Origin of the sequence: Streptomyces sp. NBC_00878 (genome assembly GCF_026341515.1) — a bacterium.
Classification (GTDB): domain Bacteria; phylum Actinomycetota; class Actinomycetes; order Streptomycetales; family Streptomycetaceae; genus Streptomyces.
Window position 1 is genome coordinate 8,365,097 of the sequence record NZ_JAPEOK010000001.1, and the last position, 55,969, is coordinate 8,421,065.

A 55,969-nucleotide genomic window follows, 5' to 3' on the forward strand; every position below is an offset into this window, starting at 1 on the left:
GGGCACGCCTCACCGTTCGGCTTCACCTCCGGCGCCGACAGCGCCAAGCCATGGCTGCCGCAGCCCGCCTACTTCGCCGAGTACGCCACCGACCGCGCCCTCGCCGACACCCACTCGTTCTGGCACCTCTACCGCGACGGACTCCAACTGCGGGCCGGACTGCCCCAGTTGGGCGAGGGCGCGCTGCGCTGGCTGGACACCCAGCCCGGCGTCCTGGCCTTCGTCCGCGGCGACGGCCTGGTCTGCGCCGTCAACTTCGGTACGGCGCCGACGCCCGCGCCGGTCTCCGGCACTCCCCTGCTGTCCAGCGGCCCCTGCGCGCCCGGCGTCCTGCCCGGCTCGACGGCCGCCTGGTGGATCAGCGACTGCACCAACCCCTGAGCCGCCGACTCCCGCACCACCCAGCTCAGCTGACTGCCCGTCAATTCCCCTGCCCTCGAAGGAACATCAATGATGATGCGACGACGTACGACCCTGCTCACGAGCTGCATAGCTCTCGCGCTGTCCCTCGGCGCCACCGCCTGTGGAGGCGGCGACGTCTCCGCAGGCGGCGGCGACAAGCCGCTCGGCGGCCAGACGATCAACGTGGCCGGTGTCTGGTCCGGCAGCGAGCAGAAGAACTTCCAGAAGGTCCTGGACGCGTTCACCGAGAAGACCGGCGCCAAGACCCAGTTCACCTCCACCGGAGACAATGTCTCCACGGTCGTCGGCAGCAAGATCGAGGGCGGCAACGCCCCCGACGTGGTGATGGTCCCGCAGGTCGGCGTGCTCCAGCAGTTCGCGAAGGAGGGCTGGCTCAAGCCGCTGTCCGCGACGGCCCAGAAGTCCGTCGGCGCCAACTACGCGAGCGTGTGGAAGAACTACGGCAGCGTCGACGGCACCCTGTACGGCCTGTACTTCAAGGCCGCCCACAAGTCGACCGTCTGGTACAGCCCCGACGCCCTCGACGAGGCGGGCGTCGAGGCGCCGACGACGTACGACGCGATGCTGGAGGCCGGGCGGACCGTCTCGGAGTCGGGCCTCGCGGCCTTCTCCGTCGCCGGACAGGACGGCTGGACGCTCACCGACTGGTTCGAGAACGTCTACCTCTCGCAGGCCGGCCCCGAGAAGTACGACGCCCTGGCCGCCCACAAGATCAAGTGGACCGACCCGACCGTCGTCGCGGCCCTCACCACTCTCGGCGAGCTCTTCAAGGACAAGGAGCTGATAGCCGGCGGCCAGAAGGGGGCCCTGAACACCGACTTCCCCGGCTCCGTCGAGAAGGTCTTCGGGCCGGAGCCCTCGGCAGGCCTGGTCTACGAGGGCGACTTCGTGGCCGGTGTCGCGAAGGACCAGTTCGGCAAGAAGATCGGCGAGGACGCGGACTTCTTCCCCTTCCCCGCGGTCGGCACCGGCAAGGCGCCCGTGGTCAGCGGCGGCGACGCGGCCGTCGTCCTCAAGGACGGCAAGAACCAGAAGGCCGCCATGGAGTTCCTGGAGTACCTCACGACCCCCGAGGCCTCCGCCGTGTGGGCCGAGGCCGGCGGCTTCCTCTCCCCGAACAAGAAGCTCGACCTCGCCTCCTACGGCGACGACGTCACCCGCGAGACCGCCAAGTCCCTGGTGGACGCCGGGGATTCGGTCCGCTTCGACATGTCGGACCAGGCCCCGGCCGCGTTCGGCGGCACCAAGGGCGCCGGCGAGTGGAAGATCCTCCAGGACTTCCTGCGCGACCCGTCCGACCCGAAGGGGACCGCGGCCGCGCTGGAGCAGGCCGCCGCCAAGGCGTACCAGGGCTGATCGCCATGACCACCATGCTGATGAAAGAGGCGAGCCCGCCACCCGTCGCCCCGGCCGACTACGACCGCAAGCGTCGGGCCCGGCGCCGGGGCCGGTTCATCGCCCTCGCGTTCGTCTTCCCCGCCCTGCTCCTGCTCGGCGCGCTCGTCGTCTACCCCGTGCTGTTCTCCGTGGGCCGCAGCCTCTTTGACGCCTCCGGCAACCGGTTCGTGGGCGGCGACAACTACACCGAGATGTTCCGCGACCCCGCCACGCTCAAGGCCGTCCGCAACACGGCCATCTGGGTCGTCGTCGCGCCGACGCTGCTCACCGGTCTCGGGCTCGTGCTCGCCGTCCTCGTCGAGAAGATCCGCTGGGCGACGGCGTTCAAGCTCCTGCTGTTCATGCCGATGGCCGTCTCCTTCCTCGCCGCGGGCATCATCTTCCGGCTCGCGTACGACGAGGACCCCGAGAAGGGCGTCCTGAACGCCGCCGCCGTCTCCGTGCACGACGCCTTCAAGGACGCGTCCTCGTACCCGAACGCCCGGGCCCGCGAGGGCCAGGGCCTGACCAAGGCCGCCGACGGCTCGTACGGTACGACGGCCGCCGCGTCCCCCGGCGACACCGTCGGGCTCGGTCTGGTGGGCGTACGCGCCGAGGACCTGCCGGGGAGCGCGCGACCCGCGTATCCGGCGGCGACCGGGAAGGCGTCGGCCGACGAACTGCGCGGCGTCGTCTACCTGGACTTCACGCGGGGCGGGGGAGGGGAGCAGGGCAAGGTCGACAGGACCGAGAGCGGGCTGCCGGAGATGAAGGTCGAGGCGGTGCGCGACGGGAAGACCGTGGCGAGCGGCACCACCGCGGCCGACGGCTCCTTCCGCTTCCAGGACCTCGATCCGGGCTCGTACACCGTGCGGCTGCCCGCGTCGAACTTCGCCCCGCCGTACGACGGTGTCTCCTGGCTGGGCCCCGCGCTCGTCACGCCCGCCATCATCGGCGCGTACCTGTGGATCTGGACCGGCTTCGCCATGGTGCTGATCGGCGCCGGGCTCGCCGCGCTCCCGCGCGACGCGCTGGAGGCGGCCCGGATGGACGGCGCGAACGAGTGGCAGATCTTCCGCCGGATCACCGTGCCACTGCTCGGGCCCGTCCTCACCGTGGTCTTCGTGACCCTGGTGATCAACGTGATGAAGGTCTTCGACCTCGTCTACATCATCGCGCCGGGTCCGGTGCAGGAGGACGCCACCGTGCTCGCCACCCAGATGTGGCTGGTGTCGTTCGGCGGCGGCAACAACCAGGGCCTGGGCAGCGCGCTGGGGGTATTGCTCCTCCTCCTTGTCATCCCCGCCATGGTCTTCAACGTCCGCCGTTTCCGAGGGAGTCAGCGATGAACGCGATCAGGCGGTGGCTCGCCAGCAGCGTGGTGCAGGCGTTCCTCGTGCTGGTGGGTCTGGTGTGGCTCACGCCGCTGGCAGGGCTGTTCCTGTCCTCGCTGAGGTCCGCCCAGGAGACCGCGACGGGTGGCTGGTGGACCGCGCTGGCCTCGCCCGGCCAGCTGTCATTCGACAACTACTCGGCGCTGCTGGGCAATTCGGGGATGACGCAGGCGTTCTGGAACACGGTGCTGATCTCGGTGCCGACCACGTTCCTTGTAGTCGTCATCGCCGCGCTCGCCGGATATGCCTTCGCCTGGCTGGACTTCCCCGGCCGTGACCCCCTTTTCCTGCTGGTGGTCGCGCTGTTGGTGGTGCCCGTGCAGATCGGTCTGCTGCCGGTGGCCAAACTCTTCGGGCAACTGGGGCTGTTCGGCACGATTCCGGGAGTCGTGTTGTTCCACGTCTCGTACGGGCTGCCGTTCGCGATCTTCCTGCTGCGGAACTACTTCGCGGAGATGCCGAAGGAGATGCTGGAGGCGGCGCGGATGGACGGGGGTGGGGAGTGGCGGATCTTCACGCGGCTGGTGTTGCCGGTCGGGCGTCCGGCCATCGCGAGCCTCGCGATCTTCCAGTTCCTGTGGGTCTGGAACGACATGCTGGTGGCGCTGCTCTTCGCCGACAGTTCGGCGCAGCCGCTGACGGTTGAACTCCAGTCACAGATACGGCAGTTCGGCAGCAACATCGATGTGCTCGCGCCCGGGGCGTTTCTGTCGCTGGTGGTGCCGGTGGTGGTGTTCTTCGCCTTCCAGAAGCACTTTGTGCAGGGGGTTATGGCGGGGTCGGTGAAGTGACGTCCCTTGGGGGGCGAGGGTGGATTCCTCGCCCCCCCGGCCCCTACCCGTCCCTCTGGGTCTCCGCCCTGTGCGCTTGCACTGGTGGGGTGGCATCTGATCTGCGGAAACGAGAGTTTCCTGCGCGGTTGTGGACGCTGGGAGAGTGCTTACCTGGGCGCCTGGGCGCTCTGCGGCCCCTTCTCGTGGTAGGGGTTGTTCTCGGCTGGAGTCACGTGCCAGAACGTCTGTGCCGTGGCCTTGAACCGCCGATGGTCGGGGTTCAGGCCAGTGTGCTTGAGCGCCCAGATCTCAATCGGCAAGCGTTCATTGTTCGTTGGCTGGGCCTGGGCCCCGCACGTCAGACACTCGGCGGAGTAGACGCCCGCCGGGACGCTTTCGCGGGTTTCCGGCCCGAGTGTCCATGCGGCAGCCTTGATGATCGAGCGCGTCACCGGGCCTCCCGGCTGCGCCGGTTCGCTTCGGCTACCTTCGCGCTCAGCGGGTGGGGGGCTTCGACAGCTTCCCGACAGTCCGGCGCGACCGTGGGTGGCTGGTGCCGTGCGAGGCGGTACGCGCCCCACAGCTCCCGTCCGCTCTCGCAGCCGTCCTGCGCCTTGGGGATGCCCTTGCAGTCGGCGCACTTCTTCGTGTGCTCGAACCACAGGCGGTAGGTCCTCAGCATGGGGATCTCGGCGCGCTTCGTGGCCGCCCCGACCTTGTCGCCGCTCACCGGCTCACCTCGGTGAACCGGCGTGCGGACAGGGCGTGTTGGCGTTCGGAGGTACGGAGGACGTAGGCGCGTACCAGGGCGCTTGTCTCGGCCTGGTCGTGCTGGTCGTGCTGAACGTCCGTCGGCACGGGGTTGCGTCCGGCCCGGCGCAGACGCGCGAGCACAAGCAAGGCGCCCCAGACTTCCGGCGACGGCTGCACCGCGTACGTGCGAGCCTGCGCGGGGTCGATCGGGCGTGCGCGCTTCACGTGGGCACGGTTGCGCGTGCCGGGCTTCCAGAGCCGTGACAGTAGAGCTCTCACCCGTTCGAAGGCTTGTGGTACGAAGGTCATCGTCGGCGCTCCTCAGCAGCGTTGGCCGTGCCCCCGGCCGTTCCAGCGGTGCGGGGGGTCTCTTGTGTCTGGCCATGCTGCCGACCCGTGGGGGACGTACTTGCCCAGTTGGAGCGGCAGTTGGGACGTATCGGCGGTAGCGTGTGAGAACGCCCAAACGTTCCAGGGGGAAGCCTTGAACACGGCGCTACGATCAGCTAGGGCGACAGCAGGTTTCTCATCACGGCAACTCGCGGCCCGTGTGGGCGTTTCCGGCAAGACTGTTGAACGATGGGTTGCGGACGCCGAACTCATCCCGCACGCCAGAAACCGGGAAGACGCCTGCAAGGCGTTGGGAGTTGACGAAGAAATGATCTGGCCGAAAGCGGTAAAGGATCGAATCAAGACCGGCGGCGACCGGGAAATTATCCGTTCTTACCCGTACCGGTCCGCCTGCCCTTCCACAGTGTGGGGTGAATTGGTTGCCGAAGCCACGGACGAACTGTTCTTCGCGGGGTACACGAACTATTTTCTGTGGCTTGATCAGCCTGCGTTCGTTGAGACTCTTCGCAAGAAGCTCCACAGCGGGTGTCGCGTGCGTTTCCTTCTCGGTGACCCCAGCGGGGAGGTGACCCGCAATCGGGAAGCGATCGAAGATGTGGCACTCTCCGTGTCCACGCGTATCCGCATCACCCTTGAACACCTCGGCAAGCTGGGCACACATGAGGGACTGGAGACGCGCTTCTCCGCACCGGACGATGCGGTGAACCACGTGTCCCTGTCCGTGTTCCGCTTCGACAACGAAGCGTTGGTCACGCCGCATCTTGCGCGCCTGGTCGGCCATGATTCGCCACTCCTGCACCTCCGAAAGCATGACAGCGGCGGAATGTTCGACCGATTCGCCGAACACGCCGAAGAGCTTTGGACCAGAGGCGTAGAGGTAGACCGCATGACTACAACGTCTTAGCTGCTGGCGTCCACCACATGCCCTCAAACGCAGCAGTCTTCGCGATCTCGTCGGGGGTGTAGCGCCTCAGGTGGCGGTACGTCTGGGGCTGCACGTATATCGCGTTGTGGGTTCAGAGGCGCCGCCATAAGGTCACCGGCATGTCTCTACGTCTTCGTATGCGCCAAGCACTGCCGGACGCCATGCGCGCCCGTGACAAGGCCGCGGTGAGCGCCCTGCGCGCAACGCTTGCCGCGCTGGACAACGCTGAGGCGGTGCCCGTGGGAGAAGCTGAGCTCCGCGGCTTGGCCCTTGAGCAGTCGCCGGTTGGGGTAGGCGTCACCGAAGCAGCGCGGTGTGAGCTGAGCGAGCGCAGCGTGGTGGATGTCGTGCGTGCCGAGGCCGCCGAGCGACTGGAGGTTGCGGCGCGATTGACCGCGCCCGCGCACGCTGACCGAGCCGCGCGGCTCCGTGCGGAGGCCGCCGTGCTGCTTCGCTTCCTCGACGGTCCCGACACCGCATAGGAACCGGCGTCGTGTCGCAGGCGAATCGACGCAGGAGCAGGGCTGGGAACAGGTGCGGACACCGAGGGATGTGCTGGACCCTGGCGTTCCTGTCAGACTGCTGACATGATTGGCGTGATCGTGGTCAGTGACTACGACCCCCGATGGTCCGAGCAGTTCGAGGGGCTGCAGCAGCGACTGGCTGCTCACGTCGCGGATCTGGCTGTGTCCATCGAGCATGTTGGCAGCACGGCTGTGCCCGGGTGCGCCGCCAAACCGATCATCGACCTCGACATTGTGGTGTCCGAGGAGGCCGTCATGCCCGAGCTGATTTCGCGGCTCACCGGGCAGGGCTACCGACACGAAGGCGATCTGGGGATTCGGGGGCGTGCGGCATTCCGGGCCCCTTCTACGGCTCCAGAACATCATCTGTACGGCGTCGTCGCAGGCTCAAAACCCCACCTTGATCACGTCCTGCTCCGTGACTACCTGCGTCAGCGGCCCGACGAAGTCCGGTGCTACAGCACGTTGAAAGTGGCCCTGGCGCAGCGGTTCCGCGCCGATTGCGAGGGCAGGGCGGCCTACTCGGTCGCGAAGAGCACCCTGGTGGAGGAACTGGTCGTGAAGTCCTACGCCGCTCGGGCTGCTGGCGAATCGTGACGTGCGGCGGGCCGCATGAGTTGGTGATGTTGTGACGCATTACCGGGCCGCGCGGCCTTGTCCTATCCTGCCTTCTGCGGCCTCGAACGTGCACATCTCGGGCTTTTGATGGAGGAGTTGGCCGATCCGTGGGCGACCGGGTGCGAGTCCGCACTGTGCGAGCGCAGAGGCGGTAGGGGCGGCGGGGGCGGAAAAAGGGCCCCCGCCGCCCCTATTCCTCAGGACCCCTCAGCGCCCCTCAGAACCCCTCAGGGTGAAGCCGGTGGATACAAGGAACGTGGCAGGCGGGACGCCGCTGTCGCGTCCAGTAGCCACAGGGTGCGCCTGCGGCCGTACGCCCCCGCCGCCGGCGCCTGGATTTCTCCCGCGCCGGACAGGGCGATCTCAGCCGCCCGTGCCTTGTCCTCGCCCGCCGCCAGCAGCCACACCTCCCGCGCCGCCCGGATCGCGGGCAGCGTCAGCGTGACACGGGTCGGCGGTGGCTTCGGGGCGCCGTGCACGCCCACCACCGTCCGGTCCGTCTCGCGGACCGCGGGCAGCTCCGGGAAGAGCGACGCCACATGCGTGTCCGGACCGACGCCCAGCATCAGCACGTCGAAGGACGGAACCGGGCCGTGGTTCTCCGGCCCGGCGGCCTCGGCGAGTTCGGCCGCGTAGGCCTCCGCCGCCGCGTCCGCGTCCTTGCCGAAGGGACCGTCCGACGCGGGCATGGCATGCACGCGCTTCGGGTCCAGCGGCACCGAGTCGAGCAGCGCCTCGCGGGCCTGGGTGACATTGCGCTCCGGGTCGCCCTCGGGCAGGAACCGCTCGTCACCCCACCACAGGTCGAGCCGGCCCCAGTCGATGGCGTCCCGGGCAGGCGCGGCCGCGAGCGCCGCGAGGAGCCCGTTGCCGTTGCGGCCACCGGTCAGCACGACCGAGGCGTAGCCGCGCGAGGCCTGAGCGTCCACGACCTTCGTGATGAGCCGGGCCGCGGCGGCCTGGGCCATCAGTTCCTTGTCCCGGTGAACCACCAGCTGGGGAGTAGTCATGGCGAGTCCGCCTTCTTGACCGGGGGCATCTGGGCCGGAGTCGGTCGGCCCGAGTCGCCGTCGCCCGCCGGCGCCGAAGAGGCGGACGGCAGCGCCGGTGCGGATGTCCGGGCCGGGGTCGCCGGCTCCGCCGGGGCCGCCGAGTCCGGCACCTTCTGCCGGACCGGGAGCGACTCCGCGCTCCGAAGGGACGCCTCCGCCCTCTGCGTCGCCGACGGGATCCCGCCCAGCCGGTCCACCCCGAACCGCAGCGCGGACGCGTACGTGTCGTCCGGGTCCAGCCTGCGCAGCTCCTCCGCGAGCAGCTCGGACGTCTCGCGGCGCTTGAGTGCCACCGCGCGGTCCGGCTGGCCGGGCAGCGCCAGCGTGGCCATCGCCCCGTCCGACCGGTGCAGCGTGATGGGGCCACCGGTCGTCTCCAGCCGTACCTGGGTCAGGCCGGGACCGGCGGAGACGGCCCGCCGGGCGTGCACATGGAGCCGGTCGGCGAGCCACATGGCGAGCAGCTCGACGCTCGGGTTGGCCTCCTCGCCCGCCACCTCGGCGGACACGACCTCGCAGTTGATCTGGTCGAGGGCGGCGGCCAGCATCGAGCGCCACGGAGTGATCCGGGCCCACGCCAGGTCGGTGTCGCCCGGCTCGTAGCTCTCGACCCGGGACCGCAGCTCACCGACCGGCTTCTCGGCCGCGTAGCTGTCGGTGACCCGGCGTTGGCCCAGGGCGCCCAGCGGGTCGTTGGCGGGGTCGCGCGGGGCGTCCACCGACCACCAGACAACCACCGGCGCGTCCGGCAGCAGCAGCGGCAGGACGACGGACTGGGCGTGGTCGGACACCTCGCCGTACAGCCGCAGGACGACCGTCTCGCCGGTGCCCGCGTCCGCGCCGATCCGCACCTCGGCGTCCAGCCGCGACTTCGTGCGGTCGCGGGGCGTACGCGAGACGCGCTTGATCACCACGAGCGTGCGCGAGGGGTGCTCGTGCGAGGCGTCGTTGGCGGACTTCAGCGCGTCGTACGCGTTCTCCTCGTCGGTGACGATGACGAGGGTGAGGACCATGCCGACGGCGGGGGTGCCGATGGCCCGGCGGCCCCGCACCATCGCCTTGTTGATCTTGCTGGCCGTGGTGTCCGTGAGATCTATCTTCATGGGCGACGCCAGCTCCGTCCGTCTCGCTTCAGCATTTCGTCCGCCTCGGCGGGCCCCCACGTTCCGGACGGGTACTGCGCGGGCTTGCCGTACTTGTCCCAGTGCTCCTCGATCGGGTCGAGGATCTTCCAGGACAGCTCGACCTCCTCGGTGCGCGGGAAGAGGTTCGAGTCGCCGAGCAGGACGTCCAGGATCAGGCGCTCGTACGCCTCCGGGCTGGACTCGGTGAACGACTCGCCGTACGCGAAGTCCATCGAGACGTCCCGGATCTCCATCGAGGTGCCGGGCACCTTGGAGCCGAAGCGGACCGTGATGCCCTCGTCGGGCTGGACGCGGATGACGATCGCGTTCTGGCCCAGCTCCTCCGTCGCCGTGTGGTCGAAGGGGGAGTGGGGCGCCCGCTGGAAGACCACCGCGATCTCCGTGACACGGCGGCCCAGGCGCTTGCCGGTCCTCAGGTAGAACGGGACGCCCGCCCAGCGGCGGTTGTCGACCTCGACCTTGATCGCCGCGTAGGTGTCGGTCTTCGACTTGGGGTCGATGCCGTCTTCCTGGAGGTAGCCGACGGCCTTCTCGCCGCCCTGCCAGCCCTCGGCGTACTGACCGCGGACCGTGTCGCGGCCCAGGTCCTTCGGCAGCTTCACCGCGCCGAGCACCTTGGTCTTCTCCGCGGCGAGCGCGTCCGCGTCGAAGGAGGCGGGCTCCTCCATGGCCGTGAGGGCCATCAGCTGGAGCAGGTGGTTCTGGATGACGTCACGGGCGGCGCCGATGCCGTCGTAGTAGCCGGCCCGGCCGCCGATGCCGATGTCCTCGGCCATGGTGATCTGGATGTGGTCGACGAAGGACCGGTTCCAGATCGGCTCGAACATCTGGTTCGCGAAGCGCAGCGCCAGGATGTTCTGGACCGTCTCCTTGCCCAGGTAGTGGTCGATGCGGAAGACCTGGTCCGGGGCGAAGACCTCCTCGACCGTCGTGTTGAGCTCCTCGGCCGACTTGAGGTCGTGGCCGAACGGCTTCTCGATGACCGCGCGCCGCCAGGAACCGCTCGACTGGTCGGCGAGCCCGTGCTTCTTCAGCTGCCGGATGACCACCGGGAAGGCGGACGGCGGCACGGAGAGGTAGAAGGCGAAGTTGCCGCCCGTCCCCTGTGCCTTGTCCAGCTCGCCGATCGTCTCGCGCAGCCGCTCGAACGCGTCGTCGTCGTCGAAGGTGCCCTGGACGAAGCGCATCCCCTGGATGAGCTGCTGCCAGACCTCCTCGCGGAAGGGAGTACGGGCATGCTCCTTGACGGCGTCGTGGACCTCCTGGGCGAAGTCCTCGTGCTGCCATTCACGCCGCGCGAAGCCGACGAGCGAGAAGCCCGGAGGCAGCAGACCACGGTTCGCAAGGTCATAAACGGCAGGCATGAGCTTTTTACGGGACAAATCGCCCGTGACCCCGAAGATGACGAGGCCCGACGGCCCCGCGATACGCGGGAGCCGTCGGTCCGCCGGGTCACGCAGCGGATTGCTGCTTGACAAGATTTCAGCCCTCCGAGGGGGCGAGGCGGTCGAGCTCTGCCTCGGTCGACTTGAGCAGGTCGTTCCAGGACGCCTCGAACTTCTCGACGCCCTCGTCCTCCAGGAGCTGGACCACTTCGTCGTACGAGATCCCGAGCTTCTCGACCGCGTCGAGCTCGGCACGGGACTGCTCGTACGTACCGGCGATGGTGTTGCCGGTGATCTTGCCGTGGTCCTCGGCGGCGAACAGGGTCGCCTCCGGCATGGTGTTCACCGTGTTCGGCGCGACCAGGTCGTCGACGTACAGGGTGTCCTTGTAGGCCTTGTCCTTGACGCCGGTCGAGGCCCACAGCGGACGCTGCTTGTTGGCCTGCGCCTTGTCCAGGGCGGCCCAGCGGTCCGAGGAGAAGACCTCCTCGTACGCCTCGTAGGCCAGCCGCGCGTTGGCGAGACCCGCCTTGCCGCGGGCGGCCTTGGCCTCGGGGGTGCCGAGGGCGTCGAGCCGCTTGTCGATCTCGGTGTCCACGCGGGACACGAAGAACGACGCCACGGAGTGGATGCCGGCCAGGTCGATCCCGGCGGCCTTGGCCTTCTCCAGGCCCGCGAGGTACGCGTCCATGACCTCGCGGTAGCGCGCCAGCGAGAAGATCAGCGTGACGTTGACGCTGATGCCCCGGCCGATCGTCTCGGTGATCGCGGGCAGGCCAGCCCTGGTCGCCGGGATCTTGATCAGCGTGTTCGGGCGGTCGACGAGCCAGGCGAGCTGCTTGGCCTCGGCGACGGTCGCCTCGGTGTTGTGCGCCAGTCGCGGGTCGACCTCGATGGAGACCCGGCCGTCCTGGCCCTGCGTGGAGTCGTAGACCGGGCGCAGGATGTCGGCGGCGTCACGGACGTCCGCCGTCGTGATCATGCGGATGGCTTCTTCGACGGTGACCTTGCGGGCGGCGAGGTCGGCGAGCTGCTGCTCGTAACCGTCACCGCTGCTGATCGCCTTCTGGAAGATCGACGGGTTGGTGGTGACGCCCACGACGTGCTGCTGGTCGATCAGTTCGGCGAGGTTGCCGGACGTGATCCGCTTGCGCGACAGGTCGTCCAGCCAGATCGCGACGCCTTCCTCGGAGAGGCGCTTCAGTGCGTCTGTCATGGAAAATGCATCTCCTACGTGTCGTATGTCAGCGTCAGCGCTGGGCTGCGGCGATCGATTCCCGCGCTACGGCGGCCACGTTCTCGGCAGTGAAGCCGAACTCCTGGAAGAGCACCTTGCCGTCGGCCGAAGCACCGAAGTGCTCCAGGGAAACGATGCGACCCGCGTCCCCGACGTACTTGTGCCAGGTGAGACCGATACCGGCCTCGACCGCGACCCGTGCCTTCACGTTCGGCGGCAGGACGCTGTCCCGGTACCCCTGGTCCTGCTCCTCGAACCACTCCACGGAGGGCATGGACACGACCCTGGTCGGGGTGCCCGCGGCCTCCAGCTGCTCACGTGCGTCGACGGCCACGTGCACCTCGGAACCGGTCGCGATGAGAACGACCTGCGGGGTCCCGGTGGACGCCTCGAAGAGCACGTAACCGCCCTTCGCCGCATTCTCGTTGGGCTCGTACGCCGGTACGCCCTGACGGGTCAGCGCGAGGCCGTGCGGGGCACCCTTGCCGAAGACCTTGGTGTAGCGCCGGAGGATCTCGCGCCAGGCGATCGTGGTCTCGTTGGCGTCCGCGGGACGGACGACGTTGAGGCCCGGAATGGCGCGCAGGGTGGAGAGGTGCTCGACCGGCTGGTGCGTCGGGCCGTCCTCGCCCAGGCCGATGGAGTCGTGGGTCCACACGTACGTCACCGGCAGGTGCATCAGTGCGGACAGGCGGACCGCGTTGCGCATGTAGTCGGAGAACACCAGGAAAGTGCCGCCGTAGACACGGGTGTTGCCGTGCAGCGCGATGCCGTTCATCTCCGCGGCCATGGAGTGCTCGCGGATGCCGAAGTGGATCGTGCGGCCGTACGGGTTCGCCTCCGGCAGCGGGTTGTCCGCCGGGAGGAACGACGACGTCTTGTCGATCGTCGTGTTGTTCGAGCCCGCCAGGTCGGCCGAGCCGCCCCACAGCTCGGGGATGACCGCGCCGAGGGCCTGGAGAACCTTGCCGGAGGCCGCACGCGTGGCGACGCCCTTGCCCGCCTCGAAGACCGGGAGCTTCTCCTCCCAGCCGGTGGGCAGTTCGCCCGCGGCGATGCGGTCGAACTCGGCGGCGCGCTCGGCGTTGCCGTCGCGCCACTCCTGGAACGACTTCTCCCACTCCGCCTTGACCTGACGGCCGCGCTCGCCCAGCGCGCGGGTGTGCGTGATGACCTCGTCGGAGACCTCGAAGGCCTTCTCCGGGTCGAAGCCCAGCACCCGCTTGGTGGCCGCGACCTCGTCCTCGCCGAGCGCAGAGCCGTGCGCGGCCTCGGTGTTCTGCGCGTTCGGAGCGGGCCAGGCGATGATCGAGCGCATCGCGATGAACGACGGCTTGTCGGTCACCAGCTTCGCGGCCTCGATCGCGTTGTACAGGGCGTGCGGGTCGAGGTCGCCGTCCGGCTTCGGGGCCACGCGCTGCACGTGCCAGCCGTACGCCTCGTAGCGCTTCACCGTGTCTTCGGAGACGGCCGTCTCCGTGTCGCCCTCGATCGAGATGTGGTTGTCGTCCCACAGCAGGATCAGGTTGCCCAGTTGCTGGTGGCCGGCCATGGAGGACGCCTCCGCGGAGATGCCCTCCTGGAGGCAGCCGTCACCGGCGATCGCGTAGATGAAGTGGTCGAACGGGGAGGTGCCCTGGGCCGCCTCCGGGTCGAACAGACCACGCTCGTAGCGGGCGGCCATCGCCATGCCCACCGCGTTGGCGACACCCTGGCCGAGCGGGCCGGTGGTGGTCTCCACGCCGGGGGTGTGCCCGTACTCCGGGTGGCCCGGGGTGCGGGAACCCCACGTCCGGAAGGCCTTCAGATCGTCCAGCTCCAGGCCGAAACCGGCCAGGTAGAGCTGGGTGTAGAGGGTCAGGGACGAATGACCGGCGGACAGCACGAAGCGGTCACGGCCGGTCCAGTCGGGGTCCGCCGGGTCGTGCCGCATCACCTTCTGGAAGAGGGTGTAGGCGGCGGGCGCCAGGCTCATCGCCGTACCCGGATGGCCGTTGCCGACCTTCTGTACGGCATCGGCGGCCAGGATGCGGGCGGTGTCGACGGCCCGCTGGTCCAATTCGGTCCACTCGAGGTCTGTTGTGGTCGGCTTGGTGCTCACCCTGGGTCAGGGCTCCTCTCCACATGTTCCACATGTCGAATGCCGGTGCACGTCGCGCCCACCGGCTCGCTGTCGAGCCTACCCCCGTAGGAACGCGCATTTTTTCGAGTCATTCCAGACTGCCGGGACTCTCCCTCGTCTGCCTCCCGACCGGCGCGTTCTGTGTTCGGCAAGTGAATACGGAGACATTCATCCGACTGCTCAACGCGACGCCGATCTGTCCTGCGCGAGGGCCTTCCAACACGATCCGACCCCCGCGAAGGCCGGGGTATGGGCAACGTCTACAGTGGCGTGGTACGCGCGAGCCTTTACCGGGAGTTCACACTCGGGGCTCGCTGGGAAGTCTCTGTCAGGGGTGTGCGTGACGGCCGTTGAATCCCGTCCTGCGGGTGGGGGTACCGCCCGTGCCCTTAAGGCTACGGGGGAACTCGGGACGAGTCAGGGCGCGAAGCGGGGCACGAACCACCGGCCGTTCTGGGCCCGGGTCAAGGCGTTCGTCGCTCTCACCAAGCCGCGGATCATCGAGCTGCTGCTGATCACCACCGTGCCGGTGATGTTCCTCGCGCAGCAGGGTGTGCCCGATCTCAAGCTGGTGCTCCTCACCTGTGTCGGCGGCTTCCTCTCCGCGGGCGGCGCCAACGCCCTGAACATGTACCTCGACCGCGACATCGACGCGCTCATGGAGCGCACCTCGCAGCGTCCACTGGTCACCGGCATGGTCAGCCCCCGCGAGTGCCTCGCCTTCGGCATCACCCTCGCCGTGGTCTCGACGCTGCTGTTCGGCCTGACCGTCAACTGGCTGTCCGCCTGGCTGTCGCTGGGGGCCCTGCTCTTCTACGTCGTCGTCTACACGATGATCCTCAAGAGGCGTACGTCGCAGAACATCGTGTGGGGCGGTATCGCCGGCTGTCTGCCGGTCCTGATCGGCTGGTCCTCCGTCACCAACTCCATGTCGTGGGCCCCGATCATCCTCTTCATGGTCATGTTCTTCTGGACGCCGCCGCACTACTGGCCACTCTCCATGAAGGTGAAGGACGACTACGCGCGCGTGGGTGTGCCGATGCTGCCGGTCATCGCCTCCAACCGGGTCGTCGCGCGGCAGATCGTCCTCTACAGCTGGGCCATGGTCGCCGTCTCCCTGCTGCTGACGCCGCTCGGTTACACGGGCTGGTTCTACACGGTCGTGGCCCTGGTGACCGGCGGCTTCTGGCTCTGGGAGGCGCACGGCCTGCAGACCCGGGCGAAGGACGGCGCCGTGGGCGCCAAGCTGAAAGAGATGCGGCTCTTCCACTGGTCCATTACTTACGTGTCGCTGCTGTTCGTGGCGGTGGCAGTGGACCCGTTCCTGCGGTGACGCTCCGCTGAGCGGGGGCGAACGGGGTTCGTAGTCGACTGCGGGTGCGTCGTGGCTGGTCGCGCCCACGCGGCGCCGCCGCACATCGATACAGCCCGCGCCCCTGAGGGGCGCCATGGCCGGCCCGGGTGCGTGGGCAAGGCCACTCGGTCCCGGCGTCGCCGAACGATCTACCCGTCGGTAGCATCCTGCGTATGGCAGAAACCCAGCAGGACGACGAGGGCGCGGGCGCCAAGCAGAATGCCAAGCAGGACGCCAAGGCGGAGCGCCACGCGGCGAAGCTCGCCAAGCAGATCTCCTCCTTCGCGCAGGCCCACGGCGGTGCCGAGGGGCAGATCGCGTACATCGGCCAGAAGGGCGCCCGGATCGTCCTCGTCGGCGAGGACGGCGGCTGGGGCGACCTCGTGGCCCCCACCTTCGCCATCGCCGAACAGGCCGTGAAGAAGTCCGGCATCACCGTCCACGAGGACTTCGACGGCGAGTTCGCGAACAAGGTGAAGACCGGCCCGTACGAGTGGACGCGCATGGCGGGCATCCAGCTCGGCGGCCCCGCCAACAACTGACCGGCGCTCCTTAAAAGCAGGGGCGCGGGGCCGTATCGATGCGGCGGCGCCGCGTGGGCGCGACCAGCCACGAACGGCCCGCGGATCAACGACAACCCGCACTCCCTGCCCGCGCAACCCGCGGAGGGCTTCGCACGGGGTGTGGGAAAGCAACACCTGACGACCGGTTCACCCGTTAGGACCTGAAGAGACAGGGTCCAGTCGCGGGGGGAGTCCGGATGATCGAAACGCCGTCGCTGGTGGACCAGTACTGCCACGGCGTGCTGCGGACGGAGCTGGGTCTCGGCACATTCGAGGCCCACCTCGCCCGGGGCGAGGGCCCGCCCGCCGCCGGGACCACGTTCTTCGACACGCAGACCGGGTTCGCCGTACGCCGCTGGTGTCCGCCCCTGCTGGGCCTGGAACCCCACTGTCCGCCCGCCCGCTACCTCGCGCGACGCCGGGAACTCGGCGTCCTGGAGGCGGGGCGCAGGCTGCTGCGGGGGAGCGGGATCACGACCTACCTGGTCGACACCGGTCTGCCGGGCGATCTGACCGGGCCCGGCGAGATGGCCTCCACGGGGGCCGCGCACGCCCACGAGATCGTCCGCCTGGAGCCGCTCGCCGAGCAGGTCGCCGACACCTCCGGCACGGTCGAGTCGTTTCTCGCCAACCTCGCCGAGGCGGTGCACGGGGCGGCCGCGAACGCCGTGGCCTTCACCTCGGTGGCGGGCGTACGGCACGGTCTGGCGCTCGCGCCCGAACCGCCCGGGCCGGGAGAGGTACGGGGTGCGGCGGGACGATGGCTGGCGGACCGCCGGGTGGGCGGGCCGCTGAGCGATCCGGTCCTGCTCAGGCATCTCCTGTGGATCGCGGTCGCCTCCGGTCTGCCGCTCCAGCTCCACGCGGGGCTCGGCGAGCCCGGCCTGCGCATCGACCGCACCGACCCCGTCCTCCTCACCGACTTCGCCCGCGCGACGGCCGACCTCGGCACACACCTGGTCCTGCTGCACGGCTACCCGTACCACCGCCACGCGGCGCACCTCGCCGGGGTCTTCCCGCATGTGTACGCCGACCTGGGCGCCGCCCTCGTCCGCACCGGAGCCCGCGCGTCCGCCGTCCTCGCCGAGATCCTGGAGCTCGCCCCCTTCGGCAAGATCCTCTTCTCCAGCGGCGCACATGGCCTGCCCGAACTCCATGTGGTCGGAGCACGCCTCTTCCGCGAGGCACTCGCCAGGGTGCTCGGCACCTGGGTGGCCGAGGGCGCCTGGTCACTGGCCGACGCGCAACGGGTGGCGGGACTGATCGCGGCGGGGAACGCGCGGCGGGTGTACGGGGTGGAGTGAGACGGGTGTACGGGGTGGAGCGAGCTGTACAGACTGTGCGTATGACACGCAGCGACGCGACCGACCGGCTCCTCGACCGCTTCCGGACCGAACTGCGCGACCTCACCCCCCTCGCCGTGTGGGCACACGGCTCGCTCGGCGGGGGCGACTACCAGGAGGGTCGCAGCGACCTGGACCTGATCGTGGTCCTGGACGACCCGATCACGGCGAGGACGGTCTGGCGGGTGGCCCGGCTGCACGCCCGCCTGCGTGCAGAACCGCTTGTCGGCAAGCTGCACTGCAGCTATCTGACGCCCGGCACGGCGGCCGGTGCCGAGCGGCGGCACCTCACATGGGCGCACGAGCAGCTCTTCAAACGGACGGTCACGCCGGTGACCCGGCGCGAGCTGCACACCTTCGGACTGGTCCTGGAGGGGGAGCCGCCCGGGAGTCTGCTGCCGCCGGTGACGGACGCCAACCTCGCCGAGTTCGTCGTACGGGACCAGCGGGACTTCTGGCGGCGGCAGGTGGACCGGGCCGACAACTGGACGCAGGACGTCTGGGTGGACCTGGGGCTCGTCACCCACGCCCGTGCCGCGGCCACGCTGAAGGACGGGCGGCTGATCACCAAGCGGGAGGCACTCGACCTGCTGCCCGGTCTCGGTGCCCCGGTAGAGGTGGTCGAGGACGTCAGGAGACGGCGGTACGAGGAGCCGGGGGCACCGGTTGAGGAGCCGCGGGTACCGGTGCCGGTGCCGGCCCAAGAGTGGACGGCCCGCAGAGCGGAGTTGACCCGCGGCTACCTCGGCCCGGCGATCGACCGACTGGTGGCCGTGGCCGCGTACGAATGACCTACGCGTGACCCGTGTGGCCTACGCCTGGCTCACGCGCGCGTGAGCGACGACCGCGTCGACTGGGCGGGCAGGTCCACCACGACCTCCGGCCGTTCCCGCAGGGTCAGCAGGACGCGGAGTGTGGCGATCCACACGAGGCAGGAGCCGAACATGTGGAGGCCGACCAGGACCTCCGGAAGGTCGGTGAAGTACTGGACGTACCCGATGCCGCCCTGTGCGAGGAGGACCAGGAAGAGGTCGCGGGTGCGGTGCAGGGGACCCTCGGGCGCGTCGACGGCCCTGAGGACGAACCACAGGGCGAAGGTCAGCGTCACCACGATCCAGGCCAGTACGGCATGCAGCTTGGTGACGTTCTCCCAGTTCAGCGGGATGCGCTCGACCTCGCTCGAATCGCCGGCGTGCGGGCCCGCGCCGGTGACGACCGTCCCCACCGCGATCAGCAGGAGGGTGACGGCGACGAGGACCCACGCCATCTGCCGCACCGGCTTGCCGACCAGCGGACGCGGGGCGGCGTCGCCCTCGCGGGTGCGCTGCCACATCACGGTGGCGACGGCGATCAGGGCGGTGGAGAGGAGGAAGTGGGCGGCGACCGTATACGGGTTGAGGCCCACGAGGACGACGACGCCGCCGAGGACCGCGTTGCTCATGACGACCCAGAACTGCGCCCAGCCGAGCCGTGTGAGGCTGCGCCGGTAGGGCGTCTGCGAGCGTGCGGCGATGATCGCCCAGCCGACCGCGGCACACAGGACGTACGTCAGCATGCGGTTGCCGAACTCGATCACGCCGTGCACGCCCATCGCGCTCGTGGTGGTGAGCGAGTCGTCGGTGCACTTGGGCCAGGTCGGGCAGCCGAGCCCCGAGCCCGTCAGCCGGACGGCACCTCCGGTGACCACGATCAGTACCGCCATGACGAGTGCGGCGAGGGCGGCGCGCTGGACCGTCCGGGGCGACGGGGTCCAGCGTTCGGCGATGAAGGCGAGCGGGTTGCGCACGGCTTGAGCGGCATCGGCTCGGGTCACGTTTGGCACGGGCTCCATCGTAGGGGGCCGCTTGTGCACGCTTTCACGAGCCCCCTGCCCGCGTCGGCCGACCGGCCATCGCCCGCTCACTCCCAGCGGAAGAACTTCCCGGCGGCGGCGAGGCCCACGACCGCCCATACGGCGAGGATCCCGAGGTTTCCCCACGGCATCCCGGCGCCGTGCTGGAGCACGTCCCGCAAGCCGTCCGACAGTGCCGAGATCGGCAGCAGGCCGAGCAGGTCCTGGGCCGCGTCCGGGAACTTGTCCAGCGGGACGATGACCCCGCCGCCGACGAGCAGCAGCAGGAAGACCAGGTTCGCGGCGGCCAGCGTGGCCTCCGCCTTCAGCGTGCCCGCCATGAGCAGGCCGAGGCCCGAGAAGGCCGCCGTACCCAGGAGCAGGAGCAGCAGCACGGCCAGCGGGTTGCCCTCCGGCGACCAGCCGAGCGCCAGGGCGATGACCGTCACGAGGAGCACCTGGAGGACCTCGGTGACCAGGACGGAGAGGGTCTTGGCCGCCATCAGCCCCCAGCGCGGCAGCGGCGAGGAGGCGAGCCGCTTCAGTACGCCGTACCGCCGCTCGAAGCCCGTGGCGATCGCCTGGCCGGTGAACGCCGTCGACATCACGGCGAGCGCGAGAATGCCGGGCGCCAGGAAGTCGACCGCCTCGCCCTCACCCGTGTCGACGATGTCCACCGCGCTGAACAGCACCAGCAGCAGCGTCGGGATGATCACCGTGAGGAGCAGCTGCTCGCCGTTGCGCAGCAGCATCCTCGTCTCCAGCGCCGCCTGCGCCGCGATCATGCGGGGGAGCGGGGCGGCCCCCGGCCTCGGCTCGTACATGCCCGTGCCTTCACCTGTGCCCTCACCCGTGGGCCGGGCGTCCGTTCCCGCGGTCATCCGCGCAACTCCTTACCGGTGAGCTCCAGGAAGACATCCTCCAGGGTGTGCCGCTCGACCGAGATCTTCTCCGGCATCACCCCGTGCTGGGCGCACCAGGTGGTGACGGTCGCGAGCAGCTGCGGGTCGACCTTGCCGCCCACGCGGTACGAGCCCGGCGTCAGCTCGGCCGCCGTGCAGTCCGCCGGGAGGGCCTTGAGGAGGGAGGCCACGTCGAGGCCGGGGCGGCCGGAGAAGCGCAGGGTGTTCTCGGCGCCGCCGCGGCAGAGTTCGTCGGGGGAGCCCTTCGCTATGACCCGGCCCGCGTCGATGATCGCCACGTCGTCGGCGAGCTGCTCCGCCTCGTCCATGTGGTGCGTGGTCAGGATGACCGAGACGCCGTCGGCGCGCAGATCGCGTACGAGGTCCCAGGTGGCCCGGCGGGCCTGCGGGTCGAGACCGGCGGTCGGTTCGTCGAGGAAGACCAGTTCGGGGCGGCCGACCACGGCCATGGCGAGCGCGAGGCGCTGCTGCTGGCCGCCCGACAGCCGCCGGTACGCCGTCCGGCCGCAGCTGCCGAGGCCCAGGCGCTCCATGAGTGCGTCCACGTCCAGCGGGTGCGCGTGCAGCTTGGCCACGTGGCGGAGCATCTCGTCCGCGCGGGCGCCCGAGTAGACACCGCCGGACTGGAGCATCACGCCGATGCGGGGGCGCAGGGCGGAGGACTCGCGCACCGGGTCGAGGCCCAGTACCCGGACCGTTCCGGAGTCCGGTCTGTGGTAGCCCTCGCAGGTCTCGACGGTGGTCGTCTTGCCGGCGCCGTTGGGCCCGAGGACTGCGGTGATGCCCGCCCGGGCGACCAGATCCAGGCCGTCCACCGCGGTTTTCCTGCCGTACCGCTTCACCAGGCCCTGGACCTCAATAAGAGGGTGCGGCGCGGAGCGCCTCGTTGAGGGGCGGTGGTCGGGTGGCGGGAGGGCGGTCTCACTTCCCATGGGCGGCCTCACTTCGCATGAGCGCCAAGTCTAGGGAGGACCGAGCGGCGCACGGAGGGCGGGTCGAGTCACGTGCGGCGCGGGGCGGGCGCGTCGTCCGTGGTGGCCCATTCCTCGCGTGAGCGGTGCAGTTCGAGCCACCGCTCCGCGTACGCCACGGCGTCGGCCACGGAGAACAGCCGGGTGTCGGCCGCGCCCACCAGACCCCGTACGACGGGACGGTCCCGTTCGAAGTCGGCGCCCAGTTCGTCGAACTGCTCCGAGCTGATCGAGACCTCCGTGACGACCTCCCAGCGGGAACCTTCGGCCGTACGGACCGGCCGGCCCACCGCGACACGCGGGGAGGGAATCCGGTATTCGGCGAGGTGGAAGCTGGTGCAGGAGTCGTAGCCCGCGCCGAGCAGCAGGACGCGGGCGCCCATTGCCTCAAGGCGGGCGAGTGGGCTGAGCTCGCCGAGGCGGCAGTCCGGGGCGTGGTCCTCGACGATCTTCGCCGCGCGCGGTCCGACGGCCGCGAACGAGGTCTGCGGGTGCGCGCTGCGCAGGGCGCCCGGCCAGGTGCGTACGGTCTCCGGGACCACGCCCACCCCGCGCGTAGGCGTGACGAGGGGGTCGTACCCCGGCATCGTGTCGCGGATGGTCTCCCACCACTCCTCGGGCACGGGCGGGCTGGTCCACAGCGCCGGGTCGGAGAGGCCGCCGGACTGGGTGGGGACCACGAGTGTGCCGTCCGGACCGAGCGCGTCGAGCAGCCCCTGGACGACTGCGATGGCGCCGCCGTTCACCCAGCCGAGGGAACGGAGCGACGAGTGCGCGAGGAGGGTCTCGCCGGGGCGTACGCCGAGCGCGCGCAGGTCCGTGGCGAGGGTGGCGCGCGTGACGAGAGGGCCGGTCGGAGGGGGTGTCGGCATGGTTCGGCAGTCTCCCCGACAACCCTGTGCCGTGCCAGCGGATTGATCGATCAAAGATCATCCCCGCAGGTCAGATTAGGTTTACCTAAGTGATGCACCGCACCCCGGGTGGCGTGGACGCGGCTTGTCAGTCCCTGAGGAATTACGCAACAATGGCGTTGTGAAAAACGTTGGCGAGGCTCCGCGAGAGGAACTCGCGACCGGTGAGCGCTCCACGCGCAACCGCGTCGCGCGGTCCATCCTGGACCACGGCCCGTCGACCGTGACCGACCTCGCGGGACGGCTGGGCCTCACCCAGGCCGCCGTGCGACGTCACCTGGACGCGCTCGCTTCCGACGACGTGGTGGAGGCCCGCGAGCAGCGGGTCTACGGCGCTCGCACCCGCGGGCGGCCCGCCAAGGTGTTCGCCCTGACCGACTGCGGCCGGGACGCCTTCGACCAGTCCTACGACAAGCTCGCCGCCGACGCCCTGCGCTGGATCGCGGAGCGCGAGGGCGGGGACGAGGCCCTGGTGGCCTTCGCCCGCGCCCGGATGGCCGCCCAGGCCGACACGTACCGCAAGGCCGTCGAGGCCGCCGCGCCCGAGAAGCGCGCGGAAGCGCTGGCCAAGGCCCTGAGCGTGGACGGGTACGCTGCTACGGCGCGCAGCGCACCGGTCGGCGAGCAGCTCTGCCAGCACCACTGCCCGGTCGCCCATGTGGCCGAACAGTTCCCGCAACTCTGCGAGGCGGAGACCGAGATCTTCTCCCAGCTGCTCGGCACGCATGTCCAGCGGCTGGCCACCATCGCCCACGGCGACGGTGTCTGCACCACGTTCATCCCAAAGATTTCCCAAACCGATATTCACGGCCATAACGCATCTGCAAGTACCGCCGGGAGGAACCCCGCATGACGCTCCCCATTGAGGAGACTGCCCACCCCGAGCTCGAGGGTCTGGGTACGTACGAATACGGCTGGGCCGACTCCGACGTGGCCGGTGCCTCTGCCAAGCGCGGCATCAACGAGGACGTCGTCCGGGACATCTCTTCGAAGAAGAGCGAGCCGGAGTGGATGACCAAGCTCCGCCTCAAGGGCCTGCGCCTCTTCGAGAAGAAGCCCATGCCGAACTGGGGCTCGGACCTGTCGGGCATCGACTTCGACAACATCAAGTACTTCGTGCGCTCCACGGAGAAGCAGGCGGAGTCCTGGGAGGACCTGCCCGAGGACATCAAGAACACGTACGACAAGCTCGGCATCCCCGAGGCGGAGAAGCAGCGCCTCGTCGCCGGTGTCGCGGCCCAGTACGAGTCCGAGGTCGTCTACCACCAGATCCGTGAGGACCTGGAGGAGCAGGGCGTCATCTTCCTGGACACCGACACCGCGCTGAAGGAGCACCCGGAGCTCTTCAAGGAGTACTTCGGCACGGTCATCCCGGTCGGCGACAACAAGTTCGCGTCGCTGAACACCGCGGTGTGGTCCGGCGGCTCCTTCATCTACGTGCCGAAGGGCGTGCACGTCGAGATCCCGCTCCAGGCCTACTTCCGTATCAACACGGAGAACATGGGCCAGTTCGAGCGGACGCTGATCATCGTCGACGAGGACGCCTACGTCCACTACGTCGAGGGCTGCACGGCGCCGATCTACAAGTCGGACTCTCTGCACTCCGCGGTCGTCGAGATCATCGTGAAGAAGGGCGCCCGCTGCCGCTACACGACCATCCAGAACTGGTCGAACAACGTCTACAACCTGGTCACCAAGCGTGCCGTGGCCTACGAGGGCGCGACCATGGAGTGGGTCGACGGCAACATCGGCTCCAAGGTCACCATGAAGTACCCGGCCGTCTACCTGATGGGTGAGCACGCCAAGGGCGAGACCCTGTCCATCGCCTTCGCGGGCGAGGGCCAGCACCAGGACGCCGGCTCCAAGATGGTCCACATGGCGCCGAACACGTCCTCCAACATCGTGTCGAAGTCCGTGGCACGTGGTGGCGGCCGTACGTCCTACCGCGGTCTCGTCGAGATCGGCGAGGGCGCCCACGGCTCCAAGTCGAACGTGCTGTGCGACGCGCTGCTCGTCGACACCATCTCCCGCTCCGACACGTACCCGTACGTGGACGTCCGCGAGGACGACGTGTCCATGGGGCACGAGGCCACCGTCTCCAAGGTCAGTGACGACCAGCTCTTCTACCTGATGAGCCGGGGCATGACCGAGTTCGAGGCCATGGCCATGATCGTGCGCGGCTTCGTCGAGCCCATCGCGAAGGAGCTGCCCATGGAGTACGCCCTTGAGCTCAACCGGCTGATCGAGCTGCAGATGGAAGGTGCGGTCGGCTAAGGCCCGCCCTCCGGAACAGCCAGCGAATTTCTGACGTAGGAAGAGAGCAGACCGACAGCCATGGCTGAGGCTCAGAACATCCCCGTGGGCTCCACCACCGCGGGCCAGATCGCGGTGGCCGCCGAGTCGACCGTCGCCACGCGCATGAGCGCGCCCCCGTCCTTCGACGTGGCGGACTTCCCGGTCCCCCACGGCCGCGAGGAGGAATGGCGGTTCACCCCGCTGGAGCGCCTGCGCGGGCTGCACGACGGCACCGCGATCGCCACCGGCGAGGGCGTCAAGGTGGACGTCCAGGCCCCCGAGGGCGTCACCGTCGAGACCGTGGCCCGCGAGGACGCGCGCCTCGGCAGGGCGGGCATCCCCGTGGACCGCGTCGCCGCCCAGGCCTACTCGGCGTTCGAGCAGGCCGGCGTGATCACCGTCCCCAAGGAGACGGTCCTCACCGAGCCGATCCGGATCGCCGTGCACGGCGAGGGCGGTGTCGCCTACGGCCACCAGGTCGTGGAGCTCGGAGCCTTCGCCGAGGCCGTCGTCGTCATCGACCACACCGGTGACGCCGTGCTGGCCGCCAACGTCGAGTACGTGCTCGGCGACGGCGCCAAGCTCACCGTCGTCTCCGTCCAGGACTGGGACGACAAGGCCGTCCACGTCGGCCAGCACAACGCGCTGATCGGCCGCGACGCCACCTTCAAGTCCTTCGTGGTCACCTTCGGCGGCGACCTCGTACGCCTCCACCCGCGCGTCGCCTACGCCGGCACCGGCGGCGAGGCCGAGCTCTTCGGCCTGTACTTCACGGACGCCGGCCAGCACCAGGAGCACCGCCTCCTCGTCGACCACAACGCCCCGCACTGCAAGTCGAACGTCGCCTACAAGGGCGCGCTCCAGGGCGAGGGCGCCCACGCGGTATGGATCGGCGACGTCCTCATCGAGGCCACGGCCGAGGGCACGGACACGTACGAGATGAACCGGAACCTGGTTCTGACCGACGGCGCCCGCGTCGACTCCGTACCGAACCTGGAGATCGAGACCGGCGAGATCGTCGGCGCGGGGCACGCGAGTGCCACCGGCCGGTTCGACGACGAGCAGCTCTTCTACCTGATGGCCCGCGGCATCCCGGCCGGCGAGGCCCGCCGTCTGGTGGTCCGCGGCTTCTTCGCCGAGCTGGTCCAGCAGATCGGCGTCGACGACATCGAAGAGCGCCTTCTTGTGAAGATCGACGAGGAGCTGGAGGCGTCGGTCTGATGGCTGACTCTTTGACGTTCCTGCGCGCCTGCGGGCTGAGCGAGCTGGAGGAGGACACCCCGAAGCGGGTGGAACTCGACGGCACGCCGGTCTCGGTCGTCCGTACCGAGGGCGAGGTGTTCGCGATCAACGACATCTGCTCGCACGCGAACGTCTCGCTCTCCGAGGGCGAGGTGGAGGACTGTCAGATCGAGTGCTGGCTGCACGGCTCCAGCTTCGACCTCCGCACCGGCAAACCGTCCGGCCTCCCCGCGACGCGCCCCGTCCCCGTATATCCCGTAAAGATCGAAGGGGACGACGTGCTCGTCTCCCTCACCCAGGAGTCCTGAGGTACCCATGGCAACGCTTGAAATCCACGACCTGCACGTCACCGTCGAGGCCGACAACGCCACGAAGGAGATCCTCAAGGGCGTCGACCTGACCGTGAAGCAGGGCGAGACGCACGCCATCATGGGCCCGAACGGCTCCGGCAAGTCGACCCTCGCCTACTCGCTCGCGGGCCACCCGAAGTACACGATCACCGGCGGCACCGTCACCCTCGACGGCGAGAACGTCCTGGAGATGACCGTCGACGAGCGCGCCCGCGCGGGCCTGTTCCTGGCGATGCAGTACCCGGTCGAGGTCCCCGGCGTCTCGGTCTCCAACTTCCTGCGCACCTCCGCCACCGCGATCCGCGGCGAGGCCCCCAAGCTGCGTACGTGGGTGAAGGAGGTCAAGGGGGCCATGGAGCGCCTCAACATGGACCCGGCCTTCGCCGAGCGCAACGTGAACGAGGGCTTCTCCGGCGGTGAGAAGAAGCGCCACGAGATCCTCCAGCTGGAGCTCCTCAAGCCGAAGATCGCGATTCTCGACGAGACCGACTCCGGCCTGGACGTCGACGCCCTGCGTGTCGTCTCCGAGGGCGTGAACCGGGTCCGCGAGACCGGCGAGGTCGGCACCCTGCTGATCACGCACTACACGCGCATCCTGCGCTACATCAAGCCCGACTACGTCCACGTCTTCTCCGGCGGCCGGATCGTCGAGTCCGGCGGCGCCGAGCTCGCCGACAAGCTGGAGAACGAGGGCTACGAGGCGTACACCACGAAGGGTGGCGTATCCGCGTGACACAGCTGCCGGGCCTCCTCACGAGTAACGCGCAACTACTTGACGAGGCGATCCGCAAGGACTTCCCCATCCTGGACCGTCAGGTCCACGACGGTCAGAAGCTCGTGTACCTGGACAACGCGGCGACCTCGCAGAAGCCGCGCCAGGTGCTGGACGCCCTGAACGAGTACTACGAGCGCCACAACGCCAACGTCCACCGCGGTGTGCATGTGCTCGCCGAGGAGGCCACGGCGCTGTACGAGGGAGCGCGCGACAAGGTCGCCGCGTTCATCAACGCGCCGAGCCGCGACGAGGTGATCTTCACGAAGAACGCCTCCGAGTCGCTCAACCTCGTGGCCAACATGCTCGGCTGGGCCGACGAGCCCTACCGCGTGGACCACGAGACCGAGATCGTCATCACGGAGATGGAGCACCACTCCAACATCGTGCCGTGGCAGCTGCTGGCGCAGCGCACGGGCGCGAAGCTGAAGTGGTTCGGCCTGACCGACGACGGCCGGCTCGACCTGTCCAACATCGACGAGATCATCACCGAGAAGACGAAGATCGTCTCCTTCGTGCTTGTATCGAACATCCTGGGCACGGTCAACCCGGTCGAGGCGATAGTGCGCCGCGCACAGGAGGTCGGTGCGCTGGTCTGCATCGACGCCTCGCAGGCCGCCCCGCACATGCCGCTGGACGTACAGGCCCTCCAGGCCGACTTCGTGGCCTTCACCGGCCACAAGATGTGCGGCCCGACCGGCATCGGCATTCTCTGGGGCCGTCAGGAGCTCCTGGAGGACCTGCCGCCGTTCCTCGGCGGCGGCGAGATGATCGAGACCGTGTCGATGCACTCGTCGACGTACGCGCCTGCCCCGCACAAGTTCGAGGCGGGCACCCCGCCGATCGCGCAGGCGGTCGGTCTTGGCGCGGCGATCGACTATCTCTCCGCGATCGGCATGGACAAGATCCTCGCCCATGAGCACGCGCTCACCGAGTACGCGGTGAAGCGGCTCCTGGAGGTTCCGGACCTGCGGATCATCGGCCCGACGACGGCCGAGGACCGCGGCGCGGCGATCTCGTTCACGCTGGGTGACATCCACCCGCACGACGTGGGCCAGGTTCTCGACGAGCAGGGCATCGCGGTCCGGGTCGGCCACCACTGCGCCCGCCCCGTCTGCCTGCGGTACGGAATTCCTGCGACCACGCGAGCGTCGTTCTATCTGTACTCCACGCCGTCCGAGATCGACGCACTGGTCGACGGCCTGGAGCACGTACGGAACTTCTTCGGCTGAGGAGCTGGCTGAGTCGTGAGGCTTGATTCGATGTACCAGGAAGTCATCCTGGACCACTACAAGCACCCCCACGGGCGCGGTCTTCGAGATGGCGACGCCGAGGTGCACCACGTCAACCCGACGTGCGGCGACGAGATCACGCTGCGCGTGAGGTACGAGGGCACGAAGATCAGCGACGTCTCGTACGAGGGCCAGGGCTGCTCCATCAGCCAGGCCTCGGCCTCCGTGCTGAACGAGCTGCTCGTCGGCAAGGACCTGGCCGAGGCGCGGAAGATCCAGGAGACCTTCCTGGAGCTGATGCAGTCCAAGGGGCGCATCGAGCCGGACGACACGATGGAGGAGATTCTGGAGGACGCGGTCGCGTTCGCCGGGGTCTCCAAGTACCCGGCCCGCGTGAAGTGCGCGTTGCTGAGCTGGATGGCCTGGAAGGATGCGACGGCCCAGGCCCTGGGCGAGGCCGACGCCGAAAGGAAGACCGCATGAGCGAGACCATCGAGATGAAACCGGCCTCGGAAGAGGAAGTCCGCGAGGCCCTGTACGACGTCGTCGACCCCGAACTGGGCATCGACGTCGTCAACCTCGGGCTGATCTACGGCATTCACATCGACGACGCGAACATCGCGACGATCGACATGACCCTGACGTCGGCGGCCTGTCCGCTCACCGACGTCATCGAGGACCAGGCCAAGTCCGCCACGGACGGCATCGTGAACGAGCTCCGCATCAACTGGGTGTGGATGCCGCCGTGGGGCCCCGACAAGATCACGGACGACGGCCGCGACCAGCTTCGGGCGCTGGGCTTCAACGTCTGAGTCCACGATGAGTGCGCGCGCACGTGTGCGGCCCCCGGCATGAATGCCGGGGGCCGCGTTCGTTGCTGTCCGGGAGAGTGGGCTGTCCGGTGTCCGGTGTCCACTGTCCGCTGTCCGGGAGAGCGGGGTCGGACGGCCTGCCCCGGCTGCCGGGCGTCGCTCAGCCCACGCTCTTCACCAGCTTGAACGCCGAGTCCGCCCGGAAGAGGCGGGTGTTCTCGGACCGGTCCAGGCGGATCTGGAAGTTGCTGTGGCGCAGGAAGCGGCCGCGGTAGTTGTACGACTCCAGCATGACGGCGCCGGAGTGGGCCGACGCGCGGGGGCAGAACGTGGCGTCCTGCTTGAAGAGCTCGGTGCCGTTGCTGCGGTCGGCCCGCAGGCGGAACTGGGAGTGGCGCAGATAGCGGCTGTTGCCCAGGGAGAAGGACACACAGCTGGAGTCGGCCAGGCCGGGGACGATCTTGAGAGCGGTGGTGCCCCCGCTCCGGGACGAGTTGTTCCCGCCCCGTGACGTGTTGTTCCCGCCCCGGGAGGAGTTGCGCGAACCCACCCGGTCGAGCCGCACCGAGTCGCCCTCGACGAGCCAGTAGCGGTCGGGGTAGTTGACCGACTGGACGGACTTCTTCGAGGAACTGGGCTTGGACGCGGGGGGCTTGGCGGAGGAGGCCGACCTGGTCGGCCCCGGGACCGAGTCCGGCTTGGCACCGCCCTGTTGGGCCTCGGGCGAGCCGGCACCGTCCGCGGCGCTCTTGGCGGGATCGGGAGCGGCGAGCCCGCTCTTCCCGCTGGGCGCCGTAGCGGGGGGCGGGTTGGGTATGAGCGGCTCGTTCGCCGCGGAGTTGGTGTTGTTCTTCGTCTGGTCCTTCGCGGAGGTGTCCGTCCTGTCGTCCAGTACGACGACCGCTGTCACGGTGGAGGCGAGAACCGCCACGAGGAGCGCTCCCGCCATCCAGAGCCTGCGGGTTCCGGGTACGCGGGACTCGTCCAGGGTTTCGCCGGTCTCCCACACCTTCGCGGGGTGGGCGGACGGGTCGGGAGGGGACCCGGGATTTCTTTCTGGCATGCGAGATTCCTCCAGCGTCGCCGAAGGCGGACGCGGACTGGTCATGTGTGCCGTGGCACAAGTGGGGGCGGAGGCCGCGGACACACGAGACGGCTGTGGCCGGAGGATCTGTGTGCGCGACGAGGGGAACATTAGTAGAACTTGTGGCCCTCGCGTAACGCTTCTGAGAGCGGTTTCTGTCGGGAACTACCGGCGTTCTGCGACCAGTTGACGGAAATCCGGGAGTTCGGGAGCCGGGCCGGACAGTTCAAGGCTCAAGGAATCGAGCTCAGGGGCCGAGGAGGCGATCCCGGCGGCCTCCGGCAACGCCCTGACGCGTCGCGAAGGCCGACAGGAGGGTGGCGATCCGTTCGCGGGTTCCCCCGTTCTGGACCGGGGCCGCCGTGAGCACGTCCAGGTGCTGGTAGCCGGGCAGGACCACGGGGTTCTTGTCCGCGGGGATGTGGTCCGCGAGGATGCCGTCGCCCGCGACGAAGGTGATCGCGGGGTTCGCGGTCGGACCGCCGGGGTGTGCCATGTGCCGGGCGATCCGCGGGTCGTCGACCAGTGAGAGATCGGTGACCAGCTTCGTCGGGAAATAGTCCTCGGTGAAGTCCAGCGGCTGTTCGGAAAGGCTGCGGGCCAGCTCCCCGATGTCCGAGACCTCCTTGGCGGCCGTCGTGAACGGCGTGCCGTCGGCCGAGCGGTGCACCGGGTCGTCCGGCGCGCCCACCCGGTCGAAGTTCCGCCACGTGTAGAGCGGGCCGGCCGGCTCGTCCGGGATCGCCTTCAGCTCCGTACCGAACAGGGCCGGTGAGCCCTGGACGTCGTTCGAGACCGGGAAGTTCTTGTCCACGAGCCGGCCGCCGTCGAAGAGGCCCACGCTGGTCTGGATGAAGGACAGCGGGGCCGAGTTGTCGTCCATGAAGGCGCCGAGGACCGCCGCGTTGGTGAGCCGGAAGTCGCGGATCGTGGGCTTGCCCGACAGGAAGACGGCCGCGTCCTTGGAGAACATCGTGCGGGACGTCGTCTCGATGTTGGCGTTCGACGGGAGGTCGTCCTGGAGCGTGGACCGCGCGCCCGGTGCGGTGCGCGCGGCGAGGCCGCTGATCGCGAGCACGTTCATGATCTCGGGGTTGATCACCGCGGGGAGTGCGAGGAAGCGGGGCAGGACACCGCTGCGCAGACCGGCCTGTACGACGGTGTAGCCGAGGCCCGTCCCCGGGACCGTGCCCTCGGGCAGCAGGCCGCCGTTGAGGGAGCCCGAAGTGCCGTTCAGGTCATCCAGGTTGGTGGCGATCGTCGTGTCCAGGGCGAAGTAGCCCGCGCACTGGTTGAAGCCCGCGTCCGCCGTCGTCGCGGGGTTCCCGTCGAAGTCCCAGGTGGCGAAGACGCCGGTGAGGACGCCGCCGAGCGAATGCCCACCGCACAGCACCTTCTCCTTGCGCAGCTTCTGGCCGGGCAGTTCGGCGGACAGCAGGTCGTACTGGTCACGCACGGTCCGCTCCAGGCCGACCTCGGCGAGCCAGCCCGTCTGATCATTCGTCAGGAACCCGTCGAAGGCGCGTCCGTCGACCTTCTCGCCCTCGTAGTAGTAGCCAACAGCCTTGGCGGTGCTGCCCGTTGCGATCCCCGTGTTGTCCTCAAGGCAGTTGGAGCGCCGGTCCAGGGCCCAGAACTCGATGTGCTCGCCCTTCTCGGCCGCCGCTCTCACCGTGTTGCGGGCCACGCTGTCGAAGGCGCCCGCACCCTCCAGGATGCCGGGCTGGGCGACCAGGATCCGGTCGGCGTCGGCGGACTTCGACGGCCCCTGGGAGTCGCGGTAGCGCAGATACGACAGCCGGTCGCAGCGCTCCGGGTGGCCGCCGGCCGAGGCGGGCAGCGGGATCCGTACGGAGACCACGGTCTCGGTGACGCCGGGGAACGGGGAGGCCGAGGTCACCGGGGTCTCGGTGCGGGCCGCCTCGGCGGCGGCCGGTGCGCCGTCCGCCGGGGAGGTCGCGGTGAGCGCGGCCACGGCGAGCGCTCCGGCGGTCAGGGCGCGCGGCCACCGGCCGCGGCGGCGGGGGACTCCTGTGCTCATGGTCTCTCCATCGGGGGAGGGCGGATCCGGAGTGCCGCACTGTAACCATCGGTAACTTCCGTGTGCCATAAGGAAATTGAGCAAGTGAGGGCGGTCTGTCGCGCACATTCGCACAGCGGTCGGTGGCCGGGGAGTACATTCCCTGGCGCCTTCGCGGAGGCGAGTTGTCCGGGTCTCAGCAGGACACCTTGGCCGATGCGCTGGACACCCTGCGAAACAATCCCAGGGTCCCCAAGCACTACCGGGCCGTGGCCACCGGCCTGGTGCGCGGAGCCCTCGCGGGTGAGGCCGCGGCCGAACGCCTCGGCTTTCACCGCCGGAGCTGCACCGAAGCTCGCGCTGAACGGCAAGCGCGTTGATCAAGGTCTGCCGGGCCCATTGAGCCCCGATTCGTCGGCCGCTCTGGAACGGGTGCCGGCGCGCGGACACCGTGTGCAGCCCCCGCAATCGCCGTTGGTGAGCGGGGTGTCGGCGATCCTTAAGCGCGTCTGATGCATTCCTTATGCGAGCCTTAAGACTCGAAGCTTCCGCTCACGTCAGGGGAAGTGGCGGTCACGATGTGACTACGCGACACACGTTCGAGCATCCCTCATGTGATCGGGGATAACTGCATTGACGCACAGCTCCAGGCATCGCCCTCGTACGAGCCGCAAGGTGAAGCTTTTCGCCAGTGCCGCCGCGGCGGTTTCGCCTCGATGCCTCGCAAGATTGCCGTAGCTGGAGCTCTCATCTGCGGCCGCTGACTCGTCCATTGAGACGACCTCTTGCACCGGTCACTTCGGCACAGCGCTTAAACGGCATTGGGGTTGCTCGCGGACCGCCTGTGGCGCGGGCATCAGTGACACGGCCGCACAGTTTCGCTCCGCCACCGCCACCGCCACGACCGCGACACCGCGGGAGAGGAAGAGTCATGATGCCAATCAGGGAGTCGCGGGCCGCTCGGCCGACGAGGAATCCGGGCAAGGAGCGCCCGGGCCGGGACCTGCCCGTGCGCCGCGTTGCGGACACCGCGACGGAGGACGGGCGCGACGAGCCGGCCTCGGGCGAGGGCGGTGGGTACGTGCTGAGCGAGATGGACGCCCGAATTCTCGTAGGGCTGGCGAACGGCGACACCACGGAGAAGCTGGCGTCGATGCTCTTCCTCAGCCGCCAGGGCATCGAATACCGTGTCCGTGCGATGTTCCGGGAGTTCGCAACGTCGAACCGGACACAACTGGTCGCCAGGGCATATTCGCTCGGGGTGCTCACGAAGCACGTCTGGCCGCCCAGGGTCGCTCCGCATCACGTGGGCTGAGGCGCATCCGTCGCCGCCGCCCTCACTCGCAACTGTTGCCCGGGGCGTGACCGTGCGCCGTTCCGGTGACGAGACTCAACCGCCCGAGGCCCAGGGCAGGGTCCCATCAGTCCTCCAAATCGGCGTGGGTGGCGCGGTCCGCGATCGGACGCAGGGCCGTCGGCACCCCGTGCTCGGTGCGGAATTCGGTAAGTGTGCCGATACCGGAGGATTTCGATTTTCTCCCGGAGGCGCATGCTTCCGATCAGGCCGACCGGGCTTATGTCCGATGTAGCGTCACCCATATAGATATGTCATTTCCGCACGCAAATATATAGCTATCGAAAATTTACCATCAGAAACATACCCCTCAATCGTCCGGAAGCATAGTCAAGTGATGCTCCGAATGAACTTCCAGCCGTCCAGAAGCGTCTTCCTGGGCATCGGCAGTCGAACGAATCTGATTCTCACGGCGGCGATGTCCCGGATCGGTCGGCATCGCCGCGAAGAACCGCGCTGTCGCGGGAGAGGAGCGAGCGATCATGGGGTCAAGCGGGAGGTCAGGGGCTGACCGGAAGTCGGACTCGGACGAGGAGTCCTCTGCCGAGGAGAAGTTAGTTCTGAGCTCGTTGGACGCACAATTACTTGAAGGGCTGGCGGACGGTGCGTCCACGGACGAGCTGGCGTCACGGCTCTATCTCAGCCGTCAGGGCATCGAATACCGTGTCCGTGCGATGTTCCGCAGGTTCGGGGCGTCGAACCGGACGCAACTGGTCGCCAAGGCCTATTCACGGGGCGTTCTCGCTGAGCGTGACTGGCCGCCCAAGGTGGCGCCGGACTACGTGGAGTGACACGTGTAGTCACGGGCGGATGACCCCACCGCGTTCCCCCGGCCGTGCGGGTTGTGCAAGCCGAGCCGCCGGTCGTGCGTACCGGCGCGACGATCACTCAGGGCGCCCTTCAGGGTGTGGTGCGGATACCGAAGCGCCGACGCAAGGCCCGTCGGGCGGCGTGCACCCCTGCCATGCCGTGTACACCGGGGCCGGGCGGTGTCGAGGCCGAGCACAGATACACGCCGGGCAGCGGCGTGCTGTATGGGTTCCAGCGCGCGGCCGGCCGCAGCACGGTCTGCCGGAGGGTCATCGCGCCCGCGGCGATGTCACCGCCGACGTAGTTGGGGTTGTGCCGCTCCTGCTCGGCCGCGGTGATCACCTGCCGGGCCAGGACCAGATCCCGGAAACCCGGGGCGAAGCGCTCGATCTGCGCGACGACCGCCGCCGTGACGTCGGCCGACGACCCCTGTGGCACATGGGCGTAGGTCGACAGAGTGTGACGTCCCGCCGGGGCCCGGGTCGGGTCCACCACACCGGGCTGGACGGCCAGGACGTACGGGCGGTCCGGGTGTCGGCCGGCGAGTACCGCGCGCTCGACCGCGACGGCCTCCTCGCGTGCGCCGACCAGATGCAGCGTGCCCGCCACGTCACAGCCCGGCGCCGTCCAGGGCACCGGGCCGGACAGCGCGAAGTCGATTTTGCATGCCCCACCGCCGTAGCGGAACCGGCGCAGCGAGCGCGCGTAGCGGGCAGGCAACCGGTCGCCGGCGATACGCAGCAGTTCGGCCGGCGCGATGTCGAGCAGGACGGCCTTGGCGCGTGGCAGTTCCGACAGTGAAGTCACCCGGTGTCCGGTCACCACCCGGCCACCGTGCTCGTGCAGCACCTTCACCAGCGCCCGGGTGATGGCCTGGCTGCCGCCCCGGGGCAGTGGCCATCCGACACCGTGCGCCAGGCCGGCCAGCACGAGGGCGACTCCCGCCGCTGTCGGTGTCCGGGGTGGCCGGATCGCATGGGCGCTCACCCCGGTGAGCAGGGCCGGCGCTACCTGGCCACGAAAGCGCAGGCCCCACGCCGGAGATCCCTGCTCCGCCATACGCAGGCCCAGCCGGACCGCGGTCAGTGGGTCGCCCGGCGGCCGCCGGAGGTCGGACAGCGCCGTGGCGGCGAGCCCTTGCCACCGTTCCGCCAGGGGACCGAGCAGCCCCCGCCATGCCCGCCCGTCCGGTCCGAGACCTTCCGCGGTGCGATCCAGGTCGCGCCAGGCCAGCCCGGCCCGCCCGCCGTCCAGCGGATGCGCGTAGGCGACCTCGGGCTGGGCCATCTCCACTCCGTGGGCGGCGAGGTCGAGTGCCCGGAAGAACGGCGAGGCGACCCCCATCGGGTGCACGGCCGAGCAGAGGTCGAACCTGAACCCGGGCAGCACCATCTCGGCCGTGCGGGCACCGCCGCCGGGTTCGTCCGCCGCCTCGTACACCTCCACGGTGAGTCCGGCCCGGGCGAGGACCACCGCCGCGGCCAGACCGTTGGGCCCGGCACCGACGACGACCGCGTCCACCTCGCCGACCGAGGCGCTGCCCGCCGCCCACTCACCCGCGCCCCTCGTTTCCATTGATGCCACTGTTCAGCCCTTACGTGATGAATACGGCGGTCGACGTCCGGCCCAGTTCCGAAAACCCGGAATGTGTAGGGTTTCCCCGACAGTCACGGAATCTCGTGGAAATCTGTCGCGCACATGGGCATTCTTTTGGTTACCCGCTCCCGTCAGTACGCAATTCACGGCGGTGAGCCAACGACCGGACACGGAGTATCCATGACCATCGAGCACGCCCACTACGACAAAAAACTTGCCTCCGTCTACGACCGGATGTACCAGAGTGATTCGGAGATACGGCTCGCGGTCGAGTTCATATCGTCACAGGCCTCTCCTGGCAGTCGAATCCTGGAGCTGGGGATCGGCACCGGCCGCATCGCGATACCGCTGGCCGAGCACGGCTTCCGTCTGCACGGCATCGACGGTTCCCCCGCCATGCTGGAAAAACTCCGCGAGCGGGATCCCGAAGGACGTATCGACGTGACGGCGGGCGATTTCACCAAGGAAGGCACCGGTCTCGAGTTCGACTTGGTCACCATCGTGCTCAACACCTTCTTCATGGCGGTCACCAAGGAACAGCAGATCGGTTGCCTCACCAGGGTCAGGGAGCAGTTGGCCCCAGCGGGCCGGTTCGTCCTGGAGGCCTTCGACCCCGCACCGTTCCACGGCATGACCAAGCCGGAGTTCTCCATGCGGCACCTCGACGAGCACTCGGTCATGCTGGACACCTTCACCGTCGACCGGTCCCGGCAGCTCCTGGTCGGGACGCACACGATCATCGACGGCGGCCCGCCCTCCACCACGCAGCACGTGCTGCGCTACGCGTTCCCCTACGAACTCGACCTGCTCGCCGAACTGGCCGGACTGAAGCTGGTCGAACGGTGGGGCGGTTGGTGCCGGGAACCCTTCACGCACGGCAGTCCCCGGCACGTGTCCGTCTTCGAGCCCGCGGTCAGCGCAGATCGTGAAACTCCGAGGTGAGAACGCCCCGTGGTTCCTCGACCTGGTCGTAGCCGCCGGAGGTGACCAGGAGGAACTGGGTCTTCTCCGCGTCGGGGGCATGCGGGTGGTGATGGGTTACGAAGTTCAGCACGATCAGGTACGCCGGGTGGAGTCGCAGGTACTCGATCCGGCGCTCCGCCGCCAAGGTCTGCCGGAGCTGGGAGAACACATCGAACATGGCTTTCTCGGTCCGCCGCCCGGGATGCCAGATCATGTGCCGCAGCCTCCTGGGCTCGATGAGCGGGTACTCCGCCCAGTGCGTGACCGAGCCGTCGGCGAGCTTGTCACGCACCAGCAGGTGACTGTCGGTGTTGCCCGGCCTGGGTGCGAAGAAGGTCGAGATGGGCAGCATGCTGCCGGTGGGATCGATACGATGGCACAGCCGGGTGGCCCAGGGCGTCTGGAACTGGCGGACAACGGTGAGCGAGAGCCAGGTCGCCAGCAGTGCGTGCAGCCCGTGGCGGGTTGTACCCCTGAGCGTGGTCATACGAGGGCCTCCGGTTGGCCGGTGGTGAGCGCGGAGCTGACCCAATTTATGCTCGCTGTGACCCTGGAGGCGTGTTCGCGGCTCATGACCAGACCGTCGTGATTGGCTTCCTGGACGATCTCGTGCTGTGTGTCGTCGGACAACGCGGCCAGTTCACGCTGGAGTTCACCGTGGACGCGGTCGGCCTGGACGGTCTTTCCGGCGGTCAGAACCGCTATCGGGCGGGGTGACAGGTCGGTTGTGCGGCGCGCGTCGGACGCCCAGGACGTGGTCCACTCCGCGAGTTCCCTGCGTGCGGCTCCCCACAGTTCGGGGCGGCTCAGACATTCGTTGGTGGCCTCCACCATGCTGTCGGGCAGATGCGCGATGGCCCCGCTGTCGAGTTGGGTGCAGTCCGGCCTGAAGTGGGTGCGGACGTACCTGCGGGTGAAGCTCTGCCTGACCCAGGGCAGGCCGTCGCGCTGTGCACCTGACCGCTGGAGCTGGTCCGGGTGGGAGGAGTCGACGAAGACCAGCCCGCCGACCAGGCCGGGATTGCGCAGGGTGAAGGAGCGGATGAGCAGGCCGCCGACGGAATGGCCGACCATGATGTACGGGGGTTGGAGGCCAAGGGTGTCGATGAGCTGTTTCAGGGCGGCTGTCGCCTCCGCGGCGCTCTGCCTGCCTGTCGGCTCGCTCCAGCCGGCGCCCGGCCGGTCGTAGGACAGGTAGGGGGTGTCCGGGTGTAATCCGCTGGTCACCCAGGCCCATTCGGTGGCCGGACAGGCCATGGCGTTCTCGAAGACGACCGTGGGTCCGCTGCCGGATGTCCTGGCCATCACATGCACCTTGCGGCCGCCCACCCGGACGAACTCGCCGGGAGCGCTGCCGGCGAGCCTCGTACGGCGCCTGCTGCCGAGCAGCTTCGCCGCTCCCGCTCCCGCTCCCACGGCCACGGCCGCACCCGCGGCGAGCCTCCATGCCGCCTTGCCGCCGCTGGTCCGGGTAGCCACCGTGCGCGCAGCGGGAAGGGCCTTGGCCCGCAGTGCGGGACCGAGCTTCTCCGATACGTGGGCGACCGCGGGGTAGGTACCGGCGAAGGACCAGATGAACCGGTTGAGGCCCATGAACTTGGCGTTGGCGAGGTGGAAGCCCAGGCCCATCCCCAGGATGCCCCGGGTCACCGGCTTGGGAGCGACCAACGCGAGCGGGAAGGCCATCTCACCGGCGATGGTCGACCAGGCGATCGCCTTGCAGAGCGCGGGCCGGTCACGAACCATCTCGTAGAAGGCGCGATCGCCGTAAGTCCCTGTCCGGAAGATCTGCGCGATGGCAGTGCCGTCCCGCCAGGCCGGCGAGATCAGCTTGCTGACCCCGGCGGTGAAGTACGACATACAGCTCTGCGCGGCGATGAACGCCGCCGCGGCCTCCCGCGCTCTGCGGTCGTTCGGGAAGAGTTTCTCCAGCATCGCGCCCGCGTAGTTGATGAAAGCGAAGTGGTCGGATCCGTCGAGGCCGTAGCCCATGCGGGTCTGCATGGCCATCGAGCTGCCGCACATGGTTCCGGCCATCGCGCCGCGCTGGGCGCGGCTCGCACCCGGGACGAGGAGTCCTGTCGCAGCCAGGGCCCTGGTCTGGAGCAAGGCGATCACGTTGGGGTACTGGAGGATCTTGGCAAAGTGCTTCCCGACGGGGCCGCGAAGGCGGGGGTGCCGGAGGCTGAGTACCGGCCAGCCGAAGATCTCGTCGTCCGCGAGCGAGGTCGATGTGGTCAGTTGCTCGAGAACGCCGATGAAAGCACCCACCGAAGTGATGCCCTCCACCGCGCGGAACACCCGATCCAGATCGTCGTCGCCACTGCCCACGTTGTGATGGACGTTCATAGCAACTCCTGGTATGAGAAAGGGTGGGTGGGGCCACCGGGAGATTCAGCCTTCCGGTGACCCCACCCGTGTGTGGGCTCAGGCCGCGGACGCCTCAAGCAGCAGCGCTTCGACGGAACCGCCGGGCCGCGCCGAGCGCGAGACCGTGCTCACGCCCTCCATGCTGACATCACCGCCGACGAAGGCGGTGCCCACTCCGGCCGCGATGTCGGCGGTGGCGCGGACGACCACCGCGGCCGTCACGGCGGCGGCCGCGATGCCGGCGGCGGGGGTGGCCAGCACCGGGGCGGTGGCCGAACCGCTGCCCCAGACCGTGTGCTCCTCGCCCGCGGCGGCGTTGCGGTTGGCCCATTCCGAGATGTGAGAATTCGAGATGTACGACATGGACGTACCTCCTGTTTGATTACTTCCGCATCTACCGGTATTTACCGGTAGCGCTGCGGGGAATATCCCCCGGTTTCCCGGGCTTACTTTCCCGACGTGTCACACGCTAGATTCTATTTATCGAGTCGGCAACGCATTTTGCCCCCATCTAAGGAATCGCTTAGTCCACGATTTTCCGCGTGAAGGCGGTTGATTCGGGTCTTCGAAATTAATCGGAGGGAGCTCTGGCCAGGGCTGGGCGGCTGACGCTTCCCGCGCCGGTGGCGTGGATCGGCCAGTTTCCGAAGCCGTGCGGCCGACGGTTTGATCACGCGATGCCGACGGTTGGGCGCCTTGAATCAGGCAGGCGGTGGCTGACCGACGTCACATCGAACCTCCGGCTGGCGCAGGCGACTTGGGAAGGTAACTTCCATTGACTGAGGCTTCGTCGCGTTGGTGGCAGTGAATCTCTGGGGAATTACTTAGCCGTATCCTATTAGGGAGCGGCGTCCAGGGACGGCGGGATCTGAATGAGAAAAATCCCGCGATGCGCGGTCATGCGCTCGGTTCTTCCGTGATCGTATTCAGGTCCGGGAGAGCTCTGTCGATCAAGTCCTCCCTCCGTCGAAGCCGAATCCTTGTTATTCTCAGGCGAGGATCAACGTCGTGACCGCCTGCGTCGGATGGGCGCTCACGGTAACTCCTGACACGACATGATGAGGTGGGGTCACCGGAACGTTCAGGCTTCCGGTGACCCCACCTCCGTACGGAATCAGGCTGCCGAAGCCCCCGCGAGCATGGTGTCGACGCTGTTGCCGATCGGCGCCGAGCTCGCCAAGCCGGAAGCCGCTGGGGCGACCACGGGGCTGTCTGTCGCGAACGTAGGCGGCGGAAACCCGGCCGTCGGCGGCGGGAACTCAATGCCGGCGAGGACAACCGACCCCACCAGGGGGGCGAACTCATTTCCCCATGTCGAATGCTCCTCGTCAGCGACTGCGATTCGGTTGGCCCAATCGGCGACGTGAGTGTAGGCCATGCACGACAAGATGTACCTCCTAAATCGCTGCCCGGCACACGCCGGGCGACTGTGGGTCCGACTCCTCGCCGGGCGCCATTCCCGGCGTGGGATTCACATTAAATTCCGCTGGCCGGCCGGGCAATACCTCTGGGCCCGGACTAAGCTACCCCTTAGTCCCGTTGACCCCGGCCGGATTCCACCCCTTTGCCCGATTCTTGAGCCATCCCGGGGTCGTGCACCCATTCAGTCCATTTCGTAGTCAGGTGAGATACGGCCACTCTGTAGGGTGTTCCTTAGTCGTGGTGCCCTCTGAAGCGCACCGGCGGGCTGGGCGATCAGAATCGAAAATGACTGGTGGCGTGCATGCATGCAGTGACTTCGCACGGTCGCGTTCGACCTTTGGTGAGGACCCGCAGGGCAGGCCGCACGCCCGGGAAATCGGATCTCCTTGTTATTCTCGGGTGAGGCTTCCGGACACGGGCGCCATTCAGCCGTCAAAGAAGCTGTCCGCGGGAAACCTGCATGGGGGTCACATGGGGCGCCACCGGAAATCCGGGTTGGATCGGCGATTTGAGAATGTGCGTGCGCTCGCGGCGTTCATCGCCCCGCACAAGGGGATCCTGCTGGGCGGGATGGTTCTGGGCATAGGCACCGCGGCCACATTCCTGGCAGTGCCACTCGTCACCAGAGACGTGCTCGCCGAACTCGGCGGCTCCGGCAACCCGACCTCCGCCACCACCATCAAGCTGTTCGCCCTGATGCTCTTCGGGGCGGGTCTCGGCATGGGCCAGGGAATCCTGCTCGGGATGCTCGGAGAGCGCATCGTCCTGGACACTCGCGTCGGCATCGTGCAACGCCTGCTCCGAGTGCGTACCACCGTCCTGGCCACCCGCCCCGCCGGCGAACTCGTGGCCCGTGTCACCTCGGACACCACCCTGCTGCGTGAGGCGACCACCAGCAGCCTCGTCCAGTTGGTCAGAGCGAGCATCACCCTGGTGGGCTCGCTCGTTCTGATGTTCCGACTCGATCCGGTCCTGATGGCCGCGTGCGTCGGGGCACTCACCGCGATGAGCGTCGGTGTCAGCATCGTCATTCCCCGGCTCGCCACCTCCGCCCGACAGGCCCAAGAGGCACTCGGCCGCCTGGGTGGGGCCCTGGACGGGGCGTTGCGGGCCATCCGGACCGTCAAATCGAGCGTGGCCGAGGGCCGTGAAAGCGATCGCATCCTTGTCCACGCCCATGAAGCGGCCAGTGAGGGTGGCCGCGCGGTCCGTACCGCGGCCCTGGTCGGTGTCATCTCCAGCGCCGGGAACCAGCTCACGATTCTGATCACTCTGGGTCTCGGAGCGGTCCGGGTCTCCAACGAGACCCTCACGATCCCCACGCTGATCGCGTTTCTGCTGTACGCCTTCCAGCTCGGTGAGCCCATATCGACTCTCACCAACACGGTCGGTCAGTTGCAGGCCGGCGTGGCCGCCGCCGCTCGTGTCCGTGACCTGCAGGACCTCGAAGTCGAGCAGGACTCCCGCCAGGTCGTACCCCACCACAGCCCGCCGGCGGTCCTGGAGTTCCATGACGTCGACGCCGGGTACCCCGACGGCGAGCCGGTACTGCACGGCATCGCCCTGGCCATTCCCCGCAAGGGGCACATCGCCATCGTGGGCCCGTCCGGCGCGGGCAAGTCCACGCTGTTCTCTCTCATGCTCCGCTTCATCGACCCCCTGCGGGGCGAGGTCTTCCTCGACGGCGTGTCCTTGCGCGACTGGTCCCTGGCGCGGCTGCGCCGCCGGATCGTCTACCTGGAGCAGGACGCTCCGCTGCTGCCCGGCACGTTGAGGGAGAACCTGGCCTACGTCCGCCCCGAGGCGACCGACGAGGAGATCTGGGCCGCCCTGCGGGCCGTGCGGCTCGACGACCGCGTCCGAGCCATGCCGGCCGGCCTCGACAGCGAGCCCTCCGCCGCCACTGTCTCCGGAGGCGAGCGGCAACGCATCGCGTTGGCCCGTGCCCTGGTCGCCAGGCCCGAGATCCTGCTCCTCGACGAAGCGACCGCCCAGTTGGACGGAATCACGGAGTCCGTCGTGCAGCAGTTCATCGCGGACATCGGCCGGACCGGTGCCGTCGTCAGCATTGCCCACCGGCTGTCGACAGTGATGGACGCCGATCAGATCATCGTGCTGGAGGACGGCCGGATCCGCGCGGCCGGAGATCACCGGCAACTCCTGGCGGCCGACGAGCTCTACCAAGGACTCGTGGCCGCACTGCGGATAGGTGCCCCGCACAGTGGCTCGGCCAAGCTGTCCGAACCTGCTGGGGAGAATCCGGTCGGAATTCTCCGGCAGGAGGTACCCGGGGCCTCTCCGATCAATTTCGAATCCCCCATGTGACTGCTACCTCGCCCAGGGTCTCATTGCAGGTGGGCGGCGTACTTCAGCGCGCCGCTGAGCAGTCCGCCGACGTAGTACTTCTGCAGCAGCAGGTAGTTGACGACGCAGGGGACGATGGCCACCGCGATGACGCCCGGTACGGCGACCGGCAGGACGACCCGAACCATCACCTTCAGGATGCCGCGATGAAGTACGGCGACGGCTTCACCAAGCTGTGGCCCTCACTCGTGACCGCGATCGGCTACGTCATAGCGTTCGTGCTGCTCGCGCAGACGCTGAAGACCGTCGCGGTCGGCACGGCCTACGCGATCTGGGCAGGCGCCGGTACGGCGGCCGTCGCCGCGATCGGGATGGTCTTCCTGGGCGAGGGCATGAACACCGCCAAGTTCGCCGGGATCGTGATGATCATCGGCGGGGTCGTGGTCCTGAACCTGGGCGGGGCGCACTGATGCGACGCCGCGGGACAGGAGCCGGGTGATGGCCCGGCGTTACGACCCCGAGCGGCGGCAGCGGATCATGGACGCGGCGATCCGGGTCGTGGCCGCCAAGGGCATCGCCGGGCTGAGCCACCGCTCGGTCGCGGCCAAGGCGGATCTGCCGGTCGGCTCGACGACGTACCACTTCAAGACACTCGACGAGCTGCTGGTCGCCGCGCTGCGCCAGACGAACGAGGCTTCGTGAAAGTCGTTGCCTCGCGGGGCGCGCTTGAGGACACCGGGACCGATCTGGCCGGCGAACTCGCCGGTCTCCTGGGCGAGTGGCTGGGGCGCGACCGCGCGAGCGTGGAGCTGGAGTACGAGCTCTCCCCGCGCACGCGGCTGGCCCCGGGGCGTGAGGCGCTGCTGCGGGAGGCCGCGCGCGGCAGCCGGAGCCGGAGACTGCGCGCCGACTGGCGGCTCGCCGCGGTGGGGCCGCGGCCGCCATCACGCTGGCGGGCGGTGCTCGGCACCCAGGTGGCGGGCGACGAGGGGCGCGACGCGCGGGCGGGGAGCAGGCCGGCCTACGTCCTTGAACTGGGCAGCGCGAAGGACCTGTTGAACGAGGCCGCGGACGTGATCGCCGCCGGCCCCTCGGTCACCGCCCGCGACGGCCAGTGGATCTACGTCAAGACCGTCGAGTCCAACCTCACGGACGACGAGGGGCCGGGGACACAGACCGGAGAGAGCTGGCTGAAGTACGCCGATCCGTCCATGGAGGACGGCAAGGCCGGTGACGACCACTCGCCCAGGGAGGAGTACGCGTTCCTCAAGAGCCTGCCCGACGACCCGAAGAAGGTACGGGCGGCGGCGCGCGAGTTCTTCTACGCCACCGACGAGTCCGAGACCCGTACCGAGCACGAGTACCGGGCCCTCACCGCGGTCCTCAGCAGGGCGTACGCGTACGACGCCGCGGACCTCGCCAAGGTCTACCGGGCGCTGGCCACGATTCCCGGCGTACGGGCCGCGCAGGTCCAGGACGCTGCGGGGCGCGACGCCATCGCGGTGTACCGCAGGAACGAGAACCCGTGGGCGAACCGGGACGAATTCCTCCCGGACCCGGGCACCTACCTCTACACCGGCCATCGGGTGGTGGCCCGGAGCGACAGCGAGGAGGTGAAGAAGGGGGACGTCGTCATCGACGGGGCCCGGCTGGCCACGGGGGTGGTCGACGCGGAGGGCGAGCGGCCCTGAATCGGCGCCGCCGGGATTCCTGCGACCCGGGACTGCCGGGATCCCCGCGACCCGGGACCGCCGGGATTCCTGCGACCCGGACCTCGTGGGATTCCCGCGCCTGAGCCGTAGGGATTCCCACGCCTGATCCGCCGGACCGGCCCCGGGGAGCCCGTCGGGCGGATCTCACCCGACCAGTGCGCCCGGCACCTGAGACGCCGGGCGCACTGGTTGGCACCCGCGGGCCCCCGCCGGTTAGGTTTCCCTCATGACCGACACGACTGCTACTCGCACCACCGGCGCCGTCGCCGCCGGGCTCGCCACGCTCGCCGCCGACGGCACTGTCCTCGACACCTGGTTCCCGGCCCCCGAACTGGCCTCCGAGCCCGGCCCCTCCGGCTCAGAGCGGCTGTCCGCCGAGCGCGCGGTGGAACTGCTCGGCGAGGGCGCCGCGAAAGCGATCGGCCCGGACGCCCGCCGTGGCGTCGAGGTGGCCGCGGTCCGCACGGTCATCGCCTCACTCGACGAGAAGCCGGTCGACGCGCACGACGCGTACCTGCGCCTGCACCTGCTCTCGCACCGCCTCGTGAAGCCGCACGGGCAGAGCCTCGACGGCCTGTTCGCGCACCTCGCCAACGTCGCCTGGACCTCGCTCGGCCCGGTCGCCGTCGACGACGTGGAGAAGGTCCGGCTGAACGCCCGCGCCGAGGGCCTCCACCTGGCCGTGACGTCCATCGACAAGTTCCCGCGCATGACGGACTACGTGGCGCCGAAGGGCGTCCGCATCGCCGACGCCGACCGGGTCCGCCTCGGGGCGCACCTCGCCGAGGGCACCACGGTCATGCACGAGGGCTTCGTGAACTTCAACGCGGGCACCCTCGGCACGTCGATGGTCGAGGGCCGTATCTCCGCGGGCGTCGTGGTCGGCGACGGCTCGGACATCGGCGGCGGCGCCTCCACCATGGGCACGCTGTCCGGCGGCGGCAACGTCCGCATCACCATCGGCGAGCGCTGCCTGATCGGTGCGGAGGCGGGCGTCGGGATCGCCCTCGGTGACGAGTGCGTCGTCGAGGCCGGGCTGTACGTCACGGCCGGGACGCGGGTCACGATGCCCGACGGGCAGATCGTCAAGGCGCGTGAGCTGTCCGGCGCGTCCAACATCCTGTTCCGCCGCAACTCGGTCACCGGAACGGTGGAGGCGCGGCCGAACAACGCGGTGTGGGGCGGCCTCAACGAGATCCTCCACAGTCACAACTGACACGTACCGAGGTTTTGGATCGAGCGCCCTCCCACCTGCTGTGGGAGGGCGCTCGGTTGTGTGGGTCGTTGGGTGCGGGTCCGGTGGGGGCTGGTCGCGCAGTTCCCCGCGCCCCTAAAAGAACGGGCTGCGCCCCTGCCTTTCAAGAATTCCTCGCGCCGCCAGGCATAGCGGGGGCCCGCCCGGAGCGTCGGTACGGGTGGGAGCGGGGGACAGCCCGCCGGGGAAGAGAAGGTGACGATGGATGCCCAAGGGCAGGAGCGGTTCCGGGAGTTCGTGGAGAACCGGTCGTCGGCGCTGCTGAAGACCGCCGTGCTGCTCAGCGGCGGCGACCGGCACGCGGCCGAGGACCTGCTGCAGAACGCGCTGATCAAGGCCGCCGGACGCTGGCAGCGGATCGACGAGCCGGAGGCGTACGTACGGCAGATCCTGTACCGCCAGCAGGTCAGCCGGTGGCGGCTGAAATGGCGCAGACGGGAGCTGACGGTCGCCGAGCCGCCCGTGGGGACGGGCGGGGCGGGTGCCTCCTCCGCCGCCGAGACCTCCGCCGCCGAGCTGCGGATCGTGATGCGCGGAGCGCTGGCGCGGCTGACCGCCCGACAGCGGACCGTGCTGGTGCTGCGCTACTTCGAGGACCTGCCGGAGGCCGACGTGGCCCGCATCCTCGGCTGCTCGGTGGGGACCGTCCGGTCCACCAGCCACCGCTCGCTCGCCAGACTGCGCGTCCTCGCGCCGGAACTGGCCGGGCTGGGCCTGACCGACGCCGAAGACAGCCCGTGCCGCGACTTCTCACCCGTGGAGGTACGTCCGTGAACATGGAACAGCTCGTATGCGACGCCCTGCACGAGCAGGCCGCGGACACCACGACCGCCCCGCCCGACTTCGCGGGCCGCGTCTTCGCCGTCCGGCGCCGCCGCCGGACCCGTACGATCGCCGCCGCCGCGGTGGCCACCACGGTCGCCGTCGCCGTCGCGGTGGCCGTGCCCGTGATGGACCGCGGCAAGGACGAGCCCCGGCTCGCCAGTCAGATGAACCAGAGCGACATCATCGCCCACCCGGACCAGGCACCCCCGCGCGACCTGATCGCCGCGGGGAACACCGCGCTGGCCGCCTACTACACGTTCGGCACCGCCAAGGAGACCAAGGACCGGGGCGTCTCCCGGCGCACCTACCACCTCCTCGACCAGGAGACCGGCAAGTACGTGAAGACCACCAAGTGGTCCTTCCTCGACGTCGCTCCAGGCATGCGCACCGCCGCCGTCCTGGAGAAGGATCTGCTGGCCAAGCGGATCGGCCTGCTCGACCTGCTCACCGGCGAGGTCGTGCGCTGGATCCCGGTCGACCGCGGTGTCGCGAGCGTCAGGTTCTCGCCCGACGGCAGCAAGCTCGTCGCGACGACGTACGACGAGAACCCCGACCTGCAGTACCTGGCTGACTACGACAGGGACGGCGACGGCAAGAAGAACGACTGGACGCAGCGGTTCGGCCAGTCGAGCCGGACCGGCTTCTACATCCTGGACGTCGAATCCGGCAAGGGCTCCTGGAGCAAGGCCGCCGGCGATGCCGAGAACCTCAACGTCCGCCAGGACTTCGTCTTCAGTCACGACGGCAAGCTGGTCTACTCCGCGCTCTCGATGGAACCCCACGCGCAGTACTACGACTTCGAGGGCAACAAGGTCGCCAAGCCCGCGAAGGAGAAGTACCTGCACTGGTCTGTCGAAGCGGGGCTGTCCCCGGACGGCAAGCTCGCCGCGGGCGACTTCGAGGGGAGTACCAAGACCACCGCCTCCGCGATCAACGACCCCTACACCGGCAAGCGGCTCTACAAGATCCCCGGGCAGCAGCTGCTTGCCTGGGTCGACAACAAGCGGCTCATCGCCTTCGACATCGCACCCGGTACGAACGAGTTCCACAACCGGCTCGTGCTCGTCACGATCGGCAGCGACAAGACCGTCCCGCTGAGCGGTTTCCGCAAGGGGAACGACGGCGCGCCCGGGCGCTGGACACCGATCTTCGCCGAACGCTGATCACCGCTCGCCGCTCGCCAAGGTTCGCCGAACGCTGAGCATGCTCCGATCACACGCCTCACACGCCTCACACACCGGCTGAGGCGGCCACCAGCCGCTCGTACGCGGTCAGCAGCCCGTCGACCGTCTCCCGGTCGGCGGGCCGCAGCGGTGCCCGGACCGGACCGGCGGGCAGACCGAGGGCGCCCAGCAGGGCCTTCGTCGTGACCGTGCCGGGCAGGCCGGAGGCCATCATCAACTCCGTTAGCGGGATGGTGAGTTGCTGCAGTCGGGCCGCCTCTCCGGAGTCTCCGGAGTCGAACGCTTCCAGGACGGATCGGAAGTGACGTGGCGTCACATTCGCCACCGTACTGATGTACCCGGCGCCGCCGATCGCGTACAGCGCGAGCACGTACTCGTCGCAGCCCGTGTAGTACGCCAACTCCGTGGCGGCCAGCACCTTCTGGGTGCCGAGCAGGTCGTACGCGCAGTCCTTCACCGCCACGATGCGCGGATGCTCCGCGAGCCGCAGCATCGTCTCCGGCTCGATACGGGTGCCGGTGCGGCCCGGGATGTCGTACAGCACGAGCGGCAGTCCGGACGTGTCCGCGATCGCCCGGAAGTGTGCCTCGACGGCGTCCTGCGGGGGCCTGCTGTAGTACGGCGTGACCACCAACAGGCCGTCAGCGCCTGCCTTTTCGGCCTCCAGCGCCAGTTCGGCGGTGTGCCGGGTGTCGGCGGTTCCGATGCCCGCGACGATCGCGGCGCGGTCCCCGACCGCCTCGGCCACCGCCCGCACGAGCGCCGACTTCTCGGCGTCCGTCGTGGTCGGGGACTCTCCGGTCGTCCCGGAGAGCACCAGCCCGTCGCAGCCCTCGGAGACCAGCCGGTCGGCCAGCCGCTGGGCACCGTCCAGGTCGAGCAGCCCCTCGGCGGTGAAAGGGGTGATCATCGCGCAGAGGGCGCGGCCGAAGGGCGGGGTGCGTCGTGAGGTCATGGAGGTAGTCTCGGCGCACCGACCCTGAAGCTCCACTTAATTCCGCTACGGGATATGGGTAAGCATTTCTTATTGGTTGCGGCGTTCGAGGTGGTAGGGGCGCTCTAGGAACTCGCCCCCGTTTCGGTCACCATGGCGGGAACGGTAGAAGGTCGTCTGTCACGGGAGGCGTCATGAGGCTGGGCAAAGCACTCGCCACCGGAGTCGCGGAGGAGCAGCCGCGCCTGGAAGAGGAGGAGCTCCGACTCCCCGAGGGGATCGGGGAGATCGAGGAGTTGGAGTCCTCGGTCGAAGAGGTTCCGGTCGCGCGATGAGGGTGCGGCTCCCCGAGGAACGTCCGGCGGAGCCGCCGACCGGATTCAAGATCGCCCACCCGATGCTGTCCCAGGACGGCACCCGGGCCGGGTTCACCGGTGTGTCGCTGGGCGGCGCGCTGCCGTACGGAGTGCTCGACGAGGCGCACTGCGTCTACGGTCTGCGGCACCGGGCACCGCACCGCCGCTGCGACTGCGGCTTCCACTGCGTGCACGACCGCGCGGCGGCCGAGGCCATGCTGTGCACCGCCGAGCACCGCAGCGCCGTACTCCTCGAAGTGGCGATCCTCGGTGTCTACATCCGCTTCGAGCTCGGTTTCCGGTACGCGCGGCAGCGGGTGCGCAGCGCCACGGTCGGGCCCTGCGCGTGCGGCGCCGCCGCCGTGGCGCTGGCCGACGCGGGATGGGGCAGGCCCGGCTGGCGGGGCCTCGCGGCCTCCTGCGCCGGATGCGTACGAGGTCGTACGGCAGTGTCGCTCGCGACCTTCGCGCGGCTGGGCGGGGAAGGGCTGCGGGTACGGGCCGGGGGTGGCGCCGTACAGCCCGCAGGTGCCGATGTGTCCGAGGGGCTCGCGGAGCTCGAAGGGCTCGGGGTCTCCGAACTCGTCGCCGAGGCGGCGCTGTTGCAGGCCCGGCTGGACTGGTTCCAGAGCCGGCTGGCGCGACTCGGCGAGCGGGGGACCGGACAGGGGTGACGGCTGCCCACACACCGCACTGCCCGTACCGCCGGACTTGACCTGAAGCTCCGGGCTTGACCTGAAGCTTGGTTGAGGTCGGAGGGTGGTGTCGAAGACGCCGAGCAGCGATTACTGGAGTTCGTGATGACCCGTCGTACCGACGCGCACCCCGCGATGACCCGCCCCGAGGTCGGAGCCCCCTTCTTCAGTACCTGGCGGGTCGGGACGCCCGAACGGCAGCGGGAGACGGCCGAGGCGATCGCCAAGACCTGGGAGAGCAGGCCGTGGCCGGCCGACGGACTGCTCGGGTGCCACGTCTACACCGGGGAGGACGGCACCACCCTGCTGCACCACTCGCAGTGGCGGAGCGAGCAGGACTACGAGGCGTTCGTGAAGGTCCACCGGCAGGAGCGCGTGGACGAGATCGACGTGGCCGTGCCCGGGATCGAACGGGTGGAGCTCGGCCGGTACCGGCGGTACCGCAGCGGCGTCCGGGAGGCGGAGACCCGGGTGCCGGGGTGTGTCGTGATCGTCGAGATCGAGTTCGAGGGGCCGGACCCCGACCGGCAGCGGGCCTGGGTGGACGCCGTGTTCGAGGCCCTGGAGAGCGAGCCGAACCCGAAGCCCGGCGGGATCTCCGCCCACTTCCACCTCAGCACCGACGGCACGAAGGTCCTCAACTACGCGGAGTGGGAGACGGCACGGGCCCACGTCGACGCGATGGCCGCGCCGGGCAACGGCGTCGGGTCCCGTACGCCGGAGTGGGAGTGCGTGCAGACGTACCCCGGGCTGAAGCGGTCCACGGTCCACCGCTACACGCACGCTGTCGGGCTCGTCCCCGAGTGATCACCGGTTGACCGGTTGACCGGTTCGCCGCTTCGCCGCTTCGCCAGTCCGCCAGTCCGCCAGTCCGTCGGTCCGTCCGTCGGTCCGTCGGTTCGCCAGTCCGTCGGTTCGTCGGAATTCGACCGCGCGGGCGGATGAACCGGAAGCGGCGATCCATCGTCTTCTCCAGTGCCCTCCTCCGTGGGGACGGGAAGGGCGCCTGCGAGAGGCCCGGCACCAGGAACACAACTCCTGGTGCCGGGCCTCACCGTTTTGCCGAGTCGACCGACAGCCAGAACCTTCCGGTCCGCCGACCGCCAGAACCTTCCGGTCCGCCTGCAGCTAGAGCCATCCGTTCCACCGACAACTGGAACCGTCTGGACAAAAAAAGTTTTCGGTGGGACGGTGGAGTCATGTTGGACGTGACCGTGATCGAGGACCCCGCGGCAGCCGCCGTCTCGCTGGACCCCATAAGGGGCCGGCTCCTGGCCGAGCTGGCGGCCGGACCCGCGTCGGCCGCCATGCTGGCCGGCCGGGTCGGACTGCCGAGGCAGAAGGTGAACTACCACCTGAAGGCGCTGGAGAGACACGGCCTGATCGAGCTCGCGGGCGAGCGCCGCAAGGGCAACGTCACCGAGCGGCTGATGAGGGCGACCGCCGCGTCGTACGTCATCTCGCCCCTCGCCCTCGCCGTCGTGCAGCCCGACCCGGACCGCTTCCGGGACCAGCTCTCGGCGCGGTGGCTGCTCGCGCTGGGCGCCCGGCTGGTGCGGGACGTCGGCACGCTCATCACGGGTGCCACGAAGGCCCGCAAGCGGCTCGCCACCTACGCGCTGGACGGCGAGGTCCGTTTCGCCTCCGCCGCGGACCGGGCCGCGTTCATCCAGGAGCTGACGGCCGGTGTCGGCGCGCTGATCCGCAAGTACGACGCGGCCGACGCCGAGGATGGCCGTGACCACCGGATCGTCGTGGCGGTCCATCCCACGGTCAAGCCCGCGACATCCGGAAGGCCTGGTACGTCCACGGACCCCAAGGCATCCGAGGTGTCCGAGGTATCCGAGGTGTCCGAGACAACCAAAGCATCCAAGACATCCGAGGCGCCCTCAGCGGTGCCCGAACTCACCGACTGACACACCTAGTTGACGCGCAGGAGCCCATCATGTCCAAGGAATTCGAGATCGCCCGCGAGTTCGAGGTCGACGCCACGCCCGACGAGGTGTGGGACGCCGTCACCAGCGGCACCGGCGGCTGGCTGTGGCCGATGGAGCCCCCTGAGCCGCGTGAGGGCGGCCGGGGTCCCTGGGGATCCACGGTCACCGCCTGGGACCCGCCGTACAAGTACACCAACCGCCTGGAGGGCGTCGACGAAGTCGCCGGGCAGACCCTCAACCAGCTCGACTACACCGTCGAGCCCCGCGACGAGGGCCGGCGCGCCTGGGTGCGGTACGTGCACAGCGGGATCTTCGTCGACGACTGGGACAACCAGTACGACGGGGCGAGCAGGCACACCGACTTCTACCTCCACACCCTGCGCGAGTACCTGACGAAGTTCGCGGCCCGGCCGGCCGCCTTCGCCACGTTCGACGGGCCCGAGGCGTCCAAGGCGGCCGACGCCTTCGCCGCCGTGGGCCGCGCACTCGGCCTCGCGGACGACACCGCCGAGGGCACGCGCGTACGGGCCCAGGGCCCCGACGGCCAGGTCCTGGACGCCGTCGTCGACTTCCGCAACCCGTACTTCATCGGGCTGCGCACCGACGACGCCCTCATCCGCTTCTTCGGCCGCAACCACTGGGGCGCGCCCGTCGGCATGAGCGTCCACGACTTCGCCCCGGGCGCCGACGCCAAGCGGAACGAAGCCGCCTGGCAGGGCTGGCTGAACCAGGCCTTCGGAGCCTGAGGCTCCACTGGGGACGAGACGTGGGTGAGCCCGGCCCCCCTGACGTGGGGCCGGGCTCACTGGCGTTGGGCCGGGGTCACCGGCGTGTCACCGCGGCGACTACGGGCGGAACCGCAGCACCTGCGGGTCGTGGTCGCTGATCTGGTCGGAGAACTCCGAGTTGATGTGCACGCTGTCGTACGTGAAGTCGCAGTCCTTGCGGATCGACGGGCTGATCAGGATCTGGTCGAGGACCTGGCTGTTGCCCTGGTAGTCATAGCTGTAACGCTCGCTCTTCGGAAGGGACTTGACGGCCGACCACAGGGCGCCGTCGTCCTCCAGGAGCTGCGTCGTCTTCGAGAACTCGAAGTCGTTGATGTCGCCGAGCGTCACGACGTCCGCGTTCTTCTGCTTCGCGAGGATGTCCTTGACGAAGGCGTTCACGGCGGTCGCCTGGAGGTGGCGCTGCGTCTCCGAGCTGCGCGCCGGCGGCTGGAACTGCGAGTGCAGCGACTGGTCGCCGCCCTTCGACGCGAAGTGGTTCGCGATCACGAAGACCGTCTTGCCGCGGAAGGTGAACTCGCCCGCGAGCGGCTTGCGGCTGTTCGTCCACGCGGTGTTCGCCGGGTCGATACGGCCAGGCGAGAGAGTCAGCTGCGCCTTGCCGTGCACCTTCGTGACGCCGACGGCCGTCGTGGCGTCGCCGCCCGCGCGGTCCACGAACGACACGCGCTCCGGGTTGTAGAGGAACGCCTGACGGATGTTGCCGCCCGGCTCGCCGCCGTCCGCGAGGTTCACCGGGTCGATGGAGCGCCACTCGTACGCCGGGCCGCCCGCGGCGACGATCGCGTCGATCAGCTTCCGCATCGTCTGGTCGGCGGCGACCGTGCCGTCGTTCTTCGCGCCGTTGTTGTCCTGGATCTCCTCCAGGGACAGGATGTCGGGCGACTGGAGGTGGTCCACGATCGCGGCCGCGTGGTCGGCGAACGTGCCGTCCGTCGGGTCGAGGTTCTCGACGTTGTACGTCGCCACCGCCAGCTCGGAACGCGACTGCTTGCGCGTCGTCTCGCGCTCCAGGCCCCCGGCCTCGACCGTGCCCAGGGTGCGGGCGGTCAGCGTGTAGCCGCCGAACTGGGTGTAGTCGAGCGGGCCCTCGGTGGTGCCCTTGAGCGTGTCGCCGACGTTCGCCGTCGGGAACGGCTCCGTGGCGGTCGGGATCAGCGACTGGATCTGCAGCCGGCCGGTGTTCTGCGCGGAGTACGCGCCGTAGACCGTGCCGCCGCGGCGGTTCGGGTTCTCGTGCGGCTTGACCGTCACCCAGAGCTCGGAGAACGGGTCGGTCGCGGTGACCACGCGGGACGAGCCGATCGCGACGTTCATGCCCTCCAGGGACTCGTAGAAGTCGAGGGCGTACTTCTTCGGCCGCAGCGTCAGGCCGCCCACCGAACCGCTCGCCGCCGCGTCGCCCTCGGGCGTGTACGCGGCCGGTACGGAACGGCTGTTGATGACGGTGGCCTTGGGCAGCGCGTTGCCGCTCGACACCACCGTCACCGTCGGCCGGGTGATCTCCGTGACCGACTGGTTGCCGGACGAGGCACCGCCGGGCACGAACTCCGTGACCGTGCCCGAGACGGTGACCGAGTCGCCGACGGCGACCTTGGGCGTGGAACTGGTGAAGACGAAGATGCCCTCACTGGTGGCCGCGTTGTCGTCCGCGGACGGATCCTGGATCCAGAAACCGCGGGACGAACCATAGGTTCTCGTACCCGTGACGATGCCGGCCACGTCCGTGACCTGCTGGCCCGCGAGCGGGGACGTCCGGGTGGAGCCCTGGATGTCATGCACGGCTACGGCGGCCGCGTGGGCGGGTGACGTGATGACCACCGCGGAGACCGTGGAACAGACGGCGGCGACGGTGAGCGCGGCTATGCGTACGGAAGACTTGCTCGGCAACGGGATCCCTCCGGGGACGTGCGTGGGCGCCGGGACGAGGTGGAACTGCCATCGGACGAGGGCGGAGCTGTGGAACGAAGACGATCGAACGTGAGGGTGGAGCCATGGGGGAGTCGCAACCGGTGGGGCGGTCGTTGACGCGCGTAGAAGTCTCGGCCGGACTGCTACTCGTGAGTTTCTACGCGCGTCAATCTCGTGTCTGGCCAGGGCACTTGTCAAGGTTTCCTCGGTTAAGACTTCTGACAGGTTCATGAACCGGGCGGCATGGGTCCAAATCCGTCTAGGCTGAGGCTGCGTGTCCGGGGCGGCCGGCAGGCGTTTTCCCGGGCGGCCCGCGGGCCTCGTGTACGTCCGAGATGTACGCCCGAACGTTCGTCCTAGGAGAACCAGCCGATGTCAGACAGTTCCCCCCTGCCGCCGGTGCGTCTGCACGCCGAAGCGGAGCTCGCGCGGGACGCCCTCGCCACGCCGCTCCTGTCGCGTGCCGTGCGGCTCGCCCGCTGGGCCGGTCCGGAGACCCGGGTCGGGGCCGGTGGCGAACTAGCCGAGGAGCAGCTGCCGGAGGCCGCCGCGGAGCTCGGCCTCGACGGCGGGGACGCCGCGGCCTACGCGAGCGAGGCCTGGCGGGTCGCCGTGGACATCGGGCTCGTCGAGATCGTGGACGAGGAGGAGGGCACGGTCACCGCCGGCCCTGACCTGGGACTCGTCCTCTCCGGGGCGCCACAGGACGTACTGGGACTGTGGCTCGGCGCGCTGGAGACGGTGCTCGCCGACGCGAGCGTGCCCGACCTCGACGACCTCATGGAGGCCATGGACGAGGGCGGCGAGATCGACCTCTCCGGGCTGGACTGGGATCCGGAGGCGGAGTCGGAGTTCCTCGACGGGGTCCTCGGCAACCTCTACCTGCTGACCTCCAGCGAGGGCGGGCCCGGCGACGGCCCGGTGCCGCTGCCCGCGCTCGCCGCGTCGATGATCGTGCCGGACGACATGGGAGAGCCCACCAACGACGTCCTGGAGCAGGTGTCGGACGCGATGATGCGGCTCGACGACCAGTTCCGGCTCCTGGAGCCGATCGGGCTCGTCGACTTCCAGCCCGTCGACGAGGCCCTGATGGCCGACGCCGACGAGGATCCCGCGACCCCGGTCGACGACACGGACGTCTCGCGGTACGGGATGGTGCGGCTCACCCCGCTCGGGGTCTACGGGATCAGGGCGCGGCTCCTCGAAGCCGGGTTCGCGGCGCCCGCGGTGGGCGACCTCGCGGACAAGGGGGCGGACGTGCTGCTCGACGGCATCGCCGCGTTTCCGCCGACGGCCGCGCAGGCCGAGACCGAGCAGTGGCTCGCCGGGCGTGACTCCCTCACCGCCGCGCGGGAGCTGCTCGCGGCGGCGAAGGGCGCCGACAAGGGGGCGCCGCTGCGGCGGCTCCTCTGCCAGCAGGCCCTGTCGCTGGTCGGTACGGAGGCCGCGCCCGCGCTCCGTGACGTGCTCGACGATGCCGAGCTGGGCGGGCTCGCGCGGGTGTGGCTCACCGAGCGGGGGGCGCCGGACGTGCCCGCGCCGTCCGAGGAGATGATCTTCTGGCTGACGGTCGACACGATTGCCGCGCAGCTGGCCGCGGAGGGCAATTCGGCGGAGCTGCAGGGGCTGGTCGAGGGGCTCGCGGCGCAGCATGGCGGGTTCTTCGCGGCGGCGTGGCGGGTGGATCATCCCGCCACGCCGGATGTGCTGGAGGCGATGGGGCGGCTGCATCCCGACAAGAGGGTGGCCAAGGAGGCGCGCAAGGCGGCGT

55 protein-coding genes and 1 pseudogene (2 of these 56 cut by a window edge) are annotated in these 55,969 nt (G+C 69.2%); 35 read left to right on the forward strand and 21 right to left on the reverse strand.

Going from position 1 to position 55,969, the window contains the following annotated elements; translation table 11 throughout:
* From OHA11_RS36235 to OHA11_RS36250, 4 genes are all read left to right on the forward strand, one after another.
* Nucleotides 1–381, forward strand: partial view of a glycoside hydrolase family 13 protein gene (locus OHA11_RS36235; protein ID WP_266503527.1) — the end only. 1,293 nt of this gene lie to the left of the window's left edge; the window shows 381 of its 1,674 coding nt (coding positions 1,294–1,674); its start codon lies off the left edge, out of view; its stop codon occupies nt 379–381.
* 72 nt (nt 382–453) lie between these two features.
* Nucleotides 454–1,779 carry an ABC transporter substrate-binding protein gene (locus OHA11_RS36240; RefSeq protein ID WP_266507682.1) on the forward strand — a complete coding sequence of 442 codons (1,326 nt, stop codon included), beginning with the start codon at nt 454–456 and terminating at the stop codon, nt 1,777–1,779.
* 5 nt (nt 1,780–1,784) lie between these two features.
* The gene (locus tag OHA11_RS36245) at nt 1,785–3,149 is read left to right on the forward strand and encodes an ABC transporter permease subunit (RefSeq protein ID WP_266503528.1); all 1,365 of its coding nucleotides are present in this window, start codon (nt 1,785–1,787) and stop codon (nt 3,147–3,149) included.
* Nucleotides 3,146–3,985: a carbohydrate ABC transporter permease gene (locus tag OHA11_RS36250; RefSeq protein ID WP_266503530.1), complete on the forward strand. Its 840-nt coding sequence runs from the start codon at nt 3,146–3,148 to the stop codon at nt 3,983–3,985. Before OHA11_RS36245 ends, OHA11_RS36250 begins: the two co-directional genes overlap by 4 nt.
* A gap of 149 nt (nt 3,986–4,134) precedes the next feature.
* On the opposite strand, the gene OHA11_RS36255 is transcribed toward OHA11_RS36250, so the two are convergent.
* From OHA11_RS36255 to OHA11_RS36265, 3 genes are all read right to left on the reverse strand, one after another.
* Complete coding sequence (locus OHA11_RS36255) at nt 4,135–4,287, reverse strand: hypothetical protein (RefSeq protein ID WP_266503532.1); 153 nt, start codon at nt 4,285–4,287, stop codon at nt 4,135–4,137.
* A 128-nt stretch (nt 4,288–4,415) separates the two neighbouring features.
* Nucleotides 4,416–4,697, reverse strand: a complete 282-nt coding sequence (locus OHA11_RS36260; RefSeq protein WP_266503533.1) for a hypothetical protein — start codon at nt 4,695–4,697, stop codon at nt 4,416–4,418.
* Nucleotides 4,694–4,945, reverse strand: a complete 252-nt coding sequence (locus OHA11_RS36265; RefSeq protein ID WP_266503535.1) for a hypothetical protein — start codon at nt 4,943–4,945, stop codon at nt 4,694–4,696. Before OHA11_RS36265 ends, OHA11_RS36260 begins: the two co-directional genes overlap by 4 nt.
* A 259-nt stretch (nt 4,946–5,204) precedes the next feature.
* On the opposite strand from OHA11_RS36265, the gene OHA11_RS36270 reads away from it, so the two are divergent.
* From OHA11_RS36270 to OHA11_RS36280, 3 genes are all read left to right on the forward strand, one after another.
* Entirely contained in the window at nt 5,205–5,975 is a 771-nt protein-coding gene (locus tag OHA11_RS36270; RefSeq protein ID WP_266503537.1) for a helix-turn-helix domain-containing protein, read from the forward strand.
* A gap of 182 nt (nt 5,976–6,157) precedes the next feature.
* Nucleotides 6,158–6,478 (forward strand): hypothetical protein, encoded by a 321-nt coding sequence (locus OHA11_RS36275; protein WP_266507684.1) that lies wholly within the window; start codon nt 6,158–6,160, stop codon nt 6,476–6,478.
* A gap of 105 nt (nt 6,479–6,583) precedes the next feature.
* The gene (locus OHA11_RS36280) at nt 6,584–7,117 is read left to right on the forward strand and encodes a GrpB family protein (RefSeq protein WP_266503538.1); all 534 of its coding nucleotides are present in this window, start codon (nt 6,584–6,586) and stop codon (nt 7,115–7,117) included.
* A 248-nt stretch (nt 7,118–7,365) separates the two neighbouring features.
* Here OHA11_RS36280 and pgl read toward each other — a convergent pair whose 3' ends face one another.
* From pgl to tkt, 5 genes are read right to left on the reverse strand one after another with little or no spacing between them, the layout of a single operon-like run.
* Nucleotides 7,366–8,148, reverse strand: a complete 783-nt coding sequence (gene pgl / locus OHA11_RS36285) for a 6-phosphogluconolactonase (protein ID WP_266503540.1) — start codon at nt 8,146–8,148, stop codon at nt 7,366–7,368.
* Nucleotides 8,145–9,293 carry a glucose-6-phosphate dehydrogenase assembly protein OpcA gene (opcA, locus tag OHA11_RS36290; RefSeq protein WP_266503542.1) on the reverse strand — a complete coding sequence of 383 codons (1,149 nt, stop codon included), beginning with the start codon at nt 9,291–9,293 and terminating at the stop codon, nt 8,145–8,147. Before opcA ends, pgl begins: the two co-directional genes overlap by 4 nt.
* Nucleotides 9,290–10,813, reverse strand: a complete 1,524-nt coding sequence (gene zwf / locus OHA11_RS36295; protein ID WP_266503544.1) for a glucose-6-phosphate dehydrogenase — start codon at nt 10,811–10,813, stop codon at nt 9,290–9,292. The genes opcA and zwf overlap by 4 nt, the downstream gene beginning before the upstream one ends.
* A gap of 4 nt (nt 10,814–10,817) precedes the next feature.
* Nucleotides 10,818–11,936 (reverse strand): transaldolase, encoded by a 1,119-nt coding sequence (tal, locus tag OHA11_RS36300; protein WP_266503545.1) that lies wholly within the window; start codon nt 11,934–11,936, stop codon nt 10,818–10,820.
* Between the two features lie 34 nt (nt 11,937–11,970).
* The gene (gene tkt, locus OHA11_RS36305) at nt 11,971–14,058 is read right to left on the reverse strand and encodes a transketolase (RefSeq protein WP_266503547.1); all 2,088 of its coding nucleotides are present in this window, start codon (nt 14,056–14,058) and stop codon (nt 11,971–11,973) included.
* A gap of 355 nt (nt 14,059–14,413) precedes the next feature.
* Here tkt and OHA11_RS36310 point away from each other — a divergent pair, with 355 nt between their 5' ends.
* The 4 genes from OHA11_RS36310 to OHA11_RS36325 all read left to right on the forward strand — a co-directional run bounded on the left by OHA11_RS36310 (nt 14,414) and on the right by OHA11_RS36325 (nt 18,130).
* Complete coding sequence (locus OHA11_RS36310) at nt 14,414–15,412, forward strand: heme o synthase (RefSeq protein WP_266503548.1); 999 nt, start codon at nt 14,414–14,416, stop codon at nt 15,410–15,412.
* A gap of 194 nt (nt 15,413–15,606) precedes the next feature.
* Nucleotides 15,607–15,975, forward strand: a complete 369-nt coding sequence (locus OHA11_RS36315) for a hypothetical protein (RefSeq protein ID WP_266503549.1) — start codon at nt 15,607–15,609, stop codon at nt 15,973–15,975.
* 218 nt (nt 15,976–16,193) lie between these two features.
* On the forward strand, nt 16,194–17,300 hold the full coding sequence (locus OHA11_RS36320) for an amidohydrolase family protein (protein WP_266503550.1): 1,107 nt from the start codon (nt 16,194–16,196) through the stop codon (nt 17,298–17,300).
* A 41-nt stretch (nt 17,301–17,341) separates the two neighbouring features.
* Nucleotides 17,342–18,130 carry a nucleotidyltransferase domain-containing protein gene (locus OHA11_RS36325; protein ID WP_266503551.1) on the forward strand — a complete coding sequence of 263 codons (789 nt, stop codon included), beginning with the start codon at nt 17,342–17,344 and terminating at the stop codon, nt 18,128–18,130.
* A gap of 32 nt (nt 18,131–18,162) precedes the next feature.
* On the opposite strand, the gene OHA11_RS36330 is transcribed toward OHA11_RS36325, so the two are convergent.
* The 4 genes from OHA11_RS36330 to OHA11_RS36345 form a co-directional block, all read right to left on the reverse strand.
* Nucleotides 18,163–19,170, reverse strand: a complete 1,008-nt coding sequence (locus OHA11_RS36330; protein WP_266503552.1) for a heme A synthase — start codon at nt 19,168–19,170, stop codon at nt 18,163–18,165.
* A 68-nt stretch (nt 19,171–19,238) separates the two neighbouring features.
* Nucleotides 19,239–19,994 carry an ABC transporter permease gene (locus tag OHA11_RS36335; RefSeq protein ID WP_266507686.1) on the reverse strand — a complete coding sequence of 252 codons (756 nt, stop codon included), beginning with the start codon at nt 19,992–19,994 and terminating at the stop codon, nt 19,239–19,241.
* 53 nt (nt 19,995–20,047) lie between these two features.
* Nucleotides 20,048–21,025 (reverse strand): ABC transporter ATP-binding protein, encoded by a 978-nt coding sequence (locus OHA11_RS36340; protein ID WP_266503554.1) that lies wholly within the window; start codon nt 21,023–21,025, stop codon nt 20,048–20,050.
* A gap of 68 nt (nt 21,026–21,093) precedes the next feature.
* A complete protein-coding gene (locus OHA11_RS36345; RefSeq protein WP_266503555.1) occupies nt 21,094–21,936 on the reverse strand; it encodes an aminoglycoside N(3)-acetyltransferase in 843 nt (280 codons plus the stop codon).
* 160 nt (nt 21,937–22,096) lie between these two features.
* Between OHA11_RS36345 and OHA11_RS36350 the strand changes: the two genes are divergently transcribed.
* Genes OHA11_RS36350 through OHA11_RS36385 form a run of 8 tightly spaced genes read left to right on the forward strand, consistent with a single transcriptional unit; the run spans nt 22,097 to nt 28,678 of the window.
* Nucleotides 22,097–22,828 (forward strand): metalloregulator ArsR/SmtB family transcription factor, encoded by a 732-nt coding sequence (locus OHA11_RS36350; protein ID WP_266503557.1) that lies wholly within the window; start codon nt 22,097–22,099, stop codon nt 22,826–22,828.
* A complete protein-coding gene (gene sufB / locus OHA11_RS36355; protein ID WP_189840490.1) occupies nt 22,825–24,249 on the forward strand; it encodes a Fe-S cluster assembly protein SufB in 1,425 nt (474 codons plus the stop codon). The genes OHA11_RS36350 and sufB overlap by 4 nt, the downstream gene beginning before the upstream one ends.
* A 60-nt stretch (nt 24,250–24,309) precedes the next feature.
* Complete coding sequence (gene sufD / locus OHA11_RS36360; protein ID WP_266503561.1) at nt 24,310–25,491, forward strand: Fe-S cluster assembly protein SufD; 1,182 nt, start codon at nt 24,310–24,312, stop codon at nt 25,489–25,491.
* Nucleotides 25,491–25,820 (forward strand): bifunctional 3-phenylpropionate/cinnamic acid dioxygenase ferredoxin subunit, encoded by a 330-nt coding sequence (locus OHA11_RS36365; protein WP_266503563.1) that lies wholly within the window; start codon nt 25,491–25,493, stop codon nt 25,818–25,820. Before sufD ends, OHA11_RS36365 begins: the two co-directional genes overlap by 1 nt.
* Nucleotides 25,821–25,827: 7 nt before the next feature.
* Nucleotides 25,828–26,595, forward strand: coding sequence for a Fe-S cluster assembly ATPase SufC (gene sufC / locus OHA11_RS36370; RefSeq protein ID WP_266503565.1), 768 nt, complete (start codon nt 25,828–25,830; stop codon nt 26,593–26,595).
* Nucleotides 26,592–27,866 carry a cysteine desulfurase gene (locus OHA11_RS36375; RefSeq protein ID WP_266503567.1) on the forward strand — a complete coding sequence of 425 codons (1,275 nt, stop codon included), beginning with the start codon at nt 26,592–26,594 and terminating at the stop codon, nt 27,864–27,866. The genes sufC and OHA11_RS36375 overlap by 4 nt, the downstream gene beginning before the upstream one ends.
* Nucleotides 27,867–27,881: 15 nt before the next feature.
* A complete protein-coding gene (sufU, locus tag OHA11_RS36380) occupies nt 27,882–28,349 on the forward strand; it encodes a Fe-S cluster assembly sulfur transfer protein SufU (RefSeq protein ID WP_266503569.1) in 468 nt (155 codons plus the stop codon).
* Entirely contained in the window at nt 28,346–28,678 is a 333-nt protein-coding gene (locus tag OHA11_RS36385) for a metal-sulfur cluster assembly factor (RefSeq protein ID WP_107017666.1), read from the forward strand. Before sufU ends, OHA11_RS36385 begins: the two co-directional genes overlap by 4 nt.
* 160 nt (nt 28,679–28,838) lie before the next feature.
* Here the strand turns inward: OHA11_RS36385 and OHA11_RS36390 are convergent, their stop codons facing one another.
* Both OHA11_RS36390 and OHA11_RS36395 read right to left on the reverse strand, forming a co-directional pair.
* Nucleotides 28,839–29,741, reverse strand: coding sequence for an AbfB domain-containing protein (locus OHA11_RS36390; RefSeq protein WP_266503576.1), 903 nt, complete (start codon nt 29,739–29,741; stop codon nt 28,839–28,841).
* A gap of 268 nt (nt 29,742–30,009) precedes the next feature.
* A complete protein-coding gene (locus OHA11_RS36395; RefSeq protein ID WP_266503578.1) occupies nt 30,010–31,803 on the reverse strand; it encodes a hypothetical protein in 1,794 nt (597 codons plus the stop codon).
* A gap of 910 nt (nt 31,804–32,713) precedes the next feature.
* Between OHA11_RS36395 and OHA11_RS36400 the strand changes: the two genes are divergently transcribed.
* Both OHA11_RS36400 and OHA11_RS36405 read left to right on the forward strand, forming a co-directional pair.
* Nucleotides 32,714–33,097: a LuxR C-terminal-related transcriptional regulator gene (locus tag OHA11_RS36400; protein ID WP_266503580.1), complete on the forward strand. Its 384-nt coding sequence runs from the start codon at nt 32,714–32,716 to the stop codon at nt 33,095–33,097.
* 608 nt (nt 33,098–33,705) lie between these two features.
* Nucleotides 33,706–33,927, forward strand: coding sequence for a response regulator transcription factor (locus OHA11_RS36405; protein WP_266503582.1), 222 nt, complete (start codon nt 33,706–33,708; stop codon nt 33,925–33,927).
* Between the two features lie 109 nt (nt 33,928–34,036).
* Here the strand turns inward: OHA11_RS36405 and OHA11_RS36410 are convergent, their stop codons facing one another.
* Nucleotides 34,037–35,521, reverse strand: coding sequence for an NAD(P)/FAD-dependent oxidoreductase (locus tag OHA11_RS36410; protein ID WP_266503583.1), 1,485 nt, complete (start codon nt 35,519–35,521; stop codon nt 34,037–34,039).
* Nucleotides 35,522–35,722: 201 nt separating this feature from the next.
* Between OHA11_RS36410 and OHA11_RS36415 the strand changes: the two genes are divergently transcribed.
* A complete protein-coding gene (locus OHA11_RS36415) occupies nt 35,723–36,484 on the forward strand; it encodes a bifunctional 2-polyprenyl-6-hydroxyphenol methylase/3-demethylubiquinol 3-O-methyltransferase UbiG (protein WP_266503584.1) in 762 nt (253 codons plus the stop codon).
* Here the strand turns inward: OHA11_RS36415 and OHA11_RS36420 are convergent.
* The 3 genes from OHA11_RS36420 to OHA11_RS36430 all read right to left on the reverse strand — a co-directional run bounded on the left by OHA11_RS36420 (nt 36,456) and on the right by OHA11_RS36430 (nt 39,238).
* Entirely contained in the window at nt 36,456–36,992 is a 537-nt protein-coding gene (locus OHA11_RS36420) for a hypothetical protein (RefSeq protein WP_266503585.1), read from the reverse strand. The genes OHA11_RS36415 and OHA11_RS36420 overlap by 29 nt on opposite strands.
* Entirely contained in the window at nt 36,989–38,854 is a 1,866-nt protein-coding gene (locus OHA11_RS36425) for an alpha/beta fold hydrolase (RefSeq protein WP_266503587.1), read from the reverse strand. Before OHA11_RS36425 ends, OHA11_RS36420 begins: the two co-directional genes overlap by 4 nt.
* A gap of 78 nt (nt 38,855–38,932) precedes the next feature.
* Nucleotides 38,933–39,238: a hypothetical protein gene (locus OHA11_RS36430; RefSeq protein WP_266503589.1), complete on the reverse strand. Its 306-nt coding sequence runs from the start codon at nt 39,236–39,238 to the stop codon at nt 38,933–38,935.
* A 1,575-nt stretch (nt 39,239–40,813) separates the two neighbouring features.
* Between OHA11_RS36430 and OHA11_RS36435 the strand changes: the two genes are divergently transcribed.
* Complete coding sequence (locus OHA11_RS36435; RefSeq protein WP_266503591.1) at nt 40,814–42,622, forward strand: ABC transporter ATP-binding protein; 1,809 nt, start codon at nt 40,814–40,816, stop codon at nt 42,620–42,622.
* Between the two features lie 20 nt (nt 42,623–42,642).
* Here the strand turns inward: OHA11_RS36435 and OHA11_RS36440 are convergent, their stop codons facing one another.
* Nucleotides 42,643–42,789, reverse strand: a complete 147-nt coding sequence (locus tag OHA11_RS36440; RefSeq protein ID WP_266503593.1) for a hypothetical protein — start codon at nt 42,787–42,789, stop codon at nt 42,643–42,645.
* Nucleotides 42,790–42,807: 18 nt separating this feature from the next.
* On the opposite strand from OHA11_RS36440, the gene OHA11_RS36445 reads away from it, so the two are divergent.
* The 6 genes and pseudogenes from OHA11_RS36445 (at nt 42,808) to OHA11_RS36470 (ending at nt 47,556) form a co-directional block, all read left to right on the forward strand.
* Nucleotides 42,808–43,071, forward strand: a complete 264-nt coding sequence (locus tag OHA11_RS36445) for a multidrug efflux SMR transporter (RefSeq protein ID WP_266503595.1) — start codon at nt 42,808–42,810, stop codon at nt 43,069–43,071.
* Nucleotides 43,072–43,099: 28 nt separating this feature from the next.
* Nucleotides 43,100–43,425, forward strand: a pseudogene (locus OHA11_RS36450) (TetR/AcrR family transcriptional regulator); the annotation flags it as partial.
* On the forward strand, nt 43,405–44,292 hold the full coding sequence (locus OHA11_RS36455; protein ID WP_266507688.1) for a CU044_5270 family protein: 888 nt from the start codon (nt 43,405–43,407) through the stop codon (nt 44,290–44,292). The pseudogene OHA11_RS36450 and the gene OHA11_RS36455, both read left to right, overlap by 21 nt.
* A gap of 247 nt (nt 44,293–44,539) precedes the next feature.
* Nucleotides 44,540–45,529: a 2,3,4,5-tetrahydropyridine-2,6-dicarboxylate N-succinyltransferase gene (gene dapD / locus OHA11_RS36460; protein ID WP_266503597.1), complete on the forward strand. Its 990-nt coding sequence runs from the start codon at nt 44,540–44,542 to the stop codon at nt 45,527–45,529.
* A 240-nt stretch (nt 45,530–45,769) separates the two neighbouring features.
* Nucleotides 45,770–46,342 carry a SigE family RNA polymerase sigma factor gene (locus tag OHA11_RS36465; RefSeq protein ID WP_266503598.1) on the forward strand — a complete coding sequence of 191 codons (573 nt, stop codon included), beginning with the start codon at nt 45,770–45,772 and terminating at the stop codon, nt 46,340–46,342.
* Nucleotides 46,339–47,556, forward strand: coding sequence for a WD40 repeat domain-containing protein (locus tag OHA11_RS36470; protein WP_266503599.1), 1,218 nt, complete (start codon nt 46,339–46,341; stop codon nt 47,554–47,556). Before OHA11_RS36465 ends, OHA11_RS36470 begins: the two co-directional genes overlap by 4 nt.
* Nucleotides 47,557–47,623: 67 nt before the next feature.
* Here OHA11_RS36470 and dapA read toward each other — a convergent pair whose 3' ends face one another.
* On the reverse strand, nt 47,624–48,532 hold the full coding sequence (gene dapA, locus OHA11_RS36475) for a 4-hydroxy-tetrahydrodipicolinate synthase (protein WP_266503600.1): 909 nt from the start codon (nt 48,530–48,532) through the stop codon (nt 47,624–47,626).
* A 173-nt stretch (nt 48,533–48,705) separates the two neighbouring features.
* On the opposite strand from dapA, the gene OHA11_RS36480 reads away from it, so the two are divergent.
* The 5 genes from OHA11_RS36480 (at nt 48,706) to OHA11_RS36500 (ending at nt 52,245) form a co-directional block, all read left to right on the forward strand.
* Nucleotides 48,706–48,846 carry a hypothetical protein gene (locus OHA11_RS36480; RefSeq protein ID WP_266503601.1) on the forward strand — a complete coding sequence of 47 codons (141 nt, stop codon included), beginning with the start codon at nt 48,706–48,708 and terminating at the stop codon, nt 48,844–48,846.
* Nucleotides 48,843–49,541 carry a hypothetical protein gene (locus OHA11_RS36485; RefSeq protein WP_266503603.1) on the forward strand — a complete coding sequence of 233 codons (699 nt, stop codon included), beginning with the start codon at nt 48,843–48,845 and terminating at the stop codon, nt 49,539–49,541. Before OHA11_RS36480 ends, OHA11_RS36485 begins: the two co-directional genes overlap by 4 nt.
* Nucleotides 49,542–49,667: 126 nt before the next feature.
* Nucleotides 49,668–50,369: an antibiotic biosynthesis monooxygenase gene (locus OHA11_RS36490; RefSeq protein WP_266503604.1), complete on the forward strand. Its 702-nt coding sequence runs from the start codon at nt 49,668–49,670 to the stop codon at nt 50,367–50,369.
* 392 nt (nt 50,370–50,761) lie between these two features.
* Nucleotides 50,762–51,478: a winged helix-turn-helix domain-containing protein gene (locus OHA11_RS36495; RefSeq protein ID WP_266503605.1), complete on the forward strand. Its 717-nt coding sequence runs from the start codon at nt 50,762–50,764 to the stop codon at nt 51,476–51,478.
* Between the two features lie 29 nt (nt 51,479–51,507).
* Nucleotides 51,508–52,245: an SRPBCC domain-containing protein gene (locus OHA11_RS36500; RefSeq protein WP_266503607.1), complete on the forward strand. Its 738-nt coding sequence runs from the start codon at nt 51,508–51,510 to the stop codon at nt 52,243–52,245.
* Between the two features lie 99 nt (nt 52,246–52,344).
* Here OHA11_RS36500 and OHA11_RS36505 read toward each other — a convergent pair whose 3' ends face one another.
* Nucleotides 52,345–54,177, reverse strand: a complete 1,833-nt coding sequence (locus OHA11_RS36505) for an endonuclease/exonuclease/phosphatase (RefSeq protein WP_266503609.1) — start codon at nt 54,175–54,177, stop codon at nt 52,345–52,347.
* A gap of 393 nt (nt 54,178–54,570) precedes the next feature.
* On the opposite strand from OHA11_RS36505, the gene OHA11_RS36510 reads away from it, so the two are divergent.
* On the forward strand, nt 54,571–55,969 hold the 5' portion of the coding sequence (locus OHA11_RS36510; RefSeq protein ID WP_266503611.1) for a hypothetical protein. The gene runs 29 nt beyond the window's last position; 1,399 of the gene's 1,428 nt are visible here — the first part of the coding sequence; its start codon is at nt 54,571–54,573; the stop codon falls past the right edge of the window.

Coding starts and splice junctions, on each gene's coding strand:
- OHA11_RS36240 (WP_266507682.1), top strand. CDS start 454: ATGATGCGACGACGTACGACCCTGCTCACGAGCTGCATAGCTCTCGCG.
- OHA11_RS36245 (WP_266503528.1), top strand. CDS start 1,785: ATGACCACCATGCTGATGAAAGAGGCGAGCCCGCCACCCGTCGCCCCG.
- OHA11_RS36250 (WP_266503530.1), top strand. CDS start 3,146: ATGAACGCGATCAGGCGGTGGCTCGCCAGCAGCGTGGTGCAGGCGTTC.
- OHA11_RS36275 (WP_266507684.1), top strand. CDS start 6,158: ATGCGCGCCCGTGACAAGGCCGCGGTGAGCGCCCTGCGCGCAACGCTT.
- OHA11_RS36280 (WP_266503538.1), top strand. CDS start 6,584: ATGATTGGCGTGATCGTGGTCAGTGACTACGACCCCCGATGGTCCGAG.
- pgl (WP_266503540.1), bottom strand. CDS start 8,148: ATGACTACTCCCCAGCTGGTGGTTCACCGGGACAAGGAACTGATGGCC.
- opcA (WP_266503542.1), bottom strand. CDS start 9,293: ATGAAGATAGATCTCACGGACACCACGGCCAGCAAGATCAACAAGGCG.
- tal (WP_266503545.1), bottom strand. CDS start 11,936: ATGACAGACGCACTGAAGCGCCTCTCCGAGGAAGGCGTCGCGATCTGG.
- OHA11_RS36315 (WP_266503549.1), top strand. CDS start 15,607: ATGGCAGAAACCCAGCAGGACGACGAGGGCGCGGGCGCCAAGCAGAAT.
- OHA11_RS36320 (WP_266503550.1), top strand. CDS start 16,194: ATGATCGAAACGCCGTCGCTGGTGGACCAGTACTGCCACGGCGTGCTG.
- OHA11_RS36325 (WP_266503551.1), top strand. CDS start 17,342: ATGACACGCAGCGACGCGACCGACCGGCTCCTCGACCGCTTCCGGACC.
- OHA11_RS36330 (WP_266503552.1), bottom strand. CDS start 19,170: ATGGAGCCCGTGCCAAACGTGACCCGAGCCGATGCCGCTCAAGCCGTG.
- OHA11_RS36335 (WP_266507686.1), bottom strand. CDS start 19,994: ATGTACGAGCCGAGGCCGGGGGCCGCCCCGCTCCCCCGCATGATCGCG.
- OHA11_RS36340 (WP_266503554.1), bottom strand. CDS start 21,025: ATGGGAAGTGAGACCGCCCTCCCGCCACCCGACCACCGCCCCTCAACG.
- OHA11_RS36345 (WP_266503555.1), bottom strand. CDS start 21,936: ATGCCGACACCCCCTCCGACCGGCCCTCTCGTCACGCGCGCCACCCTC.
- sufB (WP_189840490.1), top strand. CDS start 22,825: ATGACGCTCCCCATTGAGGAGACTGCCCACCCCGAGCTCGAGGGTCTG.
- sufD (WP_266503561.1), top strand. CDS start 24,310: ATGGCTGAGGCTCAGAACATCCCCGTGGGCTCCACCACCGCGGGCCAG.
- OHA11_RS36365 (WP_266503563.1), top strand. CDS start 25,491: ATGGCTGACTCTTTGACGTTCCTGCGCGCCTGCGGGCTGAGCGAGCTG.
- sufC (WP_266503565.1), top strand. CDS start 25,828: ATGGCAACGCTTGAAATCCACGACCTGCACGTCACCGTCGAGGCCGAC.
- OHA11_RS36385 (WP_107017666.1), top strand. CDS start 28,346: ATGAGCGAGACCATCGAGATGAAACCGGCCTCGGAAGAGGAAGTCCGC.
- OHA11_RS36390 (WP_266503576.1), bottom strand. CDS start 29,741: ATGCCAGAAAGAAATCCCGGGTCCCCTCCCGACCCGTCCGCCCACCCC.
- OHA11_RS36395 (WP_266503578.1), bottom strand. CDS start 31,803: ATGAGCACAGGAGTCCCCCGCCGCCGCGGCCGGTGGCCGCGCGCCCTG.
- OHA11_RS36400 (WP_266503580.1), top strand. CDS start 32,714: ATGATGCCAATCAGGGAGTCGCGGGCCGCTCGGCCGACGAGGAATCCG.
- OHA11_RS36410 (WP_266503583.1), bottom strand. CDS start 35,521: ATGGAAACGAGGGGCGCGGGTGAGTGGGCGGCGGGCAGCGCCTCGGTC.
- OHA11_RS36415 (WP_266503584.1), top strand. CDS start 35,723: ATGACCATCGAGCACGCCCACTACGACAAAAAACTTGCCTCCGTCTAC.
- OHA11_RS36420 (WP_266503585.1), bottom strand. CDS start 36,992: ATGACCACGCTCAGGGGTACAACCCGCCACGGGCTGCACGCACTGCTG.
- OHA11_RS36425 (WP_266503587.1), bottom strand. CDS start 38,854: ATGAACGTCCATCACAACGTGGGCAGTGGCGACGACGATCTGGATCGG.
- OHA11_RS36430 (WP_266503589.1), bottom strand. CDS start 39,238: ATGTCGTACATCTCGAATTCTCACATCTCGGAATGGGCCAACCGCAAC.
- OHA11_RS36440 (WP_266503593.1), bottom strand. CDS start 42,789: ATGGTTCGGGTCGTCCTGCCGGTCGCCGTACCGGGCGTCATCGCGGTG.
- OHA11_RS36445 (WP_266503595.1), top strand. CDS start 42,808: ATGAAGTACGGCGACGGCTTCACCAAGCTGTGGCCCTCACTCGTGACC.
- dapD (WP_266503597.1), top strand. CDS start 44,540: ATGACCGACACGACTGCTACTCGCACCACCGGCGCCGTCGCCGCCGGG.
- OHA11_RS36465 (WP_266503598.1), top strand. CDS start 45,770: ATGGATGCCCAAGGGCAGGAGCGGTTCCGGGAGTTCGTGGAGAACCGG.
- dapA (WP_266503600.1), bottom strand. CDS start 48,532: ATGACCTCACGACGCACCCCGCCCTTCGGCCGCGCCCTCTGCGCGATG.
- OHA11_RS36480 (WP_266503601.1), top strand. CDS start 48,706: ATGAGGCTGGGCAAAGCACTCGCCACCGGAGTCGCGGAGGAGCAGCCG.
- OHA11_RS36485 (WP_266503603.1), top strand. CDS start 48,843: ATGAGGGTGCGGCTCCCCGAGGAACGTCCGGCGGAGCCGCCGACCGGA.
- OHA11_RS36490 (WP_266503604.1), top strand. CDS start 49,668: ATGACCCGTCGTACCGACGCGCACCCCGCGATGACCCGCCCCGAGGTC.
- OHA11_RS36495 (WP_266503605.1), top strand. CDS start 50,762: ATGTTGGACGTGACCGTGATCGAGGACCCCGCGGCAGCCGCCGTCTCG.
- OHA11_RS36500 (WP_266503607.1), top strand. CDS start 51,508: ATGTCCAAGGAATTCGAGATCGCCCGCGAGTTCGAGGTCGACGCCACG.